39 protein-coding genes, 1 tRNA gene, 1 rRNA gene, 1 other RNA gene and 1 pseudogene (1 of these 43 running past the window's edge) are annotated in these 45,717 nt (G+C 42.1%); 14 read left to right on the forward strand and 29 right to left on the reverse strand.

Annotated elements, in window-relative coordinates; all coding sequences use genetic code 11:
- The 4 genes from PGQ38_RS15060 to PGQ38_RS15075 form a co-directional block, all read right to left on the reverse strand.
- Positions 1-109 (reverse strand): 16S ribosomal RNA (locus PGQ38_RS15060); it reaches 1,327 nt to the left of the window's first position.
- 143 nt (positions 110-252) lie between these two features.
- Entirely contained in the window at positions 253-966 is a 714-nt protein-coding gene (locus tag PGQ38_RS15065) for a CvpA family protein (RefSeq protein ID WP_179988326.1), read from the reverse strand.
- 10 nt (positions 967-976) lie between these two features.
- Positions 977-2,221, reverse strand: a complete 1,245-nt coding sequence (locus PGQ38_RS15070) for a DUF5711 family protein (protein WP_118577963.1) — start codon at positions 2,219-2,221, stop codon at positions 977-979.
- Between the two features lie 50 nt (positions 2,222-2,271).
- Complete coding sequence (locus PGQ38_RS15075; protein ID WP_204452856.1) at positions 2,272-3,654, reverse strand: LysM peptidoglycan-binding domain-containing protein; 1,383 nt, start codon at positions 3,652-3,654, stop codon at positions 2,272-2,274.
- Positions 3,655-3,992: 338 nt separating this feature from the next.
- On the opposite strand from PGQ38_RS15075, the gene yyaC reads away from it, so the two are divergent.
- Complete coding sequence (gene yyaC, locus PGQ38_RS15080) at positions 3,993-4,523, forward strand: spore protease YyaC (protein ID WP_204452855.1); 531 nt, start codon at positions 3,993-3,995, stop codon at positions 4,521-4,523.
- Positions 4,524-4,664: 141 nt separating this feature from the next.
- Here yyaC and PGQ38_RS15085 read toward each other — a convergent pair whose 3' ends face one another.
- The 8 genes from PGQ38_RS15085 to PGQ38_RS15120 form a co-directional block, all read right to left on the reverse strand.
- On the reverse strand, positions 4,665-5,603 hold the full coding sequence (locus tag PGQ38_RS15085; protein WP_173772814.1) for a transketolase family protein: 939 nt from the start codon (positions 5,601-5,603) through the stop codon (positions 4,665-4,667).
- Entirely contained in the window at positions 5,591-6,430 is an 840-nt protein-coding gene (locus tag PGQ38_RS15090; RefSeq protein ID WP_118577967.1) for a transketolase, read from the reverse strand. The genes PGQ38_RS15085 and PGQ38_RS15090 overlap by 13 nt, the downstream gene beginning before the upstream one ends.
- 88 nt (positions 6,431-6,518) lie before the next feature.
- A complete protein-coding gene (fsa, locus tag PGQ38_RS15095; protein ID WP_021924793.1) occupies positions 6,519-7,172 on the reverse strand; it encodes a fructose-6-phosphate aldolase in 654 nt (217 codons plus the stop codon).
- A gap of 266 nt (positions 7,173-7,438) precedes the next feature.
- Positions 7,439-8,572, reverse strand: coding sequence for a LacI family DNA-binding transcriptional regulator (locus tag PGQ38_RS15100; RefSeq protein WP_173736552.1), 1,134 nt, complete (start codon positions 8,570-8,572; stop codon positions 7,439-7,441).
- A 20-nt stretch (positions 8,573-8,592) separates the two neighbouring features.
- Positions 8,593-9,189 (reverse strand): recombination mediator RecR, encoded by a 597-nt coding sequence (gene recR / locus PGQ38_RS15105; protein ID WP_118577969.1) that lies wholly within the window; start codon positions 9,187-9,189, stop codon positions 8,593-8,595.
- Positions 9,189-9,545 (reverse strand): YbaB/EbfC family nucleoid-associated protein, encoded by a 357-nt coding sequence (locus tag PGQ38_RS15110; protein WP_021924790.1) that lies wholly within the window; start codon positions 9,543-9,545, stop codon positions 9,189-9,191. Before PGQ38_RS15110 ends, recR begins: the two co-directional genes overlap by 1 nt.
- 204 nt (positions 9,546-9,749) lie before the next feature.
- Positions 9,750-11,375, reverse strand: coding sequence for a DNA polymerase III subunit gamma/tau (gene dnaX / locus PGQ38_RS15115; protein WP_204452853.1), 1,626 nt, complete (start codon positions 11,373-11,375; stop codon positions 9,750-9,752).
- A 30-nt stretch (positions 11,376-11,405) separates the two neighbouring features.
- Positions 11,406-12,488 (reverse strand): 6-phosphofructokinase, encoded by a 1,083-nt coding sequence (locus PGQ38_RS15120; protein ID WP_195699648.1) that lies wholly within the window; start codon positions 12,486-12,488, stop codon positions 11,406-11,408.
- 176 nt (positions 12,489-12,664) lie between these two features.
- On the opposite strand from PGQ38_RS15120, the gene ffs reads away from it, so the two are divergent.
- Together ffs and PGQ38_RS20845 are read left to right on the forward strand one after the other, a co-directional pair.
- Positions 12,665-12,926: signal recognition particle sRNA large type (ffs, locus tag PGQ38_RS15125), an RNA gene on the forward strand.
- A gap of 42 nt (positions 12,927-12,968) precedes the next feature.
- A pseudogene (locus tag PGQ38_RS20845) lies at positions 12,969-13,043 on the forward strand (DUF6783 domain-containing protein); the annotation flags it as partial.
- Between the two features lie 123 nt (positions 13,044-13,166).
- On the opposite strand, the gene PGQ38_RS15130 reads toward PGQ38_RS20845, so the two are convergent.
- The 3 genes from PGQ38_RS15130 to PGQ38_RS15140 all read right to left on the reverse strand — a co-directional run bounded on the left by PGQ38_RS15130 (position 13,167) and on the right by PGQ38_RS15140 (position 15,395).
- Positions 13,167-13,604: a GatB/YqeY domain-containing protein gene (locus tag PGQ38_RS15130; protein WP_118577971.1), complete on the reverse strand. Its 438-nt coding sequence runs from the start codon at positions 13,602-13,604 to the stop codon at positions 13,167-13,169.
- Positions 13,605-13,738: 134 nt separating this feature from the next.
- Positions 13,739-14,248: a tRNA adenosine(34) deaminase TadA gene (gene tadA, locus PGQ38_RS15135; protein ID WP_118577972.1), complete on the reverse strand. Its 510-nt coding sequence runs from the start codon at positions 14,246-14,248 to the stop codon at positions 13,739-13,741.
- 127 nt (positions 14,249-14,375) lie between these two features.
- Complete coding sequence (locus tag PGQ38_RS15140; protein WP_270432517.1) at positions 14,376-15,395, reverse strand: DUF6128 domain-containing protein; 1,020 nt, start codon at positions 15,393-15,395, stop codon at positions 14,376-14,378.
- A gap of 238 nt (positions 15,396-15,633) precedes the next feature.
- Between PGQ38_RS15140 and PGQ38_RS15145 the strand changes: the two genes are divergently transcribed.
- Both PGQ38_RS15145 and PGQ38_RS15150 read left to right on the forward strand, forming a co-directional pair.
- Positions 15,634-15,707, forward strand: a tRNA-Pro gene (locus PGQ38_RS15145).
- A 497-nt stretch (positions 15,708-16,204) separates the two neighbouring features.
- Positions 16,205-16,357 (forward strand): hypothetical protein, encoded by a 153-nt coding sequence (locus PGQ38_RS15150; protein ID WP_173715862.1) that lies wholly within the window; start codon positions 16,205-16,207, stop codon positions 16,355-16,357.
- A gap of 140 nt (positions 16,358-16,497) precedes the next feature.
- On the opposite strand, the gene PGQ38_RS15155 is transcribed toward PGQ38_RS15150, so the two are convergent.
- Together PGQ38_RS15155 and PGQ38_RS15160 are read right to left on the reverse strand one after the other, a co-directional pair.
- Positions 16,498-16,914, reverse strand: a complete 417-nt coding sequence (locus tag PGQ38_RS15155; protein WP_306467730.1) for a DUF1284 domain-containing protein — start codon at positions 16,912-16,914, stop codon at positions 16,498-16,500.
- Positions 16,898-17,455, reverse strand: a complete 558-nt coding sequence (locus PGQ38_RS15160) for a biotin transporter BioY (RefSeq protein WP_118577975.1) — start codon at positions 17,453-17,455, stop codon at positions 16,898-16,900. The genes PGQ38_RS15155 and PGQ38_RS15160 overlap by 17 nt, the downstream gene beginning before the upstream one ends.
- Positions 17,456-17,620: 165 nt before the next feature.
- On the opposite strand from PGQ38_RS15160, the gene PGQ38_RS15165 reads away from it, so the two are divergent.
- From PGQ38_RS15165 to pduB, 5 genes are all read left to right on the forward strand, one after another.
- A complete protein-coding gene (locus PGQ38_RS15165) occupies positions 17,621-18,325 on the forward strand; it encodes a LytR/AlgR family response regulator transcription factor (RefSeq protein ID WP_173715861.1) in 705 nt (234 codons plus the stop codon).
- Positions 18,326-18,339: 14 nt separating this feature from the next.
- The gene (locus PGQ38_RS15170) at positions 18,340-19,002 is read left to right on the forward strand and encodes a sensor histidine kinase (RefSeq protein ID WP_148463561.1); all 663 of its coding nucleotides are present in this window, start codon (positions 18,340-18,342) and stop codon (positions 19,000-19,002) included.
- Positions 19,003-19,286: 284 nt separating this feature from the next.
- A complete protein-coding gene (locus PGQ38_RS15175) occupies positions 19,287-21,116 on the forward strand; it encodes an ABC transporter ATP-binding protein (protein ID WP_270432496.1) in 1,830 nt (609 codons plus the stop codon).
- Positions 21,103-22,974, forward strand: coding sequence for an ABC transporter ATP-binding protein (locus PGQ38_RS15180; protein ID WP_270432498.1), 1,872 nt, complete (start codon positions 21,103-21,105; stop codon positions 22,972-22,974). Before PGQ38_RS15175 ends, PGQ38_RS15180 begins: the two co-directional genes overlap by 14 nt.
- A gap of 65 nt (positions 22,975-23,039) precedes the next feature.
- A complete protein-coding gene (gene pduB, locus PGQ38_RS15185) occupies positions 23,040-23,753 on the forward strand; it encodes a microcompartment protein PduB (protein ID WP_173769799.1) in 714 nt (237 codons plus the stop codon).
- Between the two features lie 89 nt (positions 23,754-23,842).
- On the opposite strand, the gene PGQ38_RS15190 is transcribed toward pduB, so the two are convergent.
- The 4 genes from PGQ38_RS15190 to PGQ38_RS15205 all read right to left on the reverse strand — a co-directional run bounded on the left by PGQ38_RS15190 (position 23,843) and on the right by PGQ38_RS15205 (position 28,094).
- Positions 23,843-25,099: a PcsB-like coiled-coil domain-containing protein gene (locus PGQ38_RS15190; protein WP_270432502.1), complete on the reverse strand. Its 1,257-nt coding sequence runs from the start codon at positions 25,097-25,099 to the stop codon at positions 23,843-23,845.
- Positions 25,100-25,371: 272 nt separating this feature from the next.
- Entirely contained in the window at positions 25,372-25,647 is a 276-nt protein-coding gene (spoVG, locus tag PGQ38_RS15195; RefSeq protein WP_173715856.1) for a septation regulator SpoVG, read from the reverse strand.
- 54 nt (positions 25,648-25,701) lie between these two features.
- Complete coding sequence (glgD, locus tag PGQ38_RS15200) at positions 25,702-26,820, reverse strand: glucose-1-phosphate adenylyltransferase subunit GlgD (protein WP_195477741.1); 1,119 nt, start codon at positions 26,818-26,820, stop codon at positions 25,702-25,704.
- The gene (locus tag PGQ38_RS15205; protein WP_118577984.1) at positions 26,817-28,094 is read right to left on the reverse strand and encodes a glucose-1-phosphate adenylyltransferase; all 1,278 of its coding nucleotides are present in this window, start codon (positions 28,092-28,094) and stop codon (positions 26,817-26,819) included. Before PGQ38_RS15205 ends, glgD begins: the two co-directional genes overlap by 4 nt.
- A gap of 399 nt (positions 28,095-28,493) precedes the next feature.
- On the opposite strand from PGQ38_RS15205, the gene murC reads away from it, so the two are divergent.
- From murC to PGQ38_RS15225, 4 genes are all read left to right on the forward strand, one after another.
- Positions 28,494-29,873: a UDP-N-acetylmuramate--L-alanine ligase gene (gene murC, locus PGQ38_RS15210; protein ID WP_173769803.1), complete on the forward strand. Its 1,380-nt coding sequence runs from the start codon at positions 28,494-28,496 to the stop codon at positions 29,871-29,873.
- Positions 29,874-30,392: 519 nt separating this feature from the next.
- Positions 30,393-31,577, forward strand: a complete 1,185-nt coding sequence (locus tag PGQ38_RS15215; protein WP_270432504.1) for a DnaD domain protein — start codon at positions 30,393-30,395, stop codon at positions 31,575-31,577.
- 65 nt (positions 31,578-31,642) lie between these two features.
- Positions 31,643-32,629 (forward strand): ATP-binding protein, encoded by a 987-nt coding sequence (locus PGQ38_RS15220; protein WP_270432506.1) that lies wholly within the window; start codon positions 31,643-31,645, stop codon positions 32,627-32,629.
- 3 nt (positions 32,630-32,632) lie between these two features.
- A complete protein-coding gene (locus tag PGQ38_RS15225) occupies positions 32,633-33,808 on the forward strand; it encodes a ribose-phosphate pyrophosphokinase (protein ID WP_148462213.1) in 1,176 nt (391 codons plus the stop codon).
- Positions 33,809-33,934: 126 nt separating this feature from the next.
- Here PGQ38_RS15225 and PGQ38_RS15230 read toward each other — a convergent pair whose 3' ends face one another.
- From PGQ38_RS15230 to PGQ38_RS15265, 8 genes are all read right to left on the reverse strand, one after another.
- Positions 33,935-35,443, reverse strand: coding sequence for an AAA family ATPase (locus PGQ38_RS15230; RefSeq protein ID WP_148462212.1), 1,509 nt, complete (start codon positions 35,441-35,443; stop codon positions 33,935-33,937).
- A 74-nt stretch (positions 35,444-35,517) separates the two neighbouring features.
- Positions 35,518-36,576, reverse strand: coding sequence for a metallophosphoesterase family protein (locus tag PGQ38_RS15235; protein WP_270432508.1), 1,059 nt, complete (start codon positions 36,574-36,576; stop codon positions 35,518-35,520).
- 14 nt (positions 36,577-36,590) lie between these two features.
- On the reverse strand, positions 36,591-37,982 hold the full coding sequence (asnS, locus tag PGQ38_RS15240) for an asparagine--tRNA ligase (RefSeq protein ID WP_173734969.1): 1,392 nt from the start codon (positions 37,980-37,982) through the stop codon (positions 36,591-36,593).
- 204 nt (positions 37,983-38,186) lie between these two features.
- Positions 38,187-39,695 carry an InlB B-repeat-containing protein gene (locus PGQ38_RS15245; RefSeq protein ID WP_195991123.1) on the reverse strand — a complete coding sequence of 503 codons (1,509 nt, stop codon included), beginning with the start codon at positions 39,693-39,695 and terminating at the stop codon, positions 38,187-38,189.
- Positions 39,696-39,840: 145 nt separating this feature from the next.
- Positions 39,841-41,331 carry a UDP-glucose--hexose-1-phosphate uridylyltransferase gene (gene galT / locus PGQ38_RS15250; RefSeq protein WP_118577991.1) on the reverse strand — a complete coding sequence of 497 codons (1,491 nt, stop codon included), beginning with the start codon at positions 41,329-41,331 and terminating at the stop codon, positions 39,841-39,843.
- A gap of 149 nt (positions 41,332-41,480) precedes the next feature.
- Positions 41,481-43,931 carry a cysteine peptidase family C39 domain-containing protein gene (locus PGQ38_RS15255; RefSeq protein WP_270432514.1) on the reverse strand — a complete coding sequence of 817 codons (2,451 nt, stop codon included), beginning with the start codon at positions 43,929-43,931 and terminating at the stop codon, positions 41,481-41,483.
- Positions 43,932-43,942: 11 nt separating this feature from the next.
- Positions 43,943-45,142: a methyltransferase gene (locus PGQ38_RS15260; protein ID WP_118577993.1), complete on the reverse strand. Its 1,200-nt coding sequence runs from the start codon at positions 45,140-45,142 to the stop codon at positions 43,943-43,945.
- Between the two features lie 87 nt (positions 45,143-45,229).
- The gene (locus PGQ38_RS15265) at positions 45,230-45,511 is read right to left on the reverse strand and encodes a hypothetical protein (RefSeq protein ID WP_243252189.1); all 282 of its coding nucleotides are present in this window, start codon (positions 45,509-45,511) and stop codon (positions 45,230-45,232) included.
- Positions 45,512-45,717: the final 206 nt, after the last annotated feature.

Consider the following 45,717-nt stretch of genomic DNA (forward strand, 5'->3'; position numbering starts at 1 on the left):
AATCGTATGTGTTTCACTGTTTAGTTATCAAGGTTGTTTATCTGTCGTTGTCTGTCCGACAGCTTGTTTATATTACCACAAGCATTTTCGTTTGTCAACAACTTTTTTTAATTTCTTTTAAAAAACTTTTGAAGTTTTTCAAAACGAAATCCCGCTTCCTCAGAAGCGAGATTCAGTATATCATCAGAGTTGCCATTCGTCAACCCCTTTTTTCAATTTTTTTGATTTTTTTACATTATTTGACATTTGTGCTCAATTTCCGTAGAAAACACTCATAAACACTTTCACAAATATATTCTGATTATACAGGAAATTCAGTACTGTATCCTGCTCAACAAGAGCCATTCCCTGTTTTCCAATCGTGGTATCACAGAGCAGCGTCAGGATCAGAAACCCGATCCAGATAAAGATTATGCACTTCGCACCACCCACTACACCTCCGGCAATTTTATTCACGCCCTTTATCACAGGAAGATTTGTCAGAACATTCAGTATATAACTCAACAGTCTGATCACGATTGCAGAAATTATAAAGGATAAAAGAAATGATATTCCATTTACGATCATGACAGCCAGCGAATCTGCTATATATTCCGCAAACGTACTGACTGCAAGATAGCGGTATGTCTCTGCAGTATTATTTTCCATAAGAGAAGTTTTCAATATGTCCGGAAGTTCCATTTTTTCCATTATCTGCGTCTGTTCTTCTTTATCCAGAGCTTTCTGGCTGCCTGTCTGTTCCATGACCAGTTCCTGGCAGTTACTCTGAACAATATTATAAACAGGTGTATACTCTCTCACAAATGTATTTACATATGGATTAATCACCCATACAAGGAGAAAGGATATGATCATAAAAAAAGCAGATACGATTTCTTTTACAAAGCCTCTGCGAAATCCGGAAGCGCATGCAAAAATAATCAGTGCAAGCACCACAATGCCAAGCCAAGTCCAGCTTATGTCCATTTCATTCTCCTTAACTGAGTTTTATCACATTTACACCAGTATCCATAACAAGCAAATACTTATTCCACCCCAATTTGAAAAAGTCTTTCACTGTTCCATCCACACTTCCAAAATATTTCTCGGAACCGTTGCTATTCAACACGCAAAGCTGGGAACTGTTGTACATAACAATATAATCATCACTCATTCTGATAGTGGTATATGGAATATTAAAATCCTTGCTAAATTTCAGTTTGCCAGCAGAAGAATATACCTGCATGGTATACTGTTTGTCTTTGCTGTCATTTTTAAATACCAGACCAATGTTGTTTTCATCATAAAAAGTACTGATAATCTCCTGCTCAACCTGGACTGTTTTCAGTTCTTTAGGAATCTGGCGCCCGGAATATATGGTAAATCCATCATCCCGAAGTGCAACTGCATTGCTGCCAAGATACTGAATCTGCGGAACCACAACTCCATCATATGTGTATCCGCTTACAATACGGTCGTCTTCATTCTGTCCAACTTCTCCGAAATTATAAAAAGCTATGTAACTGGTGGTCTCGCTGCTGTCCACAAACTGATATGCCACCATCATCACAACGCCATTATCTGCCAGTGCCACATCCATAGGATATCCAGGATCCTGAATATTAGTCTGATTTTCTGCCACAAGACTTCCATCTAAATTGTAAAAATTGATCCAGGTGTGGTCGCCGCCATCCAGAATTGCCGCTGCCATTCCGGTTTTGGAAACTTTTGCCTTCACAATACTGTAAGAAGTAGATACAGTCCCGGTAATTCCATTTTTGTCAAGAAAAACCATGGATGTACCATCTTTATCAGCAATCACGGCACAGTCACCGCAAACATCTGCCACAGGATTCTGCATGTCATATGTCTGGGACCATACAGTTTCCAGCTTGTTGTTTACCAGAGATACCTCGTCGGAACTATAACGCAGAATCTTACCTGACAGATAGGTGTACTGGGTGGAAACAGTATCCTCCTGCTCACTGGTCACCTGTACTTTATAGTTTCGGTAAGTTCTTTTTTCCAGAAAAAGAAAGCCTGCCAAGACCACAAATACAGCAATCAGTATCACGGCAACCGGTTTCAGCACAGCTTTCTTTCTTCGCAAAGCAGCTTTGATTTTTCTTCTCGCAGCTTCATTCCCACCGGCTCCGGCCTGGGCTTTTTCCAGATGGCGTTTCTCGGCCAGAAGTCGTTTCCGCCGCAGTTTCTTTTTGATATTTTTGAATGTGTTTGCCATAATTTAACCTTGCCTTGTATTTTCTATTTTTTCGATTATACCACATCCGGTCAAGGTAATACAATCATTTGCCCCGGATAAATCACCTGGTTTTCTTCCAGATTATTCAGGCGGCAGATTTCCGGGATGGCATCCATATTTCCATAATGGGAAATACTGATCTGGTATAAAGTATCGCCTGGTTTGATCACATAAGTTTCGTATATGCCGTCAGATGAGGTCTGTGCACTGGAATCCGTCTGTTCTTCTACGTTGGTGCTCTGTTTCTTTATTTTCCGTTCATCAGCTTCCTGGGAAAAAGTTTCCGTCTGATCCACCGTTTCTGCCGGCTCCTCAGTTTCTGTCTGTTCTGCTGCTTCCGCCTCATTTGCAAAATCAGATTCGCTGTCCTGCCAGCTATTCCCGGTTTCATCACTTATTTCTGTATCGGCGGCTTCCTGCGTTATTTTGGGAGTCACCGAAGCATTTCTTTCCAACTGCTCTTCCGGACTTTTCTCCTGTTTGGAAACATCCTGTATCTGATTCGTGTCATTTTCTGCCTGCTTTTCTTCTGATGCATCTTCCTCTGTTTTTCCTGACATAACAGTCACTGCATAATCATCTTCAGGCTGCACCGGCAAGCCACTGTAATTTCTGTAAAAGCCCGCACCTACAGCTAATACAGCAAGTACCAGACAGGCCGTTGCTGCATATGAAAAAACAGAGGTACGCTCCATTTCCTCCTGGGGCTTTTCCTCTGTCTTTTCTGCTTTCTTTGTTTTCTTGTTCCGGATGATTTTCCGAAAAGATACAACCGCCTCGTCAGACACATTTTCTGTAAATTCCGGCGCAAAATCTTTATTTTTTTCAATCATGTACTCCTGCATCAGCGGATTTTTCTCATAATAAATGTAATATCCCCGCTGCCGGACCATAAGGCCATTTTCAAAGAAGAAGAAAGCTTCTTCTTTTTCTGCAGGTTCCATAAGCATAAGCACTTTTTCACCGCCAAAATACCGAAGATGGATTCGGGTCAGCAATTCGTCTGTTTCCATATACATCTGAGGGCGCGAAAAAAACCAGCCTGTTATTTCCTGTCCCGGAAAATATTTTGCCTGGTCTTCCTGTATTTTTGCCCATATTTTTTCAGAGAAATCAATATGATCTGATGCAGCTTCCATATCTTCCACCATCAAAGCTCCCCGGATGAAAAGATAGGTTATACCATTGTTCCATTTTGTTTCGCCTGTAAAAACAGCTACACAGCCTTGTTCTTTTCCGGAACCGACCGCATTCCTGGCAAGCCTTGTCAGAAATGTGTATACGTAATCTTCAATATAAATACGCATATTTCCGGTTGTCAGTCCTACCTGACGTATGTTTCTCGGCAGATTAAAAAGATTTTCCCCATTTTTCGCCTCCTGTTTCTCTTCTTTGTAGATAACTTCTATCATAGTCACATCACCCCTTCGGGTATGAGAATATCACATGAGAAATGCAGATTTTAGCGGAATATAAGACCTGTTTCACAGAATTTTGCGACAGTTTTTGCAAAGGAAATATTTGTCGGGATGAAGGGTACAGCGAACTGCTGCAATTGAATTCCGGCAGAATGTCACGTAAAGTGCAGCATATAGATTTCGATATGTTTTTTTGTACTCAGCCAGGTGCATATTTTTTCCAGATATAGGATAAGATGGATTATATCAGACAGCTGCAGCTGCAAATTATCGTTCATAAGTAATCGGGCAAGTTTGCTTATTTATGAAATTTTTAAAGCAGGAGAACTTTTATGCCTTTTTATGTAAATACCCAAAAACCAGATTCTTCCAGAGAAATTGCACGGCTTCTGGGAAAATGTATTAAGCGTCATAAACGGGACTGGACTGAAATTGTGTTTTTGTGCATTGGAAGTGACCGGGTAACCGGAGACTGTCTGGGACCTTATGTGGGCTATCGTTTAAGTCAGCATCAGCTTCCAGGAATTTTTGTCTACGGTACATTAAGTCAGCCTGTTCATGCCGTCAATCTGTCCAATATAACGGACTTTATTTCAAAGAACCATCCGTTTGCCCTTGTAATTGCTATAGACGCGTCTCTAGGCGATGAAAGACATTTGGGCTATGTGACAATCGGAAACGGCTCTCTTTACCCAGGTGCGGCTGTTCAGAAAGATTTGCCGCCTGTGGGGGATATTTATATTACTGGAATTGTAAATATTGCAGGAATTCTGGAATATCTGACTTTACAGACAACAAGACTGTCCACTGTGATCACGCTGGCTGACACCATTGCACAAGGGATTCTTGGAAATTTTATATAACAATACGGCAAACAGAAGCTTTCACTTCCATTTGCCGTATACTTATTTAGCATATCACTTTTTCGGATTTCCAAAAGGTCCTCTGCAAAAACAGACATAACGCCTGCCGGCGCCAGCACCATATAGGAAAGGTACAGCCAATTAGATAAATGCTTTGATCTGTTTATAGATACCGGCTGCATCAAGACCGTATTTCTCAAGAAGAGCAACAGCCGGGCCAGACTCTCCGTAAACATCATTGATACCAATACGTTTAACCGGTACAGGCGCTTTCTCAGCAAGGCACTCGCATACAGCACCACCAAGGCCGCCGATGATAGAATGCTCTTCAACAGTAACAACTTTTCCTGTTTCCTTGGCAGCTGCTACAACAAGCTCCTCATCGAGAGGTTTGATGGTATGAATGTTAATAACCTTTGCATCGATTCCTTCTTCTGCCAGTTTCGCAGCTGCTTCCAGAGACGGAGCTACGCAAAGTCCGTTTGCAATAATGGTAAGGTCTTTTCCCTCGCGGAGAACAATACCTTTGCCAAGTTCAAATTTATAATCCGGATTATCATTGATAACCGGAACAGCAAGACGACCAAATCTCATGTAAACAGGACCTACATGCTCATAAGCTGCCTCTACCATTGCTTTTGCTTCAATATCATCAGACGGGCATGCAACAATCATTCCCGGAATTGTGCGCATAAGTGCAAAATCCTCGCAGCACTGGTGCGTAGCACCATCCTCACCAACGGAAATTCCGCCGTGGGTAGCACCAATCTTAACATTCAGCTTCGGATATCCAACAGAGTTGCGAACCTGCTCAAAAGCACGTCCTGCAGCAAACATAGCAAAAGTACTTGCGAAAGGCACTTTTCCAGTTGTTGCGATTCCGGCAGCAATTCCCATCATGTTGCACTCTGCAATACCGCAGTCGATATGACGCTCCGGGAATGCTTTCTTAAAGATTCCGGTCTGTGTAGCTGCAGCAAGGTCAGCGTCCAGAACAACCAGATCATCATGTTTTTTTCCAAGTTCTACGAGAGCGTTACCATAACTTGCTCTGGTGGCAATCTTCTTTACTTCTGACATAATGCTTCACCTACCTTTTCCAAATCTGCCATAGCCTGTGCGTACTCTTCATCGTTCGGAGCTTTTCCATGCCAGCCAACCTGGTTCTCCATGAAAGATACCCCTTTGCCTTTTACTGTTTTCATAACGATCGCAGTCGGCATTCCTTTCACAGTCTTTGCCTCGTCAAAAGCAGCGCGCAGCTGCGCCATGTCATTTCCATCAGCTACATTTATTACATGGAAATTGAATGCTTCGAATTTCTTATCGATCGGGTATGGGGAGCATACGTCCTCAACTTTACCATCGATCTGAAGACCATTGTTATCAACGATCACTACAAGATTGTCCAGTTTCCTTGCTCCTGCAAACATTGCAGCTTCCCATACCTGACCCTCCTGGATCTCGCCGTCTCCAAGAAGTGTGTATACACGATAGCTGTCATTTGATAATTTTGCAGAAAGTGCCATTCCAACCGCTGCAGAGATTCCCTGTCCAAGGGAACCGCTGGACATATCGACGCCAGGAATATGCTTCATATCCGGATGTCCCTGAAGGTAAGATCCGAGATGACGAAGTGTCACCAGATCCTCTTTCGGGAAATAACCTCTCTCAGCCAGTACAGAATACAGACCTGGTGCAGTATGACCTTTGGAAAGGACAAAACGGTCGCGATCTGCTTTCTTCGGATCCTTAGGATCAATATTCATTTCCTCAAAATAAAGATAAGTAAATAAATCTGCTGCTGATAAAGATCCGCCTGGATGACCAGCTTTAGCAGCATGCAGTGCTGTTACGATGTCTTTGCGGACTTCGTTGGCAACTTTCTGAAGCTCTAAATTCTCCATTTTCAATTCTCCTTATTATTTCCCTTGATATCATGATGTGCGAATCACAACCGGATTGAATTCTTACGTAAAATAATTTCTCGGTTAATTATTCTCCAAATACAGCCTTGTAATCATTCTGGAATTTAACAATACCAGCGTCTGTCAGCGGATGATGAGTCATCTGCTCAAGTACTTTAAATGGTACAGTAGCGATATCAGCACCTGCAAGTGCACACTGTGTTACATGCATTGGATGACGAACACTTGCTGCGATGATCTCGGTATCGATGCCTGCAACTGCAAACATATCAGCGATCTGGCGAATCAGCTCAACACCGTCTGTAGAGATGTCATCCAGTCTTCCAAGGAATGGAGATACATATGTAGCACCAGCTCTTGCTGCAAGAAGTGCCTGGTTAGCGCTGAAGATCAAAGTTACATTTGTCTTGATACCTTCTTTTGAAAGAACTTTAACTGCTTTCAGACCTTCGCATGTCATAGGAATTTTTACAACCATGTTTGGATGGATCTTAGCAATCTCACGTCCCTCACGGATCATTCCCTCTGCATCTGTTGTAGTAGCTTTAACCTCGCCGCTGATCGGTCCGTCGACAATCTCTGTGATCTCTTTGATTACTTCATTGAAATCTCTTCCCTCTTTCGCGATCAGAGATGGATTTGTGGTTACACCACAGATGATTCCCATATCGTTAGCTGCCTTAATATCCTCTACTTTTGCTGTGTCAATAAAAAATTTCATGATTTCTTCCTCCTGAATGAATTAAACTAAAGCGCTCTCTTTGTCTTGCACTGTTCATATGCTTTCATTATAGCAGACTTCATTTACAGGTCAAGGCGTGGGATGAATTATTAATAAATATTCAATTAATAATTTTGTTTATTATTAATCATTCCATAGTTTGTTAGTATGGTATCAATCAATTTTCCACTGTATCAATCAGCTTTTCCAGCAATTTTACCAGATGTTTTTTCAAAAATTATTAGTAATAATTTCCAGCAAATTATTTATTTAAACTTATTTTCTTCGGATTTTTCGTTTATGGGATCCGGTTTGTCCATACGTGCATAACCGGTGGTTTTTCGCACAATAATCTTGGGATTATACTCAATATTATATACACTTGTAGGACGGATGCCTTCCCCGAAACGGATGCCTGTATCAATTTTCCGGATGATAATGTCACAGGCATCCCTGCCCTTCAGATCAACAAAGTGATCAATGGTAGTCAGTGACACTCTGCGAATTCCGGAATAAAAAATATTGTCGCAGCCGATTACCGATACATCCTTTGGTACTCTCAGACGGGCATCCTGAAGAGCATCCACAGCACCAATGGCCATCATGTCATTCTGTCCGGCAATGGCAGTAAATCTGCTGCCATCCTCCAGAAGAGACCTGGTCAGGGCATAGCCCATGGAATACTCGGAATCCGTCTTTGGATTGCGACGATCAACGGACTCGTCAGCCGCCCGGATGATCACATGCCCGGAAAGACCTGCCTTCTCAAACTCCTGCACAAAACCGTCCACTCGTTTGGAACGCTGCCACTGTCTTCTGGTAAGCGGCGGCGTAATAAAGGCCACATCCCGATGTCCCAGATCCAGCAGATGCCTTGCCATAAGCCGTCCCACTTCTGTGTTATCCTGATTAATAGCATCTACTGTACTGATTTTTTCTTTGTTGCTAATGATAACCAGCGGAATGCTTCTTGCCATCTCCTCTACCTGGCTGATATAGTCCGGGTGGGGGTTGCAGGCATAAATGATCCCCTGGGGTGCCATGGCGCGGATCATGCGCAGATACTTCTCTTCCAGCCTGGCATCGCGCTGGGTATTGCAAATGAAAACTCCGTAGCCACGCTCGTTGGCTACCGCCTCGATTCCCTGAAGGAGAAGCACATAGTAAGGGCTGGTAATGGTTGGGCAAAAGACAACGATCAGTTTTTCCTTTTTGTTCTCTTTTTTATTTTTGTGGCCCGGAAGCTGATAACCCAGTTCTCTGGCCGCGCTTTCCACTTTTTCCACTGTTTCTCGGGAAAAAGAAACATTGTACTTATGGTTCAGAACCATGGAAACCGTTGCCTGGGAAACTCCTGCTTTCTCTGCCACATCTGATGAAGTCACTTTTTTGCGTGCCACAAAAATCACCTCCTGCCATCTTACAGTTCTACCCTGCCCTCCAATGCCCGAAGCAGGGTAACTTCATCAATGTATTCCAGGTCACCGCCGACCGGCACACCACTGGCAATACGACTGACCTTGATCCCGGTTGGCTTGATCAGCTTACTGATATACATTGCTGTAGTCTCTCCCTCCAGACTGGAGTTGGTGGCAATGATCACTTCTTTTACATCTCCCTGAAGTCGCATGATCAGCTCTTTCAGCTTGATATCATCCGGACCAATTCCCAGCATAGGGGATATTGCGCCGTGAAGTACATGATAAACTCCGTCAAATTTACCGGTTTTTTCATAAGCAGCAAGATCCCTTGTGTTCTCCACTACCATAATCGTACTGTGATCTCTTTTGGGATTGCTGCAGATTGGGCACATTTCTTTATCCGTAAGGGTGTAGCAGCACTTACAGTACTGTACGTTCATCCGGGCATCGGTGATGGCATTGGTAAGCTGCTGCACCTGTTCCTTTGGCATATTCATAATATGAAAAGCCAGGCGCTGGGCAGACTTTGCCCCGATTCCCGGAAGATGGGAAAACTGCTCAATCAGTTTATTGATATGACTGCTGTAGTATTCCATCAGAATGGAAGACCCCCGCCAAGTCCTCCCAGACCTCCTGTAAGTTTGGACATTACAGCCTGGTTCTCCTGCTCAACCTTGCGAAGTGCTTCATTAGTTGCTGCAACAATAAGATCTTCAAGCATCTCGATGTCATCCGGATCTACAACTTCCTCTGCAAGCTTCACCTTGGTCACTTCTCTCTTACCTGAGATAGTTACTTCTACAGCTCCGCCGCCGGCTGCTGCAGTAAACTCTTTCTCCTCGAGAGCTTTCTGGTTCTCTTCCATCTGGCGCTGCATTTTCTGCGCCTGCTTCATAAGGTTATTCATGTTTCCCGGCATACCCATGCCTGGAAATCCTCCACGCTTTGCCATTACAAAGTCCTCCTTTAACTGTTCTGATTTCATGCTGGATTCCGCATTTCTGATTTTTCAAACAGGCTCTATAACATTTGCGGCAGCAAAAATCATTTTTCATAACAATATTCACATTTTCTGCAAATATTATTAATTTACTTCTCGTTCGTCGCTTTCACGGCAACTCTTATGTTACTGCACAAAAATTAAACAGCAACACTCTTAATCTTCTGCATCGTCAGGATCTTCCTCCACAACAACATCCATATGGATATTCTCCCGGAGAGCCTGATCTACAGTAACCTTGGCAAGATTGGTATGGTTGTGCTCTTTTGCCACCACCATCTTAAGTTCTACACTCTTGCCAGTCTGGGCCAGGATGATATTCTTCAGTTCTTCCTCTGCTTCCGGATTATCTACATAGGTTTTTCCAAGGAAATCCTGGAATTCGATGTAGAGAACCGGTTCACCGGTCTGGCCATTGTATTTGGGAATAGACTTCTGGAGCATCTGTTTGAAAATGCCGCTGGTCTGACCTACGATCACCTTCCAGCTGGCTACAATCTTCTGCAGATCCTCGGGTGCCGCTTTCTCAGGTGCTGCTGCCATGGCTTCTGCACTGCCATCCGATCCGGCTCCTGTACTTCCGGCGCTGCCAGTGGCTCCCGGCTGGACAAATACCTGCTGAACAGGCTGCTCGTCCATGCGCTGTTCCAGAACACGAAGACGATCCAGAACAGAATCCAGATTGGTCTCCATCGCCGGACGGCACAGTTTGATCAGAGCAATCTCCACCAGAACACGCTTCTGGGTGGAATAGCGGATCTGACTGGACAGGTCAGAAAAAATACGGATGTAGCGCATCAGCGTCTCTACATCCACCATCTCACTTTCTTCTCTTAGAAGTTTCAGATTCTCAGATGATACATCAATGGCTTCCTCCGGATTCTCGGAGGTTTTTACCAGAAGGAGATTACGCATGTACCAGGTAAAATCTCCCACAAACTGTCCAAGCTCTCTTCCGCCTATGATCAAATCCTCAAGAGTGCGTATCGCACCTGTCACATCTCCCTGGAGCACTTTTCGCAAAAGCTTGCTGAACACTTCCGTATCCACAGCTCCCAGAACCTCCAGGACTTTGTCATAAGTCAGTGTCTGCCCCAGATAAAAGGCAATGCACTGATCCAGAAGGCTTAGTGCATCTCGCATGGAACCGTCTCCGGCTTTTGCCACATAACGGACGGCTTTTTCTTCTGCCTCTACGCCTTCGATTTTCAGAAGTTCATCCAGCCTTGCCGCAATGGTATCAATAGTGATGCGGTGAAAATCGTATCGCTGACATCTGGACAAAATAGTGATCGGTATCTTGTAGGCCTCTGTGGTGGCAAGAATGAAGATAACATAAGACGGAGGTTCCTCCAGTGTTTTCAGAAGAGCATTAAACGCTCCTGTCGAAAGCATGTGAACCTCGTCGATAATGTATACCTTATAGTTTCCTTCAGTAGGACGATAGGCCACCTCCTCACGGATCTCACGGATATTGTCAACGCCGTTATTGGACGCTGCATCGATCTCGATCACGTTCATGGAGGTGCCAGCCTGTATCGCCTTACACATGTCACATTCACCACAGGGACTTCCATTTACCGGATGCTGGCAGTTTACTGCTTTTGCCAGTATTTTTGCAACGGTAGTCTTACCGGTTCCTCGGGTGCCGCAAAACAGATACGCGTGACCAATACGGTTATGCTTGATCTGATTGGTCAGGGTAGTTACAATGTGATCCTGTCCCTTGACATCGTCAAAATTATCCGGTCTGAACTTCCGGTATAGAGCAGTATAGCTCATTTATGGAAACTCCTTTCTAACAGCAGGGAATCAATCGCCGAAGCTGATTCCGATCTGCTTTGCAGCCTTAACGGTCTGGTCTTTCGGAGAAACCATTTTCAGCTTGCCGGCACATTCTTCAAGAGGTACTCTCTTGATTTTGCCATTTACAATACCGATCATGATGCCATATTCTCCGTCCAGAATAGCCTCTGCTGCTCCTGCTCCGATTCTTGTGGAAAGCACACGATCATATGCACATGGTGCCCCACCTCGCTGTGTATGTCCCGGAACTGTAATGCGTACCTCAGAACCAAGCTTCTGGGTAATCTTGTCTGCAATTTCATAGGATACGGAAGGATACTTCTTCGCGCGGTCTTCCAGCTTTTTCTTGTAATCTTTCTTGGAAAGAAGGGCATCCTCTTTGGAAATGGCGCCTTCTGCCACTGCAAGAATGGTGAAACGCTTGCCAGCTTTAGATCTCTTCTGGATAGCTGCAACTACTTTCTCAATGTCGTATGGGATTTCCGGAATCAGGATAATATCTGCTCCGCCGGCAATTCCTGCGTGCAGAGTAAGGCTTCCTACCTTGTGTCCCATAACTTCTACGATAAATACACGGCCATGGGATGCTGCTGTTGTATGAATGCAGTCGATAGCGTTTGTTGCAATATTTACTGCACTCTGGAACCCGAATGTCATATCTGTACCCCAGATATCATTGTCGATGGTCTTAGGCAGATGGATGATATTCAGACCTTCTTCTCTTAAGAGGTTGGCTGTTTTCTGGGTTCCGTTTCCTCCGAGGATTACAAGACAGTCAAGACAAAGCTTGTAATAAGTCTGCTTCATAGCCTCTACCTTGTCCAGTCCACTGGCATCCGGTACGCGCATAAGCTTAAACGGCTGTCTGGATGTTCCAAGAATAGTTCCGCCCTGTGTAAGGATTCCGGAAAAATCCTTGGATGTAAGCATACGGTATTTGCCGTAGATCAGTCCCTTATATCCATCATCAAAGCCGTATACTTCCAGATCATCGATACTATTGGTAAGACCCTTTACAACTCCTCGCATGGTGGCATTCAGAGCCTGACAGTCACCGCCACTTGTTAATAAGCCGATTCTTTTAATCATAGTACCCTCCATTTCTGTGTCTTTGGAAAATAAAATTCAAGTTTTTATCTAATTATATAATATTTCACAGGCTGACACAACAAGGAATTTAATTCCGCCCAAAACTTCTTCTGAAAATCCACTGCATTTTTCGGTATCGACTTGACAAATTCATTCGCTTCCTTTATAATTAAATTCCGCGCAGCCGGGGAGATAGCGGTGCCCTGTACCTGCAATCCGCTACAGCAGGGGTGATGCCAATCTGAGGCTTGTATCTTGTGGAGCTGCCCTTTATAAGTGGCGTTGACGTTTGGGTCTTACGCAACAGGACTCTATGAACCGTGTCAGGACAGGAATGTAGCAGCACTAAGTAGAATCTCCTGTGTGCCGTGAGGGTGCCTGGACTGAGTTAACTGTAGAGGTAACGTCTGTGAGACCATTCCGAGGTGCGGCGCGCGAAAGAAGAGGATTGTGGAACGTCTGTGAGGACGTTCTTTTTTTGTGTTAAAAAAGATTTCTGCAAAATGGGGCGGGCAAATTACGGGAATGCTTTTTCAAACAGGCTCTGGCGCGGTACGCCCCAGGCAAACAAAAAGACACATATTGTATCAGGGCTATGAATGTATTGTTCACGCCATTTTTACAATATGTGTCCTATTTTTAGTTTGCTATTCTATTTTGAATGCAAGCTGTGAAAAATCATTTGCACAGCTCCGCTACGACCTGATTGATCACCTTGCCGTCAGCCTTGCCCTTCAGCTCTGGCATAATAGTCTTCATGATCTGTCCTTTGTTTCCAGAAGCGATCAAGTCTGCATGTTTCTCTGTAAGGTAAGCCTTGATCTCAGAAGCGTCCATCAGCTTTGGAGCGTATTTCGCAATCACATCATATCTTGCCTGATATTCATCTTTCAGATCCTGTCTGGATTCCGGACAGGTGTCGATCTGCTCTTTCACAGATTTCAGCTCTTTCAGGATAACACGGTCAACCAGTTCGCCACTGATATCGTCACGGCAGCCTTCGTCGATTGCCACCTTCTTCACTGCGGAAATCAGGGAAGAGACTGCATCCTTTGTTACTTTATCCTTTGCTTTCATGGCAGCTACCATGTCTTTTCTCAATGCTTCAAGTTCCATTGTATTTTCCTCCTGTCATTTTCTATGTGGTTGTTTACATAATGTTCCACAACGTTCCATCAAATCATAATTCTTTCATCCTGTGGCATTTCAGACGACTTGATGTATTTTTTGCTTTGTTTTTTATCATACCACTAATTTTCTGATTTTCCAACCTGCTCTGCCAAAGATTTTTTCAGCATTTTCTTCTTTTCCCGAAGCTCGCGAAAAAAATCGGAAAGCATGATGGAACACTCTTCCTGAAGAACACCGCGGATTACTTCTACCTTGTGGTTAAAGCCATCCATTTCCAAAAGATTCAGCACAGAACCGGCACATCCTGCTTTTGGATTCATGCTGCCGATAACCACACGGTCAATTCTGGACTGCATAAGCGCTCCGGCGCACATCTGGCAAGGCTCTAAGGTTACATACATCGTGCAGCCTTCCAGTCTCCAGTCTCCTAATTTTTTGCTTGCCTTTTTAATCGCGTTCAATTCTGCGTGAGAAAGGGTATTCTTGTCCGTGTTTCTCCGATTATAGCCTCTTGCAATGATCTGCCCGTTGCAAACGATCACACAGCCAATTGGCACCTCTTCCAATGCCCGGGCTTTCTTTGCCTGGCGAATTGCCTCTTTCATATAACGTTCCTGATCTGTAAGCATTTTTTACCTTTACTTTCTACTACTTTATGGTGAATCTCGGCATTTTTGCCGCTGCGCTGTCATTTTCATTTCAGGCGCCGCAGCGGCAATAGCTTTATTATAGGCAGTTCGCACAGGGATGTCAATTTTAACAACCGGCAGGTGGATCAATCGCACGGTACCAGTACCCTCCCCTGCCTTTTTTCACCTTGATACAGTTGCTTTCTTTGAAGCAGGAAAAGCCGAACATGCCTGCCATAAACTGTTCCTGCTGGTCGTAGCTTCCGGGTACACCAAGTATGTACCGGCCATTTGATCTGTGGCACAGAAGGAGATGTCCGAAATTGTAGTATCCGTATTGCAAAAAACGGTTGTTGCGAAGGGCGCATTGTCTTCTTGGAAAATGGACCAGATCCTGGGGTGTAATTTTCCAGCACTGGTTCAGATCGCTGTCTTGGAACGGGCAGAAGGGCTGACCAAATGGAAGTGCTATGGTTTTCTCCTTTTCCTCTTGTTTTGTATTTACTCTACAGGTAATTTTTTGCTCTGCTTCCCATATTTCCCCCACGGTTGGCTCATCTTTTGCTTGTGGTTCATCACTTATCATTTCTTCTGCTTCCAGCAGATCATCCTGCATTTGTTCCACCACATCCTCCACTTCATGCCTGTCATCTAAATCAGGTGTGGAATCTGTTTCCGGCTTGCTTTCATTCTCCAGCTTTTCTTCTGCTTTCTCTTTTATTATTTCACATACGGTACCAGTTTCTTCTTTCTTTATTATACTTTCCTTAAAATTCTCCGGGCGGATTGTCTGGTCATCCCACTCTGTTCCAAAAAAGCCTCCCGATTCTGTAAGCAAAATCATACCTCCCATTTTTTCCAGAGGAATTCCCGAGCCCCCCATATCCGTTCCGTCTGTTTCCACCAGACATTCGATTCTATTTGCCTCCGTTTTGCAGCTGCCCAGCAAAATTCCATTCATCAGTCCCTCTTTTCGCACAAATCCATATACTTTGCACACTTCTCCTGCTGCCAGGTTTCCTACCTGAAGATGTGGTTCAATTGTACACATGTGATTTCTCACTTCCACCTTCATAAAGCCACAATTATCTTCCTTTTTCCCTTTTCGGTATTCATATACATATGCGATAAAACGCCGATATCCCACCAACTGACGCCCTCCCCTTTTTATGCATCTCACTCATTAATGTATATGAAAAAACAGAATTTTCATTCATAAAAACGCATTCTGTTTCACTTGGAACATCTGTTCAAATGAATTAATTTAATTGCCTCTCCCCAAATAAGACCTGGTTAATTTCAATTCTTTTTGAAATTTTTTGAATTTTTTCAATTTTTCTGTTGACAAGCCAGTATATTCTATGTATAATATCACTTGCAGTTGACGAAGTGTGGCTCAGTTTGGTAGAGCGCTGCGTTCGGGACGCAGAGGTCGTGGGTTCGAATCCCGTCACTTCGACTACTTGGCAGGGGCGCCGAAATTCTTGAGAAATCAAGGGTTTCGGTGTTTTTTTATGCTCATTTACTGAGTTCTAAAAATGAATGGTTTTAGGAACTTTACGAATTTTTACGAATAATATTTTTCCTCTAAGGAAAATGACTGTTTTTTATCAAAAAACCAAGCATTACAGCACCAACTCCCCCCACAATAGCCTCGAAGAGGCTATTAGTTTGCGTAGGTGCTCGTTCGGGACGCAGAGATTTTGTCGATTTTTGTCAAACTGTTTTTCTTGAAAAAAGTATTTTTATAAGCTATTCTATATTCATCTTATAAGATAAATCTTTATATTTAAGAAATTCTATTTGCTTTCTTTCGAAAGCTATATTCCATTTTAATACTATAATCTGCGCACAGAAAGCAACTATAGGCTTTACACACCGTTCAAATACCGTTACAATAGTTATATCATAATAATTATAGTAAGGACGGTGTTTCATATGATGGAGGATTTCTACATGCCAACTGACATCCAATTTAAAGATGACTTACGAAAAGAAGAGATCAAACTGGAAGAGTTGTTAAGTTTACTAAAGAATCAGGAATATGAGAAGCTTCAGAAAAAGCTAGAACGTGACTTGAAGCGTGTCCGCGAAAGCTTACAGGACTAAAGAGAAAGGGGGCTGGCCCGACAGTCCCCAATTTTCCCACAAGAGCTGGTGAATTTATTCTTTCGAAACTGGGTTTACTTTATTGCTATCCACCTGTAAAATTCCGAAAGATGTTTTTATAAACATAATTCACTGCCTCTTCATTTACTCCACCGGCTCGGCTGTTCCTGGCAGATCCGGTTCCACTGGCAATCGCCGCAGATTTTCGTTCTTTTTCCCGTTTCAATGATTTTTTTCTGTACTGCTTCGGTAAATTCCGGGAATGCAAGTTTCTGACCTTCTTTTAAGCCGCATTCTGCCAGCACTGCATTGTCATATCTTTTCACCTTCTCGGCTGCCTCGCAGATTCCCTGGCTATTGTTTGGACAGGCTGAGCAGATTTCGTCAGTTTTTACTGTGAGACAAACATCTGCCCCTTTTGTAAAAAGCTCCAGCATTTCCTGCATATGGGCTGTAAATCCAGTGCTGTAGCCGTTTCCGATAAAAAACGCCAGGCACATCCCGTGATGAGGGCGAATGGGATATGTCTGACGTTCTTTTTTACTGCATTGGTACAAGCTTGCGTACCCTTCTGGACAAAACAAATGCCAAAGCAATCTTCACAAGATCAGGAATGATAAATGGAATTACGCACCAGCCCAGTACGGTTCCAATTCCAACAGCTCCTGTTGTACGTGTGTATACAACCATAAACCAGATAGTTCCCATTGCGTAGCAGACGATCAGGCCGACTACCATGGAAAGAATCTGAATAACAGGCTTTTTGCCCCAGAGGGATTCCATTGCCCACATTACCAGGGCGGAGAAAAGAAATCCGATGATGTAACCGCCGGTATTGTTAAGAAGAATACCAAGTCCTCCTGAAAATCCTGCAAATACGGGAACACCAATAACTCCAAGTAAAATGTAAACCAGTACAGCCAGGCTGCCTCTCTTTCCACCAAGCACACCAACAGCCATAAATACACCAAATGTCTGTAATGTAAACGGCACTGTCATCGGAATGGAAATCCAGGAACAGATTGCGATCAGTACGGCGAAAATAGCTATGTATGCCAGGTCGTATGTTTTTGTCTTTGTTGCGGTTACGGTACTCATATTCTCCTCCTCGAGTAAATATTATTTTTGTCAGATACAATCTAACACAGTTACGTTACAATTGTCAACCTATTATTTATTTTTGGTTTACAATTCTCTTCGTGAAGAATCTGGACATGTTTCCCGCATACGTGCTATACTTCTGTAAAATGGAGGATTAAAAAATTGTGTCAAACATATAAAATTGCAATTTGTGATGACCTTGCCACAGACAGAAATTATCTTTCTTCTCTGTGCGAAATATGGGGCAGGCATAACTGTTATCGTATACAAATTTCAGAATTTACATCAGCCGAAAATTTTTTGTTTCATTATGCCGAGAAAAAAGATTTTGACATTCTTCTCCTTGATATAGAAATGGGTGCTATGGATGGTGTTACCATGGCAAGGAAACTGCGGCAGGATAATCATACCGTACAAATTATATTCATCACCGGATACGCAGACTATATTTCTGACGGATATGAAGTAGATGCCCTTCACTATCTGATGAAGCCCATACAAGAAGAGAAGTTCTTTACAGTTCTTGACCGTGCAGTCACGAAGCTTATCAAAAATGAGAAGTTTCTTAACATAATTAGTCAGGGTGAGATGATTCGTCTGCCCATCTGTCAGATCAATTATGCAGAGGTAAACAGCAATTATATTACGATTCACAGTCAACAGACTATCACCCTGAAAATGACCTTAAGCGAATTGGAAAAAAAGCTGGATTCTCATTTTTTCAGAGCGGGACGTTCTGCTTTGGTAAATCTAAAAAAAATCAGCCGGGTTACAAAAAAAGAGATTTATTTGCAGGATGGAAGTATAATCCCCCTTCCACGCGGCGCTTATGAGAAGGTTAACCGGGCAATCATTAATATGGACTGATTTGGGAGATTAAAATGCATTTATTTTCGAAAAAAGCAGCTAAAAAAATGGCTGCATATCAGAAGGAACTGATTGAAACTCACTATCAGGAGGTTGATAATATGTACCGCCAGATGCGAGGCTGGCGCCATGATTATCGCAATCATATCCAAACAATGAAGGCTTATGCAGCCACAGAAAACTGGGACGCAATCAGACATTATCTCGATCTTCTTGACAAGGATCTTACCACAGTAGATACTGTGATAAAAACCGGAAATGCCATGACAGATGCTATTTTAAATTCTAAAATATCACTGGCACGGTCCAAAGATATTCAGGTAATTGCAGATGCTGACATTCCTGTTAAGCTGAATTCCTCTGAAATTGATCTTTGCTGTATTATTGGAAATTTATTCGACAATGCCATAGAAGCCAGCCTGCAGCTTCCCAAAGAAAAACGACTGATCCGCATTTATATGGACATGAAAAACACGCAGTTATACATTTCTTTCACTAATTTTACAGCGGGAAAGAAGTTGAAAAAACAGGGAAATCTTTTTAAAAGTACAAAAGGTGATGGTCATGGTCTGGGGCTGATCCGTATTGATGATATAGTAAAGCGATCTGATGGATATATCAGCCGAAACAGTGAAGAAGGCGCCTTTACCACTGAGATTTTACTGCCCCAGTTATAATTCATCCCCCGAAACATGCAATTCATCCCCGGTTTAATCCGGGGATATTTTTTCTGGTAAAATCATATTAAGAATCTTTTTAATGATACCAGAGTCAAAAGGTCAAAAAGCCGATGCAAGCTCGCTTGCAAGAGGATTTTTGACCTCTTGACCCGCAAAAAACATGAGTAAGTAGCCATTTTCCGAAGAAAAATGAGCGGATTACGAATGTTTTTGAAGATTGCGGGAGTGCAAAGCACGTAGCAATCTGGTATCAAAAGAAAAATAAGAAAGAAGGGAAAATCATGTTTCAAAAAAATCCTGTATCAAAATACAGTACTTTTCAAAATATATGGTTCATGATTAAACTTGCCTGCACTTCTCAGGAGAAGAAAGTTCTGGTGATCAGCTTTTTTATCGCACTGTTAACCATTATACAGAACCTTCTTAACCTTTATGTTTCTCCTGTCATATTAAGTGCAATAGAAAATCATGTTTCCATTCAGAAACTGCTTTTTACAATTGTAATTTTTGTGCTTATGATAATGCTGGTATCAGCTGCATTGGCTTATGCAAATCAAAACGTAATTTGCGGACGGATCAGTGTCCGTTGTGAGATTGTAAATCTTTTAAACAAAAAAGCATCCACAACATCTTATCCCAATATAGACGATATGAAATTCAAAAAATTACTGACCAAATCGGCCGAATATACGGACAATAACGATCAGGCCACTGAAGTAATCTGGAATACACTAACTGTACTTTTGATCAATATTGTCTGTTTTTTTATTTACGCCGGTCTTCTTACACAAATTCATCCAATTCTGATTTTGGTCATTCTGTCAACTGCCGGAATCAGTTATTTTATCTCTCAAAGATTAGATGAATATAAGTATCAACATCGGGAGGAAGAAGCTGAATATATACATCAAATGGCATATTTATTAAACCGTGCAGCTGACTTTGGTGCAGCAAAAGATATCCGCATTTTCGGTCTTCGTTTCTGGCTGGAAGAATTATACAGCAAAACAGCCAGGGAATTTACAGCATTTCATCGAAAAGCAGAAAATGTTTATATCTGGGCTGGAATTGCAGATTTGACTTTTACTTTTCTGCGCAATGGAGCGGTCTACGCATATTTAATTTATTTGGTATTATACCGCGGTCTTGATGTGCCTGCTTTTTTGCTTTATTTTACTGCAGTGGACAGTTTTTCCACCTGGGTTACAGGAATTCTGGAAGGTCTTTGCACATTACATAGACAGTCTCTTGATATTTCCACGGTCCGGGAATGTCTGGATTATCCGGAATTATTCCGTTTCAAAGATGGACTTACCTTAAATCAGGACGCTAAAAATAATTATGAAATTGTTTTGGAAAATGTTTCATTTCGCTATCCAGGAGCTGAAACAGATACTTTAAAAAATATAAATCTTACCTTACATCCAGGAGAAAATCTGGCAGTTGTAGGTCTTAATGGTGCTGGAAAAACTACGTTGATCAAAATAATCTGTGGGTTTCTTGATCCTACAAAAGGACAGGTAAAATTAAATGGAACAGATATCCGAAACTATAACAGAAAAGACTATTATAAGCTGTTCTCGGCAGTGTTTCAGGATTTTTCATTGTTAGCGGGAACCATTGCAGAAAATGTGGCGCAAACAGAAAATTTCGACCTGAAACAGGTGAAAAATTGTATCAAAAAAGCCGGCTTGCTTCCAAAAATAGAAGCTCTTCCAGATAAGTATCAAACCTTTCTGAATCGTGAGGTTTACAAAAATGCAATTATGTTTTCGGGTGGAGAAACACAGCGCCTTATGCTCGCCCGCGCATTATATAAAGATGCCCCTTTTATTATATTGGACGAACCAACTGCCGCACTCGATTCCATTGCTGAAGCAGACATTTATCAGAAATATGACGAAATGACAAAAGGAAAATCCTCAGTTTATATCTCCCATCGGCTCGCTTCTACCAGATTCTGCAGCAGAATCTTAATGCTGGAGCAGGGAGAAATACAGGAAGAAGGAACTCACGAAGAGCTGTTAAGGCAAAGTGGAAAATACGCTGCTCTCTATGAGGTTCAAAGCAAATATTACAGGGAAGGAGATGGGGAAAATGAAGACAAATGAGAAAAACATATCGTTAAAAGAAGCACTGCAGCTTAATCACAGAGCATATAAGCTTTTTTACCAATATTATCCAAAATTAATTCTTTCCCAAATCAGTCTGACCATCTGGAAAGCACTGACTCCCTATATAATCATATATTTATCTGCACTTGTTATTGAAGAACTTGCAGGCGACCGAAGCCCTGACCGCATTCGTTTTCTGGTAACGATTACTTTATTATCCGGAGCAGGAATCAGCTTGATATCTGCATTTCTTAAAAAATGGAAAAGGACTTGGAGCGCAGGTCTTGGAATGAAAATCAAGCGAATTTTGTGCGAAAAACTTTTTGATATGGATTACTGTGATTTAGATGATAGCAAAACTATGGAGTTATATTCTTCCATTATTCAAAATCTCAATGGACCTGGGTGGGGACTATACAATGTTCTGTTAAATTATGAAGCTCTGTGTTCAGAAGGATTTTCGATCATTTGTGGCTTATCCATGACCATTTCCCTTTTCACCAGCCAGATTCCAAAAACAGCAGAAAAACTTGTTATTCTTAACAATCCGGTATGTGTAACAGCCATAATTTCTGTTATGGTACTGATTACCTGGTTTTCGCCTGTACTCGCTGGAAAGGCAGGAAAATACTGGGGCAGAAGTGCAGATCTGCATACCTTTTCCAATCGTTTGTTTGCATATTACGGACGTCTGGGCTATGATAGCAAAAAGGCAGCGGATATGCGGATTTACCAACAGGAAAAAATATGCGAAAAGCATAATCTGAGCAAAGAAAATCCTTTCGGTTCCAAGGGATTATTTGCCAGATATGGAAAGGGACCTGTTGGATTTTACATGGCAGCTTCTTCCGCAGTATCTGTAATTTTCACAGGGATTGCCTATGTTTTTGTATGCTTAAAAGCCTGGGCAGGTGCCTTTGGAATCGGAGCAGTTACAAAATATATTTCCGCTGTTACGAAAGTTTATTCAAGCGTATCCGGCTGTATCTCCACCATTGAAGATATGCAAAACAATGCTATTTTTCTGAAACAGACATTTGAATTTCTGGACATTCCCAATAACATGTATCAGGGAAGCCTGACTACCGAAAAACGCAGCGACCGAAAGTATGAAATAGAATTTCGAAATGTTTCTTTCCGATATCCGGGATGTGAACAATATGCCCTTCGAAATATTAATTTGAAATTTAAAATCGGTCAGAAGCTGGCTGTCGTTGGTATGAATGGAAGTGGAAAGACTACGTTTATCAAACTCCTATGTCGCCTTTACGATCCTACAAAAGGAAAAATTCTTCTTAACGGAATCGATATCCGAAAATATAATTACAAAGAATATATGATGATTTTTTCCGTGGTATTTCAGGACTTCAAACTCTTTTCCCTGACTCTTGGAGAAAATGTAGCCGCCAAAATCAATTATGACGAAGAAGAAGTAAAAAGTGCTCTGAAGAAATCCGGATTTTACAATCCCCTTTCCACAATGCCAGAAGGTCTGAATACTTATCTCTACAAGGATTTCAATAAAAAGGGAATTATCATTTCCGGCGGAGAGGCTCAGAAAATAGCTATTGCAAGAGCTATTTATAAGAATGCCCCTTTTATTATATTGGACGAACCGACTGCAGCTCTTGATCCCATTGCGGAAGCTGAAATATATGAAAAATTTAATGAAATAACAGGCGATAAAACTGCCATTTATATCAGTCATCGTCTGTCTTCCTGCAAATTTTGCGATAAAATAGTTGTATTTCATGAAGGATCTGTGATTCAGACTGGAACTCACCAGGAGCTTGCTGCCGATAAAAGTGGAAAATATTTCCAACTATGGACGGCGCAGGCGCAATATTATAGATAAACAGCTTTTCAATTTCCCTTAATCATGTTAAACTAAGGAAAAGTAATGCTACGGAGGTTTTTTCCATGGACGTACACAGTATCAGTACCAAATGCGCCCGCACTGAATTTGTGGGAACTGCTGTTCTGGATACCATCGGACTTGTAATTTCAGGAGTTGATGATACTCTTTTAAAGGAAATGAATATAGGGACACGCTATCATACCCTTGGACTTTTCAGTTCCCGTACAGGTGCAGCAGGTCAGATCACTGCTGTCGATGATGCGGTGAAAGCCACTGGCACAGAGGTTCTTTCCATTGAATTTCCACGGGATACCAAAGGCTGGGGTGGACACGGCAACTATATTGTGATTGGCGGAAATGATGTTTCAGATGTGCGCCACGCTATTTCGCTGGCGCTGGAACTAACTAATAAGTATGCAGGAGAATTATATATCAGCGAATCCGGTCATTTGGAGTTTGCTTTTTCAGCCAATGCAGGCGGTGCTCTTGCCATGGCCTTTCACGCAGTTCCAGGGGAAGCTTTCGGATTCATGGCAGGTTCTCCGGCAGCGATTGGACTTGTAATGGCAGACACTGCAATGAAGGCTTCTGCAGTTCATATTACACGCTATATGACACCGAGTATCGGTACAAGCCATTCCAATGAAGTTATCCTTGCCCTCTCCGGAGATGCCAGTGCTGTGAAAGAGGCTGTACTCCAGGCAAGACAGATCGGCCTGGAACTGCTGATCGGAATGGGAAGCTATCCGGAAATTCCGGGAGAACCGTATTTATAACAATCCCCCCTATATATTATTGCAGACAAATGCCCTGACAGGCAGAAGATTTTAATGATCTTAATCCTGTCAGGGCGTATTCTTTTTCCTTAATTCAGTCTGTAAACCTCAGCACTCTGAAGTCCAAATGCAAGTGCCTCTGAATGGCTGTTAAAATAAATATCCACATGTCCGTAAGGTGTTCCAAGATCCTCCACTGTATACACATTTCCATTGATCAGGAGCTGAGTTCCGAATGGCACACCAGCCATGGCAACGGTTCTTCCCGCTGTAGGAACAGTTCCGCTGGCTGTCAGGTTTCCTGCTGTTCCGCAGCACTGTGCACAGTTACAGTATGCGGTGAGAGTAAAGGTTCCAAGGTAGGTTCCCTGTGAAGATGAACTACTGCCCTCGGAAGAACTGTCGGAGCTTTCACTGCTGTCCGATGACTCGGTATAAGAATCATCATAGGCACTGCTGTCATCTGCGTCCTGATTGGAATCACTTTCAGACTCGCTGTAGTCATCGTAGGATTCCTCTGTGCCATAGTTTCCCCCGTCACTTGGTGACTGGGCGGCAGCCTCAGCTTCCTGGGCCACCTGCGCCTCCTGGGCTGCTTTCTCTGCCTCTGCTGCCTGCAAAAGGCTGTAAATACTGCTGTCTGCATTACTGATCTGTGTATTTAAAGCACTGATTTCATCCTGGCTGGCACTGATCTGATAAATATAGGACTGAATGTTCTCATTTGTGCTTGCAGTAAGTGCCTGTACCTCCTGCTGTTTGGCAGATTTCTCTGCCAGAAGTTCATTAATATTCTGAGCTTCCTCTTCTGCCTGCTCTTCCTGGGTCTTGATATCTGCCTGAAGGGCTTTATATTTAGCAAGCATGTCTCTGTCATACTGGGAAATCTGGGCTATATTCTCTGCACGGTTCAGAAACTGAGCCAGATCTTCTGAGGACAAAAGCAGCTCCAGCATGGAAGCACTTCCATTCTCATACATGTATACAATACGCTTCTTCATATCCTGATACTGCTTGTCCGCTGTGGCCTTGGCTTCCTCAAGCTGGGTATTCAGAGTTTTCAGCTGCTCTTCTTTCTCCGCTGCCTGAATTCCAAGCTCAGATACACTGTTGGTAAGGTCTGTATACTGAGCATTCAGCTCTTCCAGATAGCTTTCAAGCTCCTGCTTCTTGCTCTCCAGAGATGCCATGTCGGACTGCTGCTGTGCCAGTTCTGCCTGCGCAGCTTCTTTCTGTGCCTGTACATCAGCGATCTGTTCCTCCGTAGAAGAAGCAAATACTGCCCCAGGCATAGAAACAGTCATGATTCCAGTTAACAGCATTGCAAAAATCTTTTTAAATCTCATCTATGTAAACACCTCGTTATTTTTTTCGTAGGTCAAGTATAACATATTCCGTAATTTTTTCAACACTTTTATTTAACTTCTGTAACATTTACGTAATATTTCACGATTTTCCAGAATCTAGAAAGATAATAAATACATGGTTATAGAACAAATTCAGGCACAGTATACCGTGAAATAGTTTGGGCAAATCACAGGAATGTTTTTGCAAAAAAACACCCCGCATTTCATGAAACTCTCCATAAAATGCGGGGTTGTAAAAACCTCTTTACTTCTTATACCGCAGCTTCTTCCTCTGCTACAGCTTCCTGGTATTTCTCGAGAATGATCGTCTGGATCTTATCACGAGTGGAAGAATTGATAGGATGTGCGATATCCCGATATTCTCCATCGGTTGCTTTGCGGCTTGGCATTGCGATGAAAAGACCTTTCTCTCCTTCGATCACCTTGATATCATGTACTACAAATTCTTCATCAATGGTAATGGAGACTACGGCTTTCATCTTCCCCTCCTTTGCAACCTTTCTCACCCGTACGTCTGTAATGTTCATTTTTGCTGCCCCTTTCCTCTTAATCGCATTTACTGCGCTTTAAGTCTTATTATATTACAAGCTATATCTATCATTTTTCTCCACAACGATCTCTACTTCTCCATCCCCGCTGTAGTAAGAATTTGCCCGGATGGTTCCCCGGCTTTCAACGATACAATTCTCGATATGTGTATTATCCCCCAGATATACATCATTCAAAATTACGGAATTTTTAATTACGCAATTATTTCCAACATAAACATCTTTAAACAGGACAGAGTTCTCAACCACTCCGTTTACAATACATCCACTGGAAATCAGAGAATTCTTAACATCTGCACCAGGATTGTATTTAGCCGGTGGAAGATCATCAATCTTGGTCTTAACTGCCGGCTCCTGTTTGAAGAAGTAGTTACGGATCTCCGGTTTCAGGAAATCCATGTTGGTCTTATAGTAAGATTCAACAGTGGAGATATTGCTCCAGTAGCTGTCGATCTTATATCCATAGATTCTCTTCAGATTCTTATAACGAATCAGAATATCTTTTACAAAGTCATTTCGACCTTCCTGTGCAGCCTTCTCAATCAGTTCGATCAGCTGTCTTCTTCGGATCACATAAATACCTGTAGAAATAGTATTATATGGGGAAACCATTGGTTTCTCCTCAAATTCTTCAATCCTGCAATCCTCATTCATACGAAGGACACCGAAACGCTCAACCTCGGAAGGATCCGGACATGTAGTGCATACAACGGTAATGTCAGCGCGTTTCGCAATGTGATATTCCAGAACCTTGTTATAGTCCATCTTGTACACGCAGTCACCAGATGCGATGACAACATATGGCTCATGACTGTTCTTCAGGAAATTGAGATTCTGATAAATAGCATCTGCAGTTCCCTGATACCAGAAACCGTTTTCTTTGGTGATAGTAGGAGTAAATACGAAAAGACCGCCCTGCTTTCTTCCGAAATCCCACCATTTGGAGGAGCTTAAATGCTCATTCAGGGAACGTGCATTGTACTGTGTCAGTACAGCTACTTTCTGAATGCGGGAGTTCGCCATATTACTCAGGGCAAAATCTATGCTTCTGTAGCTTCCGGCAATAGGCATTGCTGCAATTGCCCTTTTGTCTGATAATTCTCTCATGCGGTTATTGTTACCGCCGGCTAAAATAATTCCGATTGCTCTCATGCTTTGTCACCGTCCTTTGTTGCAATTACCTGTCCGCTTTCCAGAATGCCATCCGGATAATCTGCCTGGGTGGTCACACCGGAAATCGCCGTGTTCTTTCCAATCTTAACATTATCCGGAATCACGGAGCCTTCTCCTATGGTCGCAATGCCAAATGCATATACCGCAGGTTTCTTTATATTAGGTGCTTCCTCGCCGCAGCCAAGAACCACATCATTTCCTATGGTTACGTCCTCTGCCACAATTGCCTTTTCCATGTTTACATTCTCACCGATGGTTGTATTCCGCATGATAATGGAATCCCGGATCACACTGCCTTTTCCGATCACAACATTCGATCCGATTACAGAATTATGTACTTCGCCATAGATTTCAGAGCCTTCACCGATGAGACATCTGTCCAGAACGGCCTCTTCTGAAATATACTGCGGCTGGATGATATCCCCCTTGGTGTAAATCTTCCAGAATTCCTCATAAAGATTAAACTCAGGAATAATATCAATCAGTTCCATATTTGCTTCCCAGTAGGAACCAAGAGTTCCAACATCTTTCCAGTAGCCATTGTATTCATAGGCGAAAAGGCGCTGTCCTTTATCCTTGCAATATGGAAGAATATGTTTACCAAAGTCGCAACTCTGCTGATCCTTCAGTGCGTAAAGCGCTTCCTTCAGAACCGGCCAGCTGAAAATATAAATTCCCATAGATGCCAGATTGCTGCTTGGATGCTCTGGTTTCTCCTCAAATTCAGTTACACGGAAAGTCTCATCCGTTACCATGATGCCGAAACGGCTGGCTTCCTCAATAGGTACAGGCATACAGGCAATGGTCACATCCGCCTTATTTGCCTTGTGGAAGTCGAGCATAACCTCATAATCCATCTTATATATATGATCTCCTGAAAGGATAAGCACATAATCGGGATTGTACTGCTCCATATACGCCATATTCTGGAAAATGGCATTGGCTGTTCCTGTGTACCACTCGCTGTTTGTGCTCTTCTCATAAGGTGGAAGTACGGTTACACCGCCTTCAGTTCTGTCCAGATCCCACGGAACACCGATACCTATATGGGTATTCAGTCTCAGAGGCTGATACTGTGTCAGGACTCCAACTGTATCAATTCCTGAATTAATACAGTTACTTAACGGAAAATCAATGATACGGTACTTACCTCCAAAAGCTACTGCTGGTTTGGCCACTTTTTCTGTCAGTACCCCAAGTCTGCTGCCTTGGCCGCCGGCTAAGAGCATGGCAATCATTTCTTTTTTAATCATGCTATCACCTCTTGTTGTAGTTATGATTTATCATTATACCATACTTCCCATGTTTAATAAACATATTTTACAAATTATTTGTTGATATTTTACTTTTTTTATCGTTATTGTACATGTTTTTTCGACACAACCGAATCTCTGATTGTTTTTTTTATTCATTTTGTACAGTAGTATTACTGTGCTTTGCGAAGCATACTGCTGTGAAAATCGTGAACAGCGACACTGTAGGAAAGGGAAATTATTGTATTGGTTACCGACTATCCAAAGAAATACTTTGCAATTTTCACAGTTCGGGGTATAATAAATGAAAGTAATTGTAAAAATTCATAACGATTCAGGAGGCTTTTCCTTCAATGAATATTGAATCGCTTCAAAAATGATTAGCATAAGGAGATTAACATGTATCAGATAGACTTCCATAAACCGCTTCATATCCATTTTATCGGTATTGGCGGAATCAGCATGAGCGGACTTGCTGAGATCCTTCTCGGCGAGGACTTCAAGGTTTCCGGCTCTGATTCCAAAGAAAGCCCGCTTACGGATTCCCTTACCAGGAAAGGTGCACGCATCTTTTACGGACAGCGCGCTTCCAATATTACAGACGATGTAGAACTTGTAGTTTACACTGCAGCCATTCATCCGGATAACCCGGAATATGCCAGTGCAGTGGAAAAAGGCATTCCAATGCTGACCAGAGCCCAGCTTCTTGGTCAGATCATGCGCAACTACGATACCCCAATCGCAGTTTCCGGAACCCATGGCAAGACCACCACTACTTCCATGATCTCCCAGATCCTTCTGGAAGCAGATGCGGATCCGACCATCAGTGTTGGCGGCATTCTTCCTTCTATCGGGGGAAATATCCGAGTAGGTCAGTCCGAAACATTTGTCACAGAAGCCTGTGAGTATACCAACAGCTTTTTAAGCTTTTTCCCGAAGATCAGTGTGATCCTGAACATTGATGCTGACCATCTGGACTTTTTTAAGGATATTGACGACATCCGTCATTCCTTCCGCAAATTTGCCCAGCTGCTTCCCGCAGACGGAGCCCTGATCATCAATGCGGATACGCCGCATTATCAGGATATTATCAAAGACCTTTCATGTAAAATTATTACATATGGTCTGGAGCATGAAGCTCAGTATCAGGCCACAGATATCACTTATGACAAATATGGACATGCATCCTTTACCGTTCTGAAGGATGGCAGAAAGGCCGGCAGTTTCTATCTGAAAGTTCCTGGCAGCCACAATGTTTCCAATGCCCTGGCAGCAATTGCTCTGGCTCGGCTTCTTCAGATTCCGGATGATGTCATTGTCAAAGGACTTGGCAGTTTCACAGGAACAGATCGCCGTTTCCAGTATAAAGGCGAAGTAGCAGGCGTTACCATTGTTGATGATTATGCGCATCATCCAACAGAAATCCAGGCTACTTTAAACGCTGCACACAATTATCCACACAAGAAGCTGTGGTGCGTATTCCAGCCTCATACTTACACGCGTACCAAGGCTCTTCTTCCGGAATTTGCACAGGCTCTTAAGCTTGCCGATCATGTGGTTCTGGCAGACATTTATGCAGCAAGAGAAACAGATAATCTTGGAATCTCTTCCAAGGATCTGCAGGCACGGATCCAGGAGCTTGGTACTCCATGCGAATATTTCCCAACCTTTGATGAGATTGAGAATTTCCTGCTGAATAATTGTGAAGCCGGAGATCTGTTGATCACAATGGGTGCCGGAGATGTTGTTAAAATCGGAGAACAGTTACTTGGAAAATAATTGATTGCAATTTCAGCGGTTGTCATGTCCTTTTAAGACCTGGCATCCGCTGTTTTTGTTTTACCATTTTTATTGTCTCTGATCTGTTTTTCCTGGCAAAACGTGCATACCTTCTCATATCCACGGTCACAGACTGTTTTTGCCAAAAATAATTATCCACATTGAAAAAAGCTTGGAAATTCAAGCAATTTAATAGTTATCCACATTATCCACAGGCTTATGCACATTTTTGCACTGGCCTGCATGTGGATTCTTATGTGTATAAAGTGCTTAACATAATACTACGACATAACTCGACAAAAATCACAGTTTTTCTTTAATTTTCCGCATTTTTCGGGTTTCCCATAAACATTATGTGCAACTTGGTTTCCACATTATCCACATTATCCACATAGTAGTCCACACACATTTTGTAAAAATCCCGGCAAAAAATCTCCTATTCTCATTTAAAAAGGGGTGTGCTATAATGCAAACACAATGAACAGTGATGATTCATATTCCCAGATAAGGAGTGTTTCCATGATCAGGTTACATAGTACAGGGCTTAATGATGCCACCATTTTATCCAATATTTTTATCGACCGTTTTATGCCAAAGGCAAATGGAGAATTTGTAAAAGTCTATATTTATCTGCTCCGTATGCTTGGCCGCCCGGAGGAAGCTTTCGGGCTTTCCCAGATGGCAGATTCCCTGTTCTGTACAGAAGGAGATATCCTCCGTGCGCTGAAATACTGGGAGTCTGAGAAGCTGATTACCCTCTTATACGAGGAAGCTGAATTGACAGGAATTACCTTACAGGCACCGTGGAATGAAGCAGATATGCTGGCTACGGTGACTCCCGCAGGTATCTGTAACGCCGGTTCGCTCGGAGATGTGCCTGATGCTTATCACATTTCTGCCCCAGAACCCACAGCCGGCATTCCCAGTGTCCCCACTGATAAACCGTTGCAGACTGATCAGTTCTCCCGCCGCAGCACCGATCTGCCTGTCCCCCCTTCTTTCTCCAAACCACTTTCCGAAACGAAAGCGCTTACCCCGGATCGGGTGAAGGAGCTGAAACAGAATGAAGATATTATCCAGCTTCTTTACATTGCCGAGCAATACCTCGGCAAAACGCTCACCCCCACAGAGACACGCAAGATCCTGTTTTTCTACGACGAGCTGCACATGTCTGTAGATTTGATCGATTATCTGATCGAATACTGTGTAGGACGTGACCACCGCAGCATCCGTTATATCGAGACGGTTGCCATGGCATGGAAGGAGGAAGGCATTACCACAGTTGAAATGGCAAAGGATTCCACCTCCCGCTACAGCAAAGAATATTTTTCTGTTCTGAAAGCGATGGGAATTGCCAACCGCAATCCTTCAGACGCGGAAATTTCGCTGATCAATACCTGGACCAGGGACTATGGTTTTTCCATGGAATTGATTCAGGAAGCCTGCTCACGGACAGTTCTGCAGACTGGACAGCCAAGTTTTCCATATGCAGACAAAATTCTGCAGCGCTGGAAGGATAAGAATATCCGCACTTTAGGGGATGTCCGTCTTCAGGATGCCCAGCACCAGAAGCGCAAACTGGAAAAAGCAGTGTCGAAAGCAGACAAGCCGAAATCTGCAACTCCAAACCGCTTTAACAATTTCCATCAGCGTGACTACGATTTTGCTGAATATGAGAAGAAACTGCTTAATAAACCAAATTAAATCCTGGAAACAGATTTTTATTTAAAACACATACGAACATCTTACAACCTGGAAGGAGAATTTACATGCCCTTACAGAATTACCAATACGATACTATAATGCGGGAATACAACCGTCGCCAGGCCAGGAACCGCCGCATACAGGAAGAGCATCTTGCTGAAGCCTATGAGAAAATTCCCCGTCTACGTGAAATTGATGAGGAAGTAGCTACTTTAAGTGCCAGAAAGGCCCGTGCCCTGATCAGCCGCCAGGAAGTCGGCATTGAAGATCTTCGCACTGATATTGCCCTGCTTTCCCAGGAACGCACTGCATTACTGCTTTCTTCCGGCTATCCTGCTGATTATTTGGAGATGAGCTACACCTGCCCTCTTTGCCAGGATACTGGCTATATCGGCAGCCAGAAATGCTCCTGTTTCAAGAAGGCAGAGATCGAACTTCTGTATACACAGTCAAATTTAAAAGAAATTCTTGAAAAAGAAAACTTTGACCACTTTTCTTTTGACTTTTATTCTGATACAATAACAAATGATTCAACGGGACTCACCGAACGTGAGACTGCACGTCGCGCGTATAAGATGGCGAAGGAATTTGTCGCTGACTTTGATAATTCTTTCCAGAACCTGTTTTTCTACGGCGACACAGGTGTGGGCAAGACCTTTCTTTCCCACTGCATCGCTCACGATCTTCTGGACAGTGCACACTGTGTGCTTTATTTTTCTTCATTCGAGCTTTTTGATTTTCTTGCAGGCTCTGCTTTTTCCAGAGGCAATGACGCTCCCGATGATGAACCGATTTTTGACTGTGACCTGCTGATCATTGATGACCTGGGTACAGAGCTTACCAACAGCTTTGTATCTTCACAGCTTTTCCTGTGTATCAATGAGCGGATCATGCGCAAGAAATCTACGATTATTTCCACAAACCTGAAGCTGGAAGATTTCTCAGCAACTTATTCTGAGAGAACCTTTTCCCGCATCGCCAGCAACTATCAGATGACTAAGCTTGTGGGAAAAGATATCCGCATTCAGAAAATTTTTTTAGGAGGAAAGTAAAGAATGGCACAAGAAGAATTGACTACACTTCCCGTTGGAAGGCTGGGATTAGTTCCTTTGGAAAGCTGCAGGAGCCTTGGACAGAAAGTCGACGAATGGCTCGTTAAGTGGCGTAAGGAGCGTGAGCATTCAGAATCAGATTCTTTCGCCTTTGAAGGATACAAAAGAGATTCCTATACAATCAAAGTTCAGAACCCGCGTTTCGGTTCCGGCGAGGGTAAATGTGTGATCACCGAGTCCGTACGAGGAGATGATGTTTATATTCTTGTAGATGTATGTAACTACAACATCTCATATCCAATTGGCAAATACACCAACCTAATGTCTCCGGATGATCATTATCAGGATCTGAAGCGTGTAATTGCAGCTATTGGAGGAAAGGCCCGCCGCGTGAATGTAATCATGCCATACCTTTATGAGGGTCGTCAGAGCAAGCGTATTGGAAGAGAGTCTCTTGACTGTGCTACTTCCCTTCATGAACTGATAAATATGGGAGTTGAAAATATTATCACTTTCGATGCACATGACCCCCAGATTCAGAATGCCACCCCACTTCATGGATTTGAGACAGTTCAGCCTTCTTATCAATTTATCAAGGCTCTTCTGAACCATGAGCAGGGACTTCATATTGACAATGAGCATTTTATGATCATCAGCCCGGATGAGGGCAGCATGAGCCGTGCGATCTATCTTGCAAACATCCTGGGTGTTGATATGGGCATGTATTACAAACGCCTTGACTACTCCAAGAATATAGGAGGAAGACATCCGATTGCAGCCTATGAGTTCCTTGGTCCAAATGTAGCAGGCAAGGATATGATCCTGATTGATGACATGATCTCTTCTGGTGACACTATCCTGAAGATTGCTTCTCTTCTTAAGGACAGGGGTGCCGGCAGAATTTACCTTTGCTCCACGTTCGGTCTGTTTACAGACAACCTTAAGAAATTCGATGAAGCACATGCTGCTGGTGTATTTGACAAGCTTCTCACTACCAATATGGTATATCAGTCTGAGGAGCTTCTTGCAAAACCATATTACATTTCCTGTGATATGAGCAAATACATTGCACTGATCATTGATACACTGAATCATGATATGTCTGTAAGCCATCTGCTGAATCCAGTTGACAGGATTAAACGCTGTGTAAACAAATATATGGCACAGTATGAGAAATAAATAAAATAATTTGAGGCTGACCCTTCCAGGTGTCAGCCTCTTGTTTTGTTATCATTTATTTGTAACTGTTCAGTACTTTCACAGTTACATGCTTCGTGAGCACTTAACATTCACTGTAACAGTTTTCTAAAAAATGTCAGCCATATCCTTATTATTGGTAAAAAGCAGCACCTGTCTGGGCTGTTTTTTCAGCCACCTGAAAACTGCCATAAGCTTATCCTGATTCTTCCCATGGAAAATATCATCCAAAATAACTGGAAAAACAGTTTCATTCGTGAACAACTCAGCAGCAGCCATCTGAATAGAAAAATACAGCATTTCAAGGTTTTCCTTTTCCAGATTTTCTGCCAAAACAGTTCCCTCTTCCAGACACAGTTCCAAACTCTGTCCCTCATCTCCATAGAACTCTATATATTTTCCATCTGTAAGTTCCCTGAAAATTTGGGATGCTCGTATCCGAATCTTTCTGCCTTTCTCAAGATAAATACTGCGTGACAGCTCTTTAATGGTATCCATAGCCAGGTTCAAGGACTGTGTTTCCAGATCTTCAGAAGTAGGAAGTGACATTTCCAGCTCAAATTCCTGATATTCGCTCTGCAAATTCGTAAAAGCAGTCAGTTTCTCACCGTAAATTCCATCAATATCTTCTTTACTAGATTTCAGCTTTTCCTGCTGTGACTGCAAATACACTTTTTTCTTCTTTAGCTTTACAAACTCCATATGCAGCTTTCTTCGTGCAGTAAGTGTATAAACCATTGCCACAACAGCAGCAATGATGCATACATCCATTCCTATTTTAGACATCTCATCAGTTAACTGGAATCTTCCAACAATACCAATAATTCCCACAATAACGGCCAGAATACCTGCTATCACCATTCCCAGATTCTTTTTCTCTATAGTCTGCAGCTGTTCTTCAATCACAGTGGCTTCTTCTTTCCCTGCTGCCGAATAGATTTTTGCCTGCGCCTGAACCACCTGCCCCTTCTGGTCCCGGAGTCCATCCAGGTCATTCTGCAGACTTTCCAGTTTCTCGCTCAGTTTTTCCTGTTCTCTCTGAACTGCTTTCCTGCCACGTTCTTTCTGGGTGAGATATCCCTTGCGCCACATCTTCAGCATCTGCTCCGTTCTTCCAAGATCCACCAGACCATCTCCGCTTTTGCTGAGAACAGCCAGTTTATTCTGTAGTTCCTTTGCCATTTCCCTGGAAGAACTACCGCTAAGTGATTCTACCATAACAGTATTGTCGAACAGGTTCTCACTAAATCCCCCAAGGATCCTCTCGAGGGCTCCATTTTCCCCATTTAAAATTTCTCTGGTATCTTCACAGAACAGCTCACAATTATGGATTCCTGCCCCTGTTTCCCGCGTCAGGCGGTAATCTTTTCCATTGTGCTGAAACCATATAGTTCCACCATATTTTTCCCGGGAAGCTTCAGTTCCTGCTTTTTCATAAATTCCATTCTTTTCCTGCATTTCCTCAGGCACTCCAAAGAACATGCTCTTCACAAAGATAAACACAATGTTCATTTCTGTTTCTTTTAGTCCATAGAGCACATTTACTCCAGAGGTCAGTTCTATGTCTTTTTCCCGAAGCCCACCAAAATTATTTATTAATATGCGTTTAAAAATCATATAACCTTATTCCCTCGCACATACATCTCAATTTTACACTGCAATACATATTTTCTGTTACTATCTGCTTTGTGTCAGCTGGAATGTCTTGTCTCCAACAGTGCCTGCAAACCATAGTACAGGGCCTTATCTTCCACTGTATTTCTGTTTTTTTCCATAAAAAAGCAGATATAATCCCCTATCAAAGTTCCGGCATATTTTTTTTGCAGTTCTTCCAGATCATAAGCAGGTCTGGTCTCATCCAGTACTTCTGTAATATTTCCAAAGGATTTCAGTTTTTCCGGAATCAGAAAAAGCTCTGGTTTTCTTTTCCCTTGAAGAATTACACGATATATATTCAGTCCGCCTTTTTTTAATATCTCATCCTTCAAAGCTTCTTCAATAGATAGCTGGGTGCTTTCTTCATTTACATTGAGAAGAAGCTGACTATAGGTTCGAATAGAAAACGGCACAAATCTGGTTTTCACTTTTCCATTTTCAATCCTTCCCTCAATGTAGCCATGTGCTCCCAGATCATTGCTTTCAATTGGCTCAAGAGCTCCGCTGTAAGCAGCCACATCTCTTATTACGTTCTGGGGAGTATGGAAATGACCCAATGCAATATAATCAAAACCTGCTCCTGCAAGCGCAGCTGTATTTAATGGGCAATGGCTTTCATCACCGCCATGAGCTATAAGAATATGCACTCCATTATTTTTCACAGGGCGTACGCCATCATACAAGGGCTGTCTGATCTGTGAATGTTCATAGCTCATTCCATAAACATATACCTCGAATTGCGTATCTTTCACACAGGTTACCTTCTCTTCTGGAAAAAAAGTCACATTCGGTGCCCAGGTGAAAGTTCTGTAAAAAGAATTTTCTTTCAGATAATCCCTTTCTCCTGCCATTAAATATACCCTTGTTTCCGGTATTCCGGAAAATAAATCGTTTACTTCTTTCAATTCATATGGAAGTGGCTGACGATGGAACAAATCTCCGGCTATAAATAACAAATCCACCGGATTTTCGCGGATACCCGCAATAACCCGGCGGAATGTTTCCCAGATTTCATTCTCCCGCTTGTCACTCCATGGGCAGCCTCTGTCAGGCACTGCACCAAGATGTACATCTGCAAGATGAATAAATCTCATTCTTTTACCTCATTTTATAAATCGCAGTTGTTAACTGTTCTCGGGAATGGAATTACGTCACGGATATTGCCCATTCCTGTGAGATACATTACACAGCGCTCAAATCCAAGACCAAATCCTGAATGACGTGTAGAACCATATTTACGCAAATCAAGATAGAAGTCATAGTCTTCTTCCTTCAGCCCAAGCTCTTCCATACGAGCTTTCAACTTACCATAGTCATCCTCTCTCTGGCTTCCACCGATAATCTCACCAATTCCAGGAACCAGGCAGTCCATAGCTGCAACGGTCTTGCCATCCTCGTTTGCTTTCATATAGAATGCTTTAATTTCCTTTGGATAGTCTGTAACAAAAATAGGTTTCTTAAAAATCTGTTCTGTCAAATAACGCTCATGTTCTGTCTGCAGATCACATCCCCAGGATACTTTATAATCAAACTTGTCATTATTCTTCTCGAGAAGCTCAATTGCTTCTGTATAAGTAACACGACCGAACTCAGAGTTTGCCACATGGTTCAATCTGTCAAGAAGTCCTTTGTCCACAAAAGAATTGAAGAAGTTCATTTCCTCCGGAGCATTCTCAAGAACATATCCGATCACATATTTCAGCATCGCTTCTGCAAGATTCATGTTGTCTTCAAGATCAGCAAATGCACACTCAGGCTCGATCATCCAGAACTCAGCTGCATGACGTGTGGTGTTGGAGTTCTCGGCGCGGAAAGTTGGTCCAAATGTATATACATTACGGAATGCCTGTGCAAATGTCTCACAGTTCAACTGACCGCTTACAGTCAGGTTTGTCTCTTTCCCAAAGAAATCCTGAGAGTAATCAATATTTCCCTTATCATCTGTAGGAATATTATTCAGATCCATGGTTGTAACCTGGAACATCTCACCTGCACCCTCGCAGTCACTTCCTGTGATCAGCGGAGTGTGTACATAAACAAAACCTCTCTCCTGAAAGAATTTGTGTATTGCATATGCACAGAGGGAACGTACACGGAAAACAGCCTGGAAGGTATTTGTTCTGGAACGAAGATGTGTGATCGTTCTTAAATACTCAAGGCTGTGACGTTTCTTCTGAAGTGGATAATCTGGTGCGGATGTTCCCTCTACAGAAATTTCTGCAGCCTGGATCTCAAATGGCTGTTTCGCCTGTGGAGTCGCTACCAGAGTTCCCTTTACAATAATCGCTGCGCCTACATTCAGTTTGGAAATCTCAGCAAAATTGTCCATTGTATCATGGTAAACGATCTGAAGGGTCTCAAAATATGTTCCATCATGGAGAACAACAAATCCAAAGGTCTTGGAATCACGAACGCTTCGTACCCAGCCGCCTACGGTGATCTCCTGATCCAGGTATTTATCCCGTTCTCTGTAAATCTCTTTTACTGTTGTAAGTTTCATAATTAGTTCCTCTTTCTCCTCATTTTTCCAAACACTCATTTCTCTATAGTATAGACTATTCCTCTTATTCGCGCAAGGATATTTTTCCAGGGAATAAAAGAAGATCCTGTCTGTTAAGCTTCGACACTTTTGGACAAAGATCTTCTCTTCTGTAAGTACTTTTCTATTGCAAAGTTGCCTCATTCTCAGTATTTCTTTGAACGTTTAATGCAATATAAGATAATCCAGACAATACTTAAAAATTCGTTTGTAAGTCTTAGTGGTGTAATGAAGTCCATCATCGTCTGGCAGGTCAACTCCAGTTCCACTAATATTGGTACCATATCCATTCTCCATCAGATAAGAATACGTATCAATATATTCGAAAGTGCTGCCAAGAGCACTACCCACAACAGAATTGAATTTGCGGATTACTTCTTCTTTTCGGATTGCATTCTTACCAAGATATTCGATTGTCTTACTGTTTACCGGATTCACCGACATAAAGAACAGCTTGCAGTTCTTTTTCTGTAAGCTCTCAGCAATCTCCTGATAATAAGAAATATAATCATACATATTTCCAGGATCGTTTACTCCCAGATTAAAAATAACCGCAGTTGGTTTCAGAACGGAATAATTCTCTTCTGCAATAGAAAGAATCGTATTCATTCCCTGAGACTTCAGCCATTCAAGACCTTTACCCTCTTCGTATACAAAATCAATATCACGCAGCAGATTCGACTCATAATACCCTGAATTTAATTTTTGCAGCGTTCTCTGCATACGATTAGTTCGGGAGTCTCCTACAAAAATAATGTGATTGTACCCCCGGCTGCTGCCATTTCCAATCTTCCAGCTGCTTGCGGATTGCAGAAGCTCTGAAAGAGTCAGGTCTTCCTCAGCAGAACGGTTAAACACAACTGCATACAGCTTTATGTTGCTGTTTACTGTAATAGTATCACCAGCTTCATAACGCGGTGCTGTGCTTTTTCCTAACTGGATATCCCATCCCATAAAGGTGTATCCGGATGCATTTCTTACAGACGGCAATGTATAAGAACTTCCAGATGCTACATTCTCTGTCTTGTAAACGGTTCCATCATTCTTGCACAAAGCCACTGTAAATGTTGTATCAGACTCGTAAACAGCATATAATTTTATATTTTTTTTGATTCGAATCTTCTGTCCCTCTGTATACGCCGCTTGGGAAGCATTCTTTTTAGTACTCCATCCAACTGCCTTATAGCCGCTTTTTTGTGGAAGCTCTGGCAAGGTAAGATATCCGTTTTTTGTAACAGCTTTGTTTAGTTTCTTAAATACTGTACTGGTGCTTCCGGTATTATCATAGAAATAAACTTTATATATACCAACTTTTTTACGCACCGCGTACAGATTTATATTCTTTTTCAGACGTATTTTTTTCCCCGCGGCATATACCGCTTTGGTATCGTTTTTCTGAGTGGACCAGCCAAGATTTTTGTATCCGGTAATTGCAGGAACTGCCGGAAGCTTAATTTTTTTCCCGGCACTTACCTTTATACGCAGCTTGGAATAAGATGTTTTTCCACTTTGATTCCAGAATCTGACAACTACGTTCTTAGTGGCCGCCTGTACAGACTGAACACCACTAATCCCAATTTTTCCATCATTTCTAAATGAAACTCCGAACAAAATCAACATTGTGGCCAACAGAACCCGGAAAATCCTATTTTTTCTTTTTGTTTTATTTTTCATAGGCACTCCTCTGCTTTTTAATGTCTCTCCTGCTTTCATCATCTGCACAGAAAATAAATAGTTCTTATTTCATCTTCTGTACTGTCTTCAGTATAATCAAACGGACACATTCTTTCAACCCCAAAAGATTGTCTTTATGATTTGGTTACAAATTTTCAATAAAACGCATAAATGCAGCTCTGCCCTCTCCTGTACATTTGTAAACACCAGCATCTTCCAGCACGTGAACAAACACATTTCCAACTTCTTTATGAAGAACCTCTTCAATATTGTCTTTATCAAGATGATCGTACTTCGGAAGGAATTCTTTTACCCACTGCGCATGTTTTTCAATCTTCTCATTAGAAGCAACATCCTTGCCATCCAGAATATATTCTTCCAAAAGCTCCAGTTCTTCTTTTAGTCGCGCAGGGAGAACTGCCAAGCCCATAACCTCGATCAGACCGATATTCTCCTTCTTAATATGATGGTACTGTGCATGCGGATGATATACGCCAAGAGGATTTTCTTCTGTGGTAATATTGTTTCGCAGAGTCAGATCCAACTCATACATATCACCTTTTTTACGTGCGATCGGAGTGATCGTATTATGAGGTTCACCATCCGTTTCTGCAAAAATGAATGCAGCCTCATCTGTATAGCCTCTCCAAACCTCCAGCACATGAGTTGCCAGATCAATCAGGCGCTTCTCATCTTTATGACGGATACGAAGTACAGACAGCGGCCATTTTACAATACCAGCCTCCACATCCTCATAGCCCGGAATAGTTACATATTTCTCAATTTCAGCCTTTGCCATAGCAAACGTATAATGGCCGCCCTGGAAATGATCGTGACTGAGAATAGAACCTCCCACAATCGGTAAGTCTGCATTTGACCCCAGAAAATAATGTGGAAACAGCTTCACGAAATCAAACAGCTTGATAAATGTGTTTCTCTCGATTTTCATAGGTGTGTGCTGGAAATTAAATACAATACAATGCTCATTATAATAAACATAAGGAGAGTACTGCATTCCCCACGGACTGTCATTGATTGTGATCGGAATGATTCTGTGATTCTCTCTTGCAGGATGATTTGCGCGGCCTGCATATCCCTCATTTTCCGGACAAAGCAGACATTTGGGATAGCTGCTTGATTTGATAAGCTTTGCCGCAGCAATAGCTTTCGGATCTTTCTCTGGCTTAGAAAGGTTGATTGTAATATCAATTGCTCCATAAGGAGAATCCACAGTCCATTTCTGGTCTTTCTTTACACGATAACGACGAATATAATCACTGTCCTGGCTTAATTTATAGAAATAATCTGTTGCTTCTTCCGGAGATTTCTCATATTTTTCCCAGAAAGACTTCTGTACCTGAGCCGGGCGGGGCATAAGACAGTTCATTAATCTTGTATCAAACAGATCTCTGTAAACCACACTGTCCTGAATCAGACCACGTTCTACAGCTTCGTCTAACAGTTCTTTCAGAACTTCTTCCAGATTAATATCAGAATATTCCTCTGCCGGTTCTGTGTATTCATCTTCTTTAAAAACATCAAGAAGAAGATTTGTTGTATAGTTTTTCTCACAGGCAGGAGTCAGCCCTGTCTCAATTCCATACTGTACCAGTTTTTTAATACTTTCGCTTAGCATTTTTCTGTCCTTTCCTGTTGCTTTATTTTTAACAGTCTGTCCTCCACCACAGACAGACTGTTAACCACCACTTTGCTGCATCTTTCACATCCAGCATTTTTTGCATACATGTTCAATATCGGACTGTACCGGCTTTCCCAACAGCCACTTTAAAGCTTCAGTTTCTCAACATAACTTATAAAAATATTGCCGGCCTTTTCAAACAGCTCCGTACTGTCATTCATACCGTAAGGATAAGTTTCCCCTTTCTGCGGATCGTACAGATATGTGTTATATTCATCATATCCAATGATCACAACACTGGTATTATCCCCGGTCTTGGCAATTACCGGACGCTGGGCGCTGACCTCATATAAGACACTGTCTAATGTACAACCAGACAAATCAATGATAGTACCCTCATCCCCAAGAGCCTCCTGCAGTGCTGTAACATCCAGGGATGCACTCTTCATTGCTTCCGGCACATCCTCCAGATTAAGAGTCAGCTTTGTCTTCTTATTTCCACGCTCCCATACATACTGCTGAGCACGATTCAGCACAACACCAGTCTGATCATCTGCTCTTTGAAGCGCAAGTGCAGGATCTGTGAATGTACTGTCCAATCCTCCTTTTGCATAAACATAGTAAATATCTTCCTCAGGAATCTGCGTATCCAGAATAATACGGTCATCACCTATATTTTTCATTTTTGCATAAACAACTAACGGTTCCTGAATTTCAGGCGTTTCAGTGAGAGCCAGTCGTATCTGAGTTCCGGTTCTGGAATTTGTCACAAGTTCCACGGATACAGTATTGGTCGAGGCTTTGGAATTATTCAGAATATTATCCTTGCTTACTGCTTTGTATCCTTTTTTTGTCTTCTTGGACAACTGAAATTCCATCATAGTGTTTCCCATGGTAATATCAGTTACATACAATCCATCCTGATGATATTCTTTTTTCAAAGTTCCATCAAATCCTTCAATACGGACCGTATGAATCCCCGTAGTCTCATGACCATTATCGTCTGCGATCACATCTCCATCAACTACGATTCCATAAACAAGATCTTCATTCATAAATCCATTCAGCACTAAAGACTGTCCTGAAGATGGTGCAAGACTCCTGGTTTCTAATGTTTCAAAATCTATTTCTTTTATATTTCCGGCGCTTTCACCTTCCTGAATGATCCATGCAGCATGTGCACCTGTATCCGAAACAGCAAAGTCATCTATTTTAATTCCTTCCTCAAGAACCTCACTGGTACCATCTGAAATGTTTATCTTATAAAGCTTATTTGCAAATAAAAGATAAAGAGCATTTTCTGTACTGACATAGGATAATGTTCCAAGATCCTCTTTCAGGAATTCGTAGGATTCTGTAGACGGAATAAATACTTTTTCTTCCACCACATTCTGATCATTGCTGTAATGATATACACAAACACCACAGTATCCTTCCCGAACGCCTCTGTTCATATATCCATAAAGAACAAAGTCCACATCTCCGTTATCTTCCACACGGATGATCTTTATATTATGCTGGTATCTGGAATCCCTGAAATCTCCATCCGTTTCTTTGCGAAAACTGAAAATTCTGGAAAATTTTCCATCATCAGGAGAATAAGACCATAAATCCCCTTCCTGAACGAAAGCAAGAACTCCTGCGTTTTCATTCATCATATATTCCACATTTTTGTCTCTGACTCCAAGTAAAAGCCCCTTGTCGGAAATGCTGATGGAGTTTTCCTCAAATACCTGTGATGCACTTCGTTTAAAATCCAGAAGCATGATTCTGGTTTCAGTATAACGCATCCGGTAAAATTCTGTCACATCATAGATTTCCTGGTTTCCATTTTCATCCAGTGCCGCAATCTGATATTCAACAGAAAGACTGGCTGTGGTTTCATTAATATCCTTCACTACAGGAATTCCCTTTCTGTAAATCTGAGGGTTCAGATTGCCCCAGCTGATCTGGGCAAATGTAGAATTGATATTAATGTCTGTATAGTTGGTAGACGTACTGGATGTGTCTGATTCCAGGTAAGCAGTCAGATCCTCGGCGGACGCTTTATCCAGACATTTTTCATAAAAGCTCGCAACAAACTTCACGTACTGAGCAGCATTCACATTGGATCTGGAAACTACTCTTGTATAGTAATAAGCTGTTCCCTTATTTGTCTCAAGAGATAATTGCAAAGAATACTCCTGATTCATCAAAAGATCACTGCTCAGCTTAATTGTTGTTGTCAGATAGCTGTCCTGTTTATCCAGACTTTTAATCTTACGGTTTTCCAGTACCTTACTGCCATCTGAAGTACGTATCTCATAGGAAAGGCTTTTCACCTTTGTATCATAGGCATTTATGACAAAGGACAGTTCCTTGGATGTATCAATAGGCGTCACACTGTCCCTGGTAAAATCAGACTGCATAGGCTGTGCATAACCATACATCCTGTTTGCATAATTTCCATCAAAATCAACCATTACCTCCGGAAAAACCGGATCATTCATATCAGAGCGGTCATCCGTAGTCTCACTATTCAGCAGGAACGAACTTCCTGCCACGCCGAGAACAAAAACAAACAGGAGAATCACTGCTCTGCGTAAAAATTTAATCATTCTTTCTCCTCTTAACTCTCTGATTGTACCTCCCCTTCACGGTACAGAAGTCTTTCCAGTGTAGGATTTATATGCAGTTCCTTCATAAGCTGCACTGTACTCTTCATATCTTTTGGTTTGCCTGTCTTTACAGCACGGATCAGCAAATTCTTGGGTGTATGCTCCATATCAATAAATTCCAGAATCTGAGTTTCGTATCCCATACTTTCCAGCAGATTGGCTCGAATTCCATCTGTCATCAAAGCAGCCATTCTCTCCTTAAGAATGCCATATTTCAGTACAGGCTCCAACACTTCATTTTTTATCTGTCTATTTACCTCATGCTGACAGCAGGGTACAGACAAAATAACTTTCGCTCCCCATTCCACAGCCTTCGCAAGAGCATAATCTGTAGCTGTGTCACAGGCATGCAAGGTTACTACCATATCAACAGAAGAAACACCTTCATAATCAGCAATATCTCCCTGATAAAAATGCAGTTTTTCATATCCATACTTTACTGCAAGATGATTACATTTTTCTATTACATCTGTTTTCAGATCCAGACCAATAATATTTACATCATAACCTTTCAGTTCTCTCAGATAGTAATACATGGCAAATGTAAGATAGGACTTTCCGCATCCAAAATCAAGAATGGTCACTTCCCGCTGTTGATCCAGTCTTGGAAGAATGTCCTGAATAAATTCCAGAAATCGATTGATCTGTCGGAACTTATCGTATTTTTGGGTAATAATCCTGCCTTCCTTATTCATAACACCAAGATCAACAAGAAAGGGGACTGGAATATTTTCCTTAAGTATGTACTGCTTTACACGATTGTGGGCCAATATCTGCGTGCCCTTGCTGAAAGTCTTGTCCTTTCCGAAAGCCAGACCTTTTCCATTTTCGGGATGACGTCTGGTCTTTATGGTCATCTTTCCTTTTTTGCTTACCAGAATAGTTCCATCCAGCGCCATCCCACTTGCCTGAAGCTGAGAAAAATCATGCTGCAGCCCCGCTTTTAAATATGAGATCAGTTCCTCTCTGGAATAATTTTTATGGAGCACCTTCGTCCCTACAGTTTCAGAAGCCTGATAAACCACCTTCCCCCGGATTTCTACCGGGCGTATTTTTACTTTGGATGGTCCGTTCCCTCTGCTGCCGCTTAGGATAGCTTGACACAGCTGTTCATTTATCTGTTCCTCTAAATATTCATCTATTGTTTTCATTTTTATTATAATTATTTTCTTTTATATTCTGTAATCGTTACTGTTCACTCCGCTCACAGCAACCTCTAATTGTCATTTTGATGCGTCTTATCTGTAAAAATCTCCCCTGCATCTTCTTCGTCGGCATCTTCTTCGTGATATTTCATGAAAAAGAAGCACTTCTACCAGATCACCAAGAAGTCCATCAGACATTGCTTCCATATCAGCCTCTGATCTTACTTCATCCACGATCTTCCTTCCAAGGTGATACAACATAAACCTGTCAGGATATTCATCGTAAAGCCGGCTGCCTTCATAATCCTGAAGATCACATTCTTCTTCCACTTTTTCCTGTATCTTTCTGGCAGTGTCCGGATAGTAGGATTTCATCAGAAAAAATTCCTCTTCTTGTTCCTTTTCTCCCCGGTAGAGCAAGGGATTTGCATAGCTTGTGTAAAATGGATAAAAATCTTTATATATCATATCAGCAATTTCGATTCCTTTTCCATTTCACTCTCATTATATGCAAGCTTCCGTTTTTCGGTCAATTGCACCATTTTTCAAATACGCGCCAAAGCGTGTTTGAAAAAGGCTTT

The organism is Blautia faecis (genome assembly GCF_027662325.1).
GTDB classification, from domain to species: Bacteria; Bacillota; Clostridia; order Lachnospirales; family Lachnospiraceae; genus Blautia_A; species Blautia_A faecis.

Coding starts and splice junctions, on each gene's coding strand:
- murC (WP_173769803.1), top strand. CDS start 28,494: ATGTATCAGATAGACTTCCATAAACCGCTTCATATCCATTTTATCGGT.
- PGQ38_RS15175 (WP_270432496.1), top strand. CDS start 19,287: ATGTTTCAAAAAAATCCTGTATCAAAATACAGTACTTTTCAAAATATA.
- PGQ38_RS15190 (WP_270432502.1), bottom strand. CDS start 25,099: ATGAGATTTAAAAAGATTTTTGCAATGCTGTTAACTGGAATCATGACT.
- PGQ38_RS15205 (WP_118577984.1), bottom strand. CDS start 28,094: ATGATTAAAAAAGAAATGATTGCCATGCTCTTAGCCGGCGGCCAAGGC.
- PGQ38_RS15235 (WP_270432508.1), bottom strand. CDS start 36,576: ATGAGATTTATTCATCTTGCAGATGTACATCTTGGTGCAGTGCCTGAC.
- PGQ38_RS15260 (WP_118577993.1), bottom strand. CDS start 45,142: ATGAAAACAATAGATGAATATTTAGAGGAACAGATAAATGAACAGCTG.
- yyaC (WP_204452855.1), top strand. CDS start 3,993: ATGCCTTTTTATGTAAATACCCAAAAACCAGATTCTTCCAGAGAAATT.
- fsa (WP_021924793.1), bottom strand. CDS start 7,172: ATGAAATTTTTTATTGACACAGCAAAAGTAGAGGATATTAAGGCAGCT.
- PGQ38_RS15170 (WP_148463561.1), top strand. CDS start 18,340: ATGCATTTATTTTCGAAAAAAGCAGCTAAAAAAATGGCTGCATATCAG.
- PGQ38_RS15070 (WP_118577963.1), bottom strand. CDS start 2,221: ATGGCAAACACATTCAAAAATATCAAAAAGAAACTGCGGCGGAAACGA.
- PGQ38_RS15265 (WP_243252189.1), bottom strand. CDS start 45,511: ATGAAATCCTACTATCCGGACACTGCCAGAAAGATACAGGAAAAAGTG.
- recR (WP_118577969.1), bottom strand. CDS start 9,189: ATGGAATACTACAGCAGTCATATCAATAAACTGATTGAGCAGTTTTCC.
- PGQ38_RS15085 (WP_173772814.1), bottom strand. CDS start 5,603: ATGTCAGAAGTAAAGAAGATTGCCACCAGAGCAAGTTATGGTAACGCT.
- pduB (WP_173769799.1), top strand. CDS start 23,040: ATGGACGTACACAGTATCAGTACCAAATGCGCCCGCACTGAATTTGTG.
- PGQ38_RS15110 (WP_021924790.1), bottom strand. CDS start 9,545: ATGGCAAAGCGTGGAGGATTTCCAGGCATGGGTATGCCGGGAAACATG.
- PGQ38_RS15160 (WP_118577975.1), bottom strand. CDS start 17,455: ATGAGTACCGTAACCGCAACAAAGACAAAAACATACGACCTGGCATAC.
- PGQ38_RS15245 (WP_195991123.1), bottom strand. CDS start 39,695: ATGAAAAATAAAACAAAAAGAAAAAATAGGATTTTCCGGGTTCTGTTG.
- PGQ38_RS15230 (WP_148462212.1), bottom strand. CDS start 35,443: ATGATTTTTAAACGCATATTAATAAATAATTTTGGTGGGCTTCGGGAA.
- spoVG (WP_173715856.1), bottom strand. CDS start 25,647: ATGAACATTACAGACGTACGGGTGAGAAAGGTTGCAAAGGAGGGGAAG.
- PGQ38_RS15215 (WP_270432504.1), top strand. CDS start 30,393: ATGATCAGGTTACATAGTACAGGGCTTAATGATGCCACCATTTTATCC.
- tadA (WP_118577972.1), bottom strand. CDS start 14,248: ATGCTTACAGATCAGGAACGTTATATGAAAGAGGCAATTCGCCAGGCA.
- PGQ38_RS15090 (WP_118577967.1), bottom strand. CDS start 6,430: ATGGAGAATTTAGAGCTTCAGAAAGTTGCCAACGAAGTCCGCAAAGAC.
- glgD (WP_195477741.1), bottom strand. CDS start 26,820: ATGAGAGCAATCGGAATTATTTTAGCCGGCGGTAACAATAACCGCATG.
- asnS (WP_173734969.1), bottom strand. CDS start 37,982: ATGAAACTTACAACAGTAAAAGAGATTTACAGAGAACGGGATAAATAC.
- dnaX (WP_204452853.1), bottom strand. CDS start 11,375: ATGAGCTATACTGCTCTATACCGGAAGTTCAGACCGGATAATTTTGAC.
- galT (WP_118577991.1), bottom strand. CDS start 41,331: ATGCTAAGCGAAAGTATTAAAAAACTGGTACAGTATGGAATTGAGACA.
- PGQ38_RS15220 (WP_270432506.1), top strand. CDS start 31,643: ATGCCCTTACAGAATTACCAATACGATACTATAATGCGGGAATACAAC.
- PGQ38_RS15180 (WP_270432498.1), top strand. CDS start 21,103: ATGAAGACAAATGAGAAAAACATATCGTTAAAAGAAGCACTGCAGCTT.
- PGQ38_RS15255 (WP_270432514.1), bottom strand. CDS start 43,931: ATGATTAAATTTTTACGCAGAGCAGTGATTCTCCTGTTTGTTTTTGTT.
- PGQ38_RS15150 (WP_173715862.1), top strand. CDS start 16,205: ATGCCAACTGACATCCAATTTAAAGATGACTTACGAAAAGAAGAGATC.
- PGQ38_RS15225 (WP_148462213.1), top strand. CDS start 32,633: ATGGCACAAGAAGAATTGACTACACTTCCCGTTGGAAGGCTGGGATTA.
- PGQ38_RS15075 (WP_204452856.1), bottom strand. CDS start 3,654: ATGATAGAAGTTATCTACAAAGAAGAGAAACAGGAGGCGAAAAATGGG.
- PGQ38_RS15065 (WP_179988326.1), bottom strand. CDS start 966: ATGGACATAAGCTGGACTTGGCTTGGCATTGTGGTGCTTGCACTGATT.
- PGQ38_RS15130 (WP_118577971.1), bottom strand. CDS start 13,604: ATGGAACTTGAAGCATTGAGAAAAGACATGGTAGCTGCCATGAAAGCA.
- PGQ38_RS15120 (WP_195699648.1), bottom strand. CDS start 12,488: ATGATTAAAAGAATCGGCTTATTAACAAGTGGCGGTGACTGTCAGGCT.